Raw genomic sequence first — 57,671 nt, 5'->3', positions numbered from 1 at the left:
TCGGTGAAGATAAACACGCTCGTCGTATCGCGAAGGGCATCATTGCTTATCAAGAGAACGAAGAGAACGAACCGTTAACACGTACTGGCCAATTGGCTAAGCTTATCTCTGATGTCGCTCCAAAGAACTTTAAAGAGAAAAAGCACCCAGCGACACGTGCTTTCCAAGCATTTCGTATCTACATTAATAGTGAACTTGAAGAGATCGATACCGCACTGAAAGGCGCTGCAAGTATTCTTGCTCCCCAAGGTCGTATCTCTGTTATCAGTTTTCACTCTCTTGAAGACCGTATGGTGAAGCGCTTCATCCGTAAAGAGAGTCAAGGCCCTCAGGTACCTCATGGTTTACCATTAACAGAAGATCAAATTAAAGCTTTAGGCAGTGCCGATCTAAAACCAATTGGTAAAGCGATCAAGCCTTCTAAAGGTGAAGTGGATGAAAATACTCGTTCACGCAGCTCAGTACTACGAATCGCAGAAAAGCTGTAGTCAATGAAGACCTCCAAGCCTAACTTAGCCAAGATAATATTTTTTGATTTGATCTCCGTGGGTAAGGTCCCATTGGTGGTTCTTATCTGTATCTTTGCGAGTGCGATGGGGGTCGTTCTTACGACACATATGTCACGTCAGGCGATTACGCAAAAAGACATGGCATTAGTCGAACGAGAGCAGCTAGATGATGAGTGGCGAAATTTAATGCTTGAAGAGACAGCTTTGGCTGAACACAGTCGCGTTCAAGCATCGGCAAAACGAGAGTTAGACATGAAACGTCCAGACTCTGATAAAGAAGTTGTGATCACACTGAAATGACCGGTAAAAAGGAAAAATCACCCGCGAAAACCGTTAATAAATCAACGAAAAAGCGTGTGAAGAGCGAAAAGGATTCGGATCCAGTTCTGATAAAATGGCGTTTTAACGTCGTTATTGCTTTCGTGTTTCTTGCCTTTGCTGCACTTGTTGGTCGTGTGGCTTATATACAAATCATTGAACCAGATAACTTAATTCGTCAGGGCGACCTTCGTTCGGTGCGTGTTAAGGCTATTCCTTCTGCTCGTGGTATTATTTCTGATCGCAATGGTGAGCCACTTGCTGTCAGTGTTCCTGTTGAAGCGGTATGGGCTGACCCGAAAACCATTTTCGATAAAAATGGTATGGCTCAAATTGATCGTTGGTATGCGTTAGCTGATGTACTTGGCCTAGAACGACAACCGATGATCGATAAGATCTCTAGTAACAAATCCCGCCGATTTATTTATCTTCAGAGACAAGTTAGCCCTGCGATGGCTAAATATATCCGCGATCTTAAACTCGTGGGTGTGGGGCTTAAAGCTGAATCTCGTCGTTACTACCCTGCAGGTGAAATCAGTGCTCATCTTATTGGTGTAACCGGTATCGATGGTCATGGTCTTGAAGGTGTAGAACGCAGTTATGATCAGTGGCTCACTGGTGAAGCGGGTAAACGTACCATTCGTAAAGATCGCTATGGACGCGTTGTCGAAAATATTGCCTTAGAAGAGCGTGAAGAAGGCAAGCCATTAGAATTAACCATCGACCAACGATTACAGGCCATTGCTTATCGAGCGATCAAGCAAGCGGTGGCCGATCATAAGGCGACTTCAGGCTCTGCGGTACTGCTCGATGTAAAAACAGGTGCCGTGTTAGCCATGGTCAATGCGCCATCTTACAACCCGAATAACCGTGCTGACCTACAAAGCTTTAAGATGCGAAACCGCGTATTAACCGACGCCATGGAACCTGGCTCTACCGTGAAACCTTTTGTGGTTTTAGCGGCGCTAGAGAACGGCACCGCAGACCCAGATGTCGTTATTGATACTGGCAACGGTATTATGCAGATCGGTGGTAGTCGTGTGCGAGATTCGTCTAAAGTGGGTAAGGCTGACTTAGCGTTGATCCTCAAAAAGTCGAGTAACATAGGTGTTGCGAAATTAGCGCTTAATATGCCACTCGAAGCCTTGCTTGGTATGTACAGCTCGGTTGGTCTAGGTGAGATGTCTGGGCTGAATTTGGTTGGTGAAACGAGCGGTATTTTCCCGAATCGCCGTCGCTGGTCAAAGTTTGAGATTGCGACCTTAGCGTTTGGTTATGGTTTGTCTGTTACACCGATGCAGTTAGCACATGCTTATGCGACGCTAGCCAACAAAGGCTTATATGAGCCAATTCATATTATTAAGAGCAACGACCAAGATTTTTCTAAGCAGATTATCAAGCGAGAAAACGCTGAACTGGTTTTGAACATGCTCGAAGGGGTGACTCAAAAAGGTGGAACGGCGACAAGAGCCGCCGTTCCGGGTTACCGCGTTGCAGCCAAAACGGGTACATCTCGTAAGGCAGAGGCTGGCGGATACAGTGATGAATACATTGCGATCACTGCAGGCTTTGCCCCAGTAAGTGACCCAAGAGTTGCGTTGGTTGTTGTAGTCAATGAGCCTCAAGGTGACCTTTACTATGGTGGCTCAGTCGCAGCCCCTGTATTTTCTGAGATCATGAAGGGTGCACTACAAATCATGAATGTCCCGGCTGATGAAAATAAGTTTCAAGAATAGAGTTAATCAGGATTCAATATGAGTAATAGCCTCACGCTGTCATCTTTACTTTCTCCTTGGGGGGACTTTGATTCAACAGAACTAGAGTCGATTGCTGTTGAGCAATTGGAGTTGGATAGTCGTGCCATCAAGAAAGGTGATATTTTCGTCGCCATTGTTGGACATGCCGTTGATGGTCGCCGTTTTATCGACAAAGCGGTCGCTCAAGGAGCTAAAGCCGTCATTGCACAGGCTGGTGATGACAAAGCTCATGGCTTGGTTGAGTGGTTAAATGCAGTTCCTGTTGTTTATGTAGCGGAGCTAAATTCAATTCTCTCTGAACTGGCTGGTCGAGTTTATTCTTCTCAAGCGACCAAACTGATTGGTGTTACTGGCACCAATGGCAAAACCACCATCACTCAATTGATTGCTCAATGGCTTGATCTCGTTGGTCAACGCTCTGCGGTAATGGGCACCACAGGTAATGGTTTCCTAGATAATCTAAAAACAGCGGCTAACACCACAGGCAGCGCGATTGAAATACAGCGCACGCTGAGTGAGTTGGCTGAAGAAAAAGCCGTTTATACTGCGATGGAGATCTCTTCTCATGGTTTGGTGCAAGGTCGAGTAAAGGCTTTGGACTTTGAAGTTGGTGTCTTTACTAACTTGAGTCGTGATCATCTTGATTACCATGGCACCATGGAAGAGTACGCTCTGGCGAAGAAGAGCTTGTTTACTCAACACAAATGCAAGCATGCCGTCATTAATGTGGATGACGAAGTGGGTAAGGCTTGGATGATAGATTTATCCAAGGCCATTGCTGTTTCACTATCACCGCTAGCGGGTTATCAACAATCGGTATGGGCGTCTGATGTCGCTTATGCAGAAACTGGTATTCAGATGTCTTTCGATGGTAACTGGGGACAAGGCGATCTTTCGGTTCCTTTAATTGGTCAGTTTAACGCATCAAATGTATTGGTTGCTTTCGCGACTCTGCTTTCATTGGGCATCGATAAGAAAATATTAGTCGATACTGCACCTCAGCTTCAGCCTGTTATTGGTCGTATGGAACTGTTCCAAGTGCCGAGCAAAGCTAAAGTAGTTGTTGATTACGCTCATACACCAGACGCGTTAGAGAAAGCTCTGGCAGCATTGCGCGTGCACTGCTCGGGAAAATTGTGGGCTATCTTTGGTTGCGGTGGAGATCGTGACACAGGGAAACGCCCGATGATGGCAGCGACCGCAGAGCAGTTTGCCGATAAAATTATTATTTCAGATGACAACCCTCGCAGCGAAGATCCGGTTTTGATTGTCAAAGATATGCTTGCTGGTTTAAGTGAGCCGGAATCGGCGTTCGTCGAGCACGATCGCTACCAAGCGGTTAAGTTTGCACTTGAGCAGGCAGACAGCAATGACATTATTCTTTTGGCTGGTAAAGGCCATGAGGATTACCAAGTATTGAAAGACAATACGGTACATTACTCAGACCGAGAGTCTGCGCTTCAACTTTTAGGTATTTCATCATGATTGATGTATCACTCGAACAAATTTGTTCAGTAGTCAGCGGCGAGTTGATTGAGGCTGTCAACTCCAGTCATAACGTAATTAATGCCGTTTCTACGGATACTCGCACCGTTGAAGAGGGCGCATTGTTTGTTGCTCTCGTCGGAGAACGTTTTGATGCGCATGACTTTTGTCATCAAGCCGTTGAGGCGAATGCGAGTGCGTTGTTAGTCGAACGAAAACTTGACTTAAATATTACTCAAGTTGTTGTTGAAGACACTAAACTTGCTTTAGGTCAGTTAAGTGCTTGGATCCATAAACAATGTGACGTGCCAACCATGGCGATTACTGGCAGTTGTGGCAAGACGACCGTCAAAGAGATGGTGGCGAGCATTCTGCAACAACGTGGCAAGGTGCTGTTTACGGCAGGTAACTTCAATAATGATATTGGTGTGCCTTTGACTTTGCTACGTAGTGAACCAAGCGATGACTATGCGGTGATCGAATTAGGCGCTAACCATATCGGTGAAATCGCCTACACTACCCAGCTTGTGAAACCACAGGTTGCCTTGGTAAATAATGTGGCAGCGGCGCACCTAGAAGGATTTGGCTCAATTGATGGTGTGAAGCAAGCAAAAGGTGAAATTTTTCAGGGGCTTGCAGCTGGTGACACTGCTATTGTTAGTTTAGAGAGTAACGGTGGCGAATTTTGGAGTGAAGTTCTCGCAGATAAAGCGGTTCTGACCTTTTCAGAAAGTGATGATACAGCGGATTACTTTGCCAAAAATATTCGTATCAACGAGCAAGGTGAAGCGTGCTTTGATATGCAGACACCAAAAGGTTCTGTGCCCGTTGAACTTGGCATTATCGGCCAGCATAACGTAGCGAATGCCTTAGCAGCAGCAGCGTTGAGCATTCAGTTTGGCGCAACGCTCGATGAAATAAAAAATGGTTTAGCGAATCTTATCTCAGTCAAAGGACGAGTTGAGGTTCAACAATTAAGTCAGAATATCAAGCTGATAGATGACAGTTATAACGCCAGCGTGCCTGCAATGAAGGCGGCAGCTAAATTGCTATCGAGCTTCAAAGGTCAACGTTGGTTGATTTTAGGCAATATGGCTGAATTAGGCGACGAAAGCCTTGCACTTCACCGTCAAGTCGGTGAATATGCTGCCCCATTCGCTTTTGAGCATGTACTCACTTACGGTAATGATACTAAGGTGATTAGTGAGGTCTGTAATGGTACTCACTTTGCAACGCATCAAGCGATGATCGCGCACATAGAGCAGCACTTATGCTTGCCAGAAAACGCGTCACATACCTTGTTGGTAAAAGGCGCAAACAGTGCAGGAATGAGTAAAATAGCCGCTGCTTTAAAGGAGAACTTTTCATGATAATTTGGCTTGCAGAGCTACTACAGCCACACTTTTCTTTTTTCCGTTTGTTCGAATACCTATCGTTTCGTGCAATCGCGAGTATTTTGACGGCATTATGTCTGTCACTGTGGATGGGACCTCGTTTAATTGAGCGTCTGCAAATGCTACAAATTGGCCAAGTTGTTCGTAATGACGGCCCTGAGTCTCACTTCAGTAAGCGTGGTACACCAACCATGGGTGGCGTGATGATCCTAGCTGCGATCATTATTACGGTATTAGTGTGGGCTGACCTTTCTAACCCTTACGTTTGGGCGGTATTGGTTGTTCTTGGCGGTTACGGTGCGGTTGGCTTTGTTGACGACTACCGTAAAGTCGTTCGTAAAAATACAGACGGCTTGATTGCTCGTTGGAAGTACTTCTGGCAATCGGCGATTGCATTGGTTGTCGCATTCGCTCTATACGCTCATGGTCACGATACTGCGGCAACACAATTGGTTGTTCCTTTCTTCAAAGATGTGATGCCACAGTTAGGCTTGTTCTACATAGTGCTGACGTACTTTGTTATTGTGGGTACCAGTAATGCGGTAAACCTAACGGACGGCCTAGACGGTTTGGCCATTATGCCAACGGTGATGGTTGCGGCTGGCTTTGCTGTGATTGCTTGGGCGACAGGTAACGTTAACTTCGCCGCGTACCTACACATTCCATACATCCCATACACCTCTGAGCTGGTTGTTGTATGTACTGCTATCGTGGGTGCAGGTCTCGGCTTTCTATGGTTTAACACCTACCCAGCACAAGTATTCATGGGCGATGTTGGTTCTCTAGCGCTTGGTGGTGCATTGGGTGTGATTGCTGTGTTAGTTCGCCAAGAATTGGTACTGGTTATCATGGGCGGTGTGTTTGTAATGGAGACCTTGTCAGTGATTCTGCAGGTAGGCTCTTACAAATTGCGTGGTCAGCGTATTTTCCGCATGGCACCGATTCATCACCACTACGAACTTAAAGGTTGGCCGGAGCCGCGTGTAATCGTGCGTTTTTGGATCATCTCAATGGTATTAGTATTGGTTGGCCTAGCGACACTGAAAGTTCGTTAATCCTATGTGAGCCTCAGATTAGAGGCTCTTTAAAACTATTAAGAGCATCTTGTTTAAATGGAACGTTGGCAAAATATTCAAAATGTAGTGGTTGTGGGGCTCGGTATTACCGGGCTCTCTGTCGTTAAACATCTCGTAAAATATCAACCTCACACACATGTGAAGGTGATTGATACTCGCGAGCTACCACCGGGCAGAGAATCTTTGCCTGAATCTGTGGAACTGCATTCTGGAAGTTGGAATAGCCAATGGTTAGCGGGAGCGGATTTAGTCGTTGCTAACCCGGGCATCGCCTTAGCGACCCCGGAAATACAAGATGTTATTCAAGCGGGTGTTCCGGTTGTTGGTGATATTGAACTGTTTGGCTGGGCGGTAAATAAACCCGTTGTGGCAATAACAGGTTCAAACGGCAAGAGCACGGTGACTGATCTTACAGGTGTACTGGCGAAAGCCGCAGGTCTCAATGTTGGTGTTGGTGGTAACATCGGTATTCCTGCCTTAGATCTTTTAGAGCTTGATGCCGACTTATATGTCCTTGAGCTTTCAAGCTTTCAGCTAGAGACAACATCCAGTTTAAACCTTGCAGCGGCGGCCTTTTTGAACTTGTCAGAAGATCATATGGATCGCTATCAAGGCATGGCCGATTACCGTGACGCCAAATTAAGAATTTTTTACAACGCTCAGTACGCGATTGTAAACCGCGAAGACAAAGAGACTTATCCTGACCACAGTATGCCATTAGTGACATTCGGACTCGACGACCAAGAGTTTGGTGTGGCGACGATTGATGGTACTGAATGGTTGGTGGATAGCAGCAAGCCAGTACTTCCTACTCAAGATTTAACATTGGTTGGACGTCACAATGTGGCAAATGCGCTAGTCTCGCTAGCACTGCTTAAACAAGTCGGTATTGATTACAGCAAAAGCCTTGAAGCTCTGAAGACCTACAACGGTTTAACGCATCGTTGCCAAGTGGTAGCTGATAAGCGTTCTATCAAGTGGGTTAACGACTCGAAAGCGACCAACGTAGCCAGTACATTGGCGGCTTTGTCGGGGCTAGAGTGCCAAGGTACTTTGTATCTTTTGGTTGGTGGTGTAGGTAAAGGTGCTGACTTTAGTGAGCTCAAGCCTGTGTTGGCGCAACTGGAGCGTGTTCAGCTGTGTTGCTTCGGTGAAGATGCTGCGCAATTTATGTCGTTGCATCAATCGGCTAAGACGTTTGAAACCATTAGTGACATTATCGAAAGCATCTCAACGCAGTTGGTGCCCGGTGATATGGTGATGCTGTCTCCAGCGTGTGCAAGCTTTGATCAATTTAATAACTTCATGGCGAGAGGTGATGCTTTCACTGAACTCGCTCATGAATACGCCTAACGTGTTGAAGGACTAACATTCAGTGCAAAGAGTGAAAGAGATCAATCAATCTATTTGGCAATGGCTTAATCGTGCCACACCAGAGGCGCTTTACGACCGTCAATTAGTATGGATTGCTCTTGGACTGATGCTGACAGGCTTGGTGATGGTAACGTCGGCTTCGTTTCCTATCAGCGCTCGTTTAACCGATCAGCCATTTCACTTTATGTTTCGCCACGCCATTTTCCTTGTGTTGGCGCTAGGTGTATCCAGCGTAATATTGCAGATCCCAATGAAGCGATGGTTTCAATACAGTATGTATCTGTTGGGTTTGTCCTTCTTTTTGCTAGTGGTGGTGCTGGCCGTTGGTAAGTCGGTTAATGGTGCATCACGCTGGATTCCACTTGGACTGTTTAACTTACAACCCGCAGAAGTCGCTAAGTTATCGCTGTTTATCTTTATGGCGGGCTATCTGGTTCGTAAACAAGACGAGGTCAGAAAAACGTTTTTCGGCGGTTTCGGTAAGCCAATCATGGTGTTTGGTGCCCTTGCTGTTTTGCTTCTCGGCCAGCCCGATTTAGGTACGGTTGTTGTAATGTTGGTGACCTTGTTTGGCATGCTGTTTATTGCAGGTGCTAAGCTTTCACAGTTTATTGCCTTGATGGTGGCGGGCATTGCCGCGGTCGTTGGATTAATTGTTATAGAACCCTATCGTGTTCGACGTGTGACCTCATTCTGGGAACCTTGGAATGACCCGTTTGGCAGTGGCTACCAATTAACTCAATCACTAATGGCATTTGGTCGTGGTGATTGGATGGGACAAGGTCTTGGTAATTCGGTTCAGAAGTTAGAGTATTTGCCTGAAGCACATACCGATTTTGTGTTTGCTGTATTGGCAGAAGAGTTAGGCTTTGTTGGTGTAACTCTCGTGCTGATTCTGATCTTTAGTTTGGTACTGAAAGCGATTTTAATTGGTAAGAAAGCATTCGAGAACGACCAGTTATTCAGCGGTTATCTTGCCTTTGGTATTGGTATTTGGTTTGCATTTCAGACGCTTGTTAACGTAGGTGCCGCTTCAGGTATCGTTCCAACCAAAGGTCTAACATTGCCATTGATCAGCTACGGTGGTTCAAGTCTTATCGTCATGTCAGTCGCGGTTTCAATGCTATTGCGCATTGATCACGAATGTCGAATACAACAAGAAGAACAAGCCGACAATCAAAACGAATTAGTAGAATAAGAATCCAACGTTATGAAACAAAACAAAAAACTTTTAGTGATGGCTGGTGGTACTGGTGGTCACGTTTTCCCTGGCTTAGCCGTGGCTAAAAAGCTTCAGCAACAAGGTTGGGAAATTCGCTGGTTAGGAACCGCGGATAGAATGGAAGCGGACTTAGTGCCAAAACATGGTATTGAGATCGACTTTATCAAAGTGAAAGGCCTGCGTGGTCAAGGCATTAGCAAGTTAATTAAAGCGCCATTCCAGATTATTAATGCCATACTTCAAGCAAGACATCACATCAAAGCATGGCAGCCAGATGTAGTGCTTGGAATGGGGGGGTACGTGAGTGGCCCCGGTGGTATCGCGGCATGGTTATCCGGTATTCCAGTAGTTCTGCATGAACAAAATGCAGTGGCGGGTTTAACTAATCAATGGCTATCTAAAATTGCCAAAAAAGTATTCCAAGCTTTCCCAGGTGCTTTCCCTACTGCTGATGTAGTGGGTAATCCAGTACGTGAAGATGTGGTTGCCTTAGCTGAACCCGAGCAACGCATGGCAGAGCGCGACGGTGATATTCTTATCCTAGTGATGGGCGGCAGTCAGGGCGCTAAAATTCTGAACGATACCTTGCCAGTGACCATGGCCCAGCTTGGTGAAGGTTTTACTGTGGTGCATCAAGCCGGTAAGAACAATCAACAGCAAGTGATTGAACAATACAAATCACACTCTGTAGATAATGTTCAAGTAACTGAATTTATTGATGATGTGGCGCAAGCTTATGAATGGGCAGATCTATTAGTTTGTCGTTCAGGTGCATTAACCGTATCTGAAGTGTCAGCTGCTGGTGTTGGTTCTATCTTTGTTCCGTTCATGCACAAAGACAGGCAGCAAGCGTTGAATGCCGACCATTTAGTTGAATGTGGCGCAGCATTAATGATTGAACAGCCACAACTGACGGCTGATAAGCTAGCGAACGCTATCGCTCAGCTTGATAGAAATGAATTAAAAATGATGGCAACAAAAGCTCGTCAAGCAGCCAAGCTTGATGCTGATGTGACCGTCGCTGAAGCAATTAAAGCTTTAGCAAAATAACGAGACTGAATTGATGACGATTGAACATACCCAAGACTTAGCGCAAATCCGTGCAATGGTGCCAGAAATGCGCCGTGTTAAATCTATCCACTTCATTGGTATTGGTGGTGCTGGAATGAGCGGGATTGCTGAAGTCTTGCTAAATGAAGGCTATCAGATCACGGGTTCTGATATTGCTCAAAACCCAGTGACTGATCGTTTAGTTAGCAAGGGGGCGACAGTTTACATTGGCCACCAAGCAAGTAACGTTGCTGATGCAAGTGTAGTGGTGGTTTCAACCGCTATCAACGAAGAAAATCCAGAGATTGTTGCTGCTCGTGAAGCGCGTACACCGATTGTTCGTCGTGCGGAAATGCTGGCTGAGCTGATGCGTTTTCGTCACGGTATTGCCGTGGCTGGTACGCACGGTAAAACAACGACCACAGCGCTAGTTACACAGATTTACTCGGAAGCAGGCCTCGATCCCACTTTCGTAAACGGTGGTTTGGTGAAAAGTGCAGGCACTAATGCTCGCTTAGGTTCAAGTCGTATCCTTATCGCTGAAGCTGATGAAAGTGATGCGTCATTTCTGCATCTGCAACCAATGGTTAGTATTGTGACTAACATTGAAGCGGATCATATGGATACCTATGGCGGTGATTTTGAAACGTTAAAGCAGACGTTTATTGATTTCTTACACAACCTGCCATTCTATGGTCAGGCTGTGATGTGTGTTGACGATCCTGTTGTACGTGAGCTTATTCCTCAGGTGAGTCGCCAAGTGATTACTTACGGTTTCTCAGAAGATGCTGATATCCGTATTGAAAATTACGTACAAGAAGGGCAACAAGGCAAGTTCACTGTGGTACGTGAAGGCAAAGCTAACCTTGATATTACATTGAACATTCCGGGCCGTCATAATGCGCTAAATGCATCAGCTGCAATTGCGGTTGCGACTGAAGATGACATCAGTGATGAAGCAATTCTAAAAGCGATGGCAGGAACGGAAGGCACAGGCCGTCGTTTCGATCACTTAGGTGAGTACGAAACCGGTAAAGGCGTTGCAATGTTGGTTGATGATTATGGTCATCACCCAACTGAAGTGGATGTTACTATCCAAGCTGCACGCAGCGGCTGGACTGACAAACGTCTTGTGATGATCTTCCAACCTCACCGTTATAGCCGTACTCGCGATCTGTATGATGACTTTGCTAACGTTCTTGAGCAGGTTGATGTTCTAATTTTATTAGATGTGTACTCGGCAGGTGAGAAACCTATTGCAGGTGCGGACGGGCGTTCGTTAAGTCGAACTATTCGTGGTCGTGGTAAGATAGATCCAATCTTTGTTGCTGATATCAACGCGCTGCCGTCGGCTCTTGCTAACGTAATTCAAGGTGGTGATCTTGTTTTAACGCAGGGTGCAGGTGATGTTGGCCGTGTAGCGAAGCAGCTTGAATCGTTACAATTAGACATTAATAAAATGCAGAACGCGTAACAGAATACCGTCTACAGACTGTGGTTGATCGCTCACTTCTTGCGATTGACCTAAAATTGACCAAAAATCTTATTATCAACGTTTGATAGTTTGATTTTGCTCAGTATAATTCATAGGTTAAAGTAAGTGCTTTTACCTCTATTACGAAGATAGGGAATAGAATTGCGAACCAACGACAGGGAATGCGGGCTTTGGTAGAAAGTACTTTTAGCGAAAACCGCCACCTATTCAGTTTACCGTCGCTCAAGAAACACGCCTTAGGCGGGTCTTTTTTTGTTGTGGTGCTGCTATTCATTGGGTTTCTTTTCTATACCACACTGACTTGGATGTGGGACGATCAGCGATTGCCTCTTTCCAAAATAGTACTTCAGGGCGACTTAACTTATGTAACGGCTGGTGATGTTCAGCATGCCTTTGGCGAGCTTGAGCATATTGGAACATTCATGTCACAGGACATTGGTGTGTTGCAAAACAGTTTAGAAGCATTGCCTTGGGTGTCTGTTGTCTCAATTCGTAAACAGTGGCCAGACACAATAAAAGTATTTTTGACTGAGTATCATGCAGCAGCAATCTGGAACGGTAACATGCTGCTTAATGACGATGGTCAGGTGTTTAATGGTGATATCGGCCTATTAAAGGGCGATCGAGTCAAGCTTTACGGCCCAGACGGCACCAGCCAAGAAGTGATAGAAAAATGGCGACAGATAACTCCTTTGATTAATAGTCTAGGGTTAACCGTTACCTCGCTCGTTCTCAATGAGCGTCGCGCGTGGCAAATAATCCTAGATAACGGTATCCGTTTAGAACTAGGTAAAGATTCTTTAGATGAGCGTGTTGAACGCTTCATTTCGCTTTACAACGAATTAGGTAGTAAGGCGAATCAAGTGAGCTACATCGACCTCAGGTATGATACGGGAGCCGCTGTAGGCTGGTTTCCAGAGCAAGAGTTAGAAGAGAGCACAGATGACTAAGACCGCAGATGACAACATAATCGTTGGTCTTGATATAGGCACTGCGACCATATCAGCTCTGGTTGGTGAAATATTGCCTGATGGTCAAATCAATATCATTGGATCAGGGCAAAGCCCATCTAGAGGTATGGATAAAGGTGGTGTAAACGACCTAGAGTCGGTAGTTAAGTCGGTTCAGCGAGCTATTGATCAAGCAGAGTTGATGGCGGAATGCCAAATCAGCAATGTGTTTATCTCGCTATCGGGCAAACATATCGCAAGCCGAATTGAAAAAGGCATGGGCACTATTTCAGATGAAGAAGTGTCTCAAGATGATATGGATCGAGCGATCCATACCGCGAAATCAATTAAAATAGGTGATGAGCAGAGAATTCTGCACGTGATCCCACAAGAATTTACCATTGATTATCAAGAAGGGATTAAGAACCCACTTGGCTTATCTGGTGTTCGAATGGAAGTCAGTGTTCACCTAATTTCTTGCCATAGCGACATGGCGAGAAACATTATTAAAGCTGTTGAACGATGTGGTCTTACAGTAGAACAGATCGTGTTTTCAGGACTTGCCTCAAGTAACGCGGTAATTACTGAAGACGAGAGAGAGCTTGGAGTGTGTGTGGTAGATATCGGTGCGGGTACAATGGATATTTCCATATGGACTGGCGGCGCGCTTCGACACACAGAAGTATTTTCCTACGCAGGAAATGCAGTAACCAGTGATATTGCCTTCGCTTTCGGCACGCCAGTGAGCGATGCTGAAGAGATAAAAGTAAACCATGGTTGCGCTCTGAGTGAACTCGTAAGCAAGGATGACTCTGTTAACGTCCCAAGTGTTGGTGGTCGCCCATCGAGAAGTTTGCAACGACAAACTTTGTCGGAAGTGATTGAACCACGTTACACTGAACTTATGGGGCTCGTTAACCAAACTATTGATACGGTTCAATTACAGCTACGCGATGAAGGTATTAAACACCACCTTGCAGCTGGCGTCGTTCTCACTGGTGGAGCGGCACAAATTGACGGATTGGTAGAGTGTGCGGAACGCGTTTTCCGCAATCAAGTTCGAGTTGGTAAGCCATTAGAAGTTAGTGGCTTAACTGACTATGTTAAAGAGCCGTATCATTCTACGGCGGTTGGTTTACTTCATTACGCAAGAGATTGTCAGATAAGTGATGAAGGTGATTACAGCGAACCTAAGCGTTCAGCACCTTCTATGTCAGGCTTGTTTGGCAAATTGCGTAATTGGATACAAAAAGAGTTTTAACCTGAGTTGCAGGAAAAAACGGAGATAACACATGTTTGAACCGATGATGGAAATGTCTGACGATGCAGTAATTAAAGTCGTTGGAGTTGGTGGCGGTGGCGGTAACGCTGTTGAGCACATGGTACGTGAATCAATCGAAGGCGTAGAATTCATCAGTGTTAACACTGATGCCCAAGCACTTCGTAAAACAAGCGTGAGCAGCGTGATCCAAATTGGTGGTGATATCACTAAAGGTTTGGGCGCTGGTGCAAACCCACAAGTAGGCCGTGATGCAGCTCTCGAAGATCGAGAAAGAATTAAAGAAGTTCTAACTGGCGCCGATATGGTATTTATCGCAGCTGGTATGGGCGGTGGTACGGGTACAGGTGCTGCTCCAGTTATTGCTGAAGTTGCGAAAGAGCTAGGTGTGCTAACAGTTGCTGTTGTAACTAAGCCATTTAGCTTTGAAGGCAAAAAACGTTTAGCGTTTGCAGAGCAAGGTATTGAAGAGCTTTCTAAGCATGTGGATTCTTTAATTACGATTCCAAATGAAAAGCTACTTAAGGTACTTGGCCGTGGCGTAACACTGCTAGAAGCTTTCGCAAGTGCAAATGATGTGCTTAAAAATGCTGTACAAGGTATCGCAGAGCTAATTACTCGCCCTGGTATGATTAACGTCGATTTCGCGGATGTTCGCACTGTAATGTCTGAGATGGGTCATGCAATGATGGGTAGCGGTATCGCAAAAGGTGAAGACCGTGCTGAAGAAGCTGCTGAAACGGCAATTTCTAGCCCACTACTAGAAGACATCGACCTAGCTGGTGCGCGTGGCGTTCTTGTGAACATCACTGCAGGCCTGGACATGCGTCTAGATGAATTCGAAACTGTGGGTAATACAGTTAAGGCATTCGCTTCTGATAACGCAACTGTCGTGATTGGTACTTCTCTAGACCCTGACATGACGGATGAAATCCGTGTAACTGTTGTTGCAACAGGTATCGGAACAGAGAAAAAACCAGACATTACATTAGTTGCTGGTGGCAAGGCTAAAGTAGCGCCAACGCCTCAACCACAAGTTGCAGCTCAAACTGCACCAAAAGTGGAAGAGAAAATGGCACAGCCATTGCAAGAGAAAACTGAGGTTAAACCTCAAGTTAAGCCACAGCCAACAACGTCACCTGTTTCTTCAGGTACAGGCGCTAGCCAGAGTGCTGCACCTAAAGCTGAGAAAGAGAGTGGATACTTAGATATTCCAGCATTCTTACGACGTCAGGCTGATTAACAAATACCCAAAATTTGACTATCGTCGAATTAATGGTAAAATTCGCGGTCGGTAAATACTGACCGTGATTTGTAGCACTGATAACGAGGCAAGCAGATGATCAGACAACGTACTCTGAAAGAAATTGTGAAAACAACTGGTGTGGGTCTCCACTCTGGTCGTAAAGTCACACTTACTCTTCGCCCGGCAGCTGCAAATACAGGTATTGTTTATCGTCGTACTGATGTAAATCCACCTGTAGATTTCCCAGCTGATCCAGCATCAGTTCGTGACACTATGTTATGTACTGCTCTTGTTAACGACGAAGGCGTACGTATTTCTACAGTGGAACACCTTAACGCAGCTTTAGCGGGTATGGGTATCGACAACATTATTGTTGAGGTTGATGCACCAGAGATCCCAATTATGGATGGTAGCGCAAGCCCATTCGTATATTTGCTACAGCAAGCAGGTGTAGAAACACTGAATGCAGCGAAGCGTTTTATTCGAATCAAAAAGCCTATCCGTTTTGAAGATGGCGATAAGTGGGCAGAATTCGTCCCATTTAACGGCTTCCGCATGGACTTTGAGATCGACTTTAACCATCCCGCGATTGAATCTGATGAGCAACGTTTGTTGTTTGATTTCTCTTCACAAGGTTTTGTGAAAGAAATTTCTCGCGCTCGTACTTTCGGTTTCATGCGTGATATTGAGTATCTACAATCCCAAAATCTAGTACTTGGTGGTAGCTTTGATAATGCTATCGTACTTGACGAGTACCGAATTCTTAATGAAGAAGGTCTACGTTTTGACAATGAGTTCGTAACTCATAAAGTACTAGACGCGATTGGTGACCTTTACATGTGTGGACACGCTATTATTGGTGAGTTCCGTGCATACAAATCAGGTCATGGCCTAAATAACCAACTACTACGTGCAGTACTTGCTGACGCAGAAGCTTGGGAATGGGCAACATTCGAAGAAGAAGTAGGCTCTCCAGTTGCGTTTGCTGAACCAGGTATGGTTTTAGCGTAATTGTTGCTTACAACAATATAAGATTTCGAAAACCAGGTCATTGACCTGGTTTTTTTGTATCTATTTTCCAGATACAGTGTCGTCAACATCCGAAAGTTGTCTACCAATAGACTGCAGTCTGGCTAATCCGTCAGCAATTAGAAAGAAAAGTTCCAAGCACATCAAACAAATGGGGTTATAAATGGTCGTTAGTGTGAAAATTACTTACACTAGAGAGCATTAATTTTAACTCAAGCCTTGAAAACTCTACTCTCAAGTACAATATCAAAGATACTAGATTTATCTCAGTATCCTTGGTTAGTAACTGAAGACTAGTTCATAGCTAGTAGAGACTGACGGCATTTAAAATAGATCGCGGACGATCTGAGAACGAAGAGATTCCAAGCACATGATTACTAAGCTGCTGACAAAGGTAATTGGCAGTCGCAATGACAGAACACTGCGCCGCCTTAGAAAAATTGTAAAAGAAATTAATAACTACGAACCAACGTTAGAAGCACTTTCTGATGAAGAGTTAAAAGCTAAAACGGTTGAGTTTCGTGAGCGCTTAGATAAAGGCGAATCGCTAGATCAACTTTTACCTGAAGCATTTGCTACAGTACGTGAAGCGTCTAAACGTGTTTACGGCATGCGTCACTTTGACGTGCAGTTGATTGGTGGCATGGTTCTAAATGCTGGCCAAATCGCAGAGATGCGTACTGGTGAAGGTAAAACTCTTACCGCAACTCTACCAGCTTATCTTAACGCCCTACCAAGCAAAGGTGTTCACGTTGTAACGGTGAACGATTACCTAGCGAAGCGTGATGCGGAAACAAACCGACCACTATTTGAATTCCTTGGCATGACAGTTGGCGTGAACGTGCCAAATATGGCTCCGCCAGAGAAGAAAGAAGCGTACCAAGCCGATATCCTATACGGAACAAACAACGAGTTTGGTTTTGATTACCTGCGTGACAACATGGCTTTCCGTGCTGAAGATAGAGTTCAGCGTGAACGTTTCTTCGCTGTAGTCGATGAAGTTGACTCAATCTTAATCGATGAAGCTCGTACTCCGTTAATTATCTCTGGTCCTGCTGAAGATAGCTCAGATCTTTATACGCGCATTAATACGCTGATCCCTTCTCTAGAGCGTCAAGATAAAGAAGATTCAGAAGAGTACCGTGGTGAAGGTCACTACACCATGGACGAAAAATCTAAACAGGTTCACCTGACTGAAAACGGTCAAGAATTTGTTGAAGAGTTAATGGTTAAAAATGGATTGATGGAAGAGGGCGATACACTTTACTCTCCAACCAATATCAGCTTACTTCACCACGTAAATGCGGCTCTTCGTGCGCACGTATTGTTTGAGAAAAACGTAGACTACATCGTTACTGAAGAAGGCGAAGTGGTTATTGTTGATGAACATACTGGTCGTACTATGCCTGGTCGTCGTTGGTCTGAAGGTTTACACCAAGCTGTTGAAGCGAAAGAAGGTGTAAAGATTCAAAACGAAAACCAAACGTTAGCATCGATTACCTTCCAGAACTTCTTCCGTTTGTACGAGAAACTGTCTGGTATGACAGGTACAGCCGATACAGAAGCTTTCGAATTCCAGTCTATCTACGGCCTAGAAACGGTGGTTATCCCAACCAACAAGCCTATGGTTCGTAACGATATGCCAGATGTGGTTTATCGTACCGAAGAAGACAAATTCAATGCGATCATTGAAGACATTAAAGATCGTGTTGCGGCTGGTCAGCCATCACTGGTTGGTACGGTTTCTATCGAAAAATCAGAACTACTGTCTAACGCACTGAAAAAAGCAAAAATTAAGCATAACGTTCTCAATGCTAAGTTTCACGAAATGGAAGCCGAGATCGTTGCACAAGCGGGTACGCCAAGCGCGGTAACTATCGCAACTAACATGGCTGGTCGTGGTACCGATATCGTATTGGGTGGTAGCTGGCAGGCTCAGGTAGAGAAGCTAGAAAACCCAACTCAAGAGCAGATCGATAAGATCAAAGCTGACTGGAGAGTTATCCACGATAAAGTACTTGAGTCCGGTGGTCTGCACATCATTGGTACTGAGCGCCATGAATCTCGCCGTATCGATAACCAGCTACGTGGTCGTTCTGGTCGTCAAGGTGATGCGGGTTCTTCTCGTTTCTACCTATCAATGGAAGACTCTCTGCTACGTATCTTTACGTCTGATCGTATGGCTGGCCTTATTCAAAGTGGTATGGACGAAGGCGAAGCGATTGAATCTAAGATGCTGTCTCGCTCAATTGAAAAAGCACAACGTAAAGTGGAAGGTCGTAACTTCGATATCCGTAAGCAGCTTCTTGAGTACGATGATGTAGCTAATGACCAACGTAAAGTGGTTTATGAGCTTCGTGACGAACTGATGAGTTCTGACGACATCAGCGAAATGATCGAACACAACCGTGAAGACGTGTTTACTTCGGTTATCGATGAGTACATTGCACCTCAATCTCTTGAAGACATGTGGGATATCGCTGGTCTACAAGATCGCCTGAAAAACGACTTCGATCTAGACTTTGATATTCAAGGTTGGTTGGACGAAGACGACAAGCTTTATGAAGAAGCATTGCGTGAGCGTATTATTGGTATGGCGGTTGACTCGTACAAACAAAAAGAAGAAGTGGTTGGTGCTCAAGTACTGCGTAACTTCGAAAAGTCTGTGATGCTACAAACGCTAGACGGTCTTTGGAAAGAGCACTTGGCTGCGATGGATCACCTTCGTCAAGGTATACACTTACGTGGTTATGCTCAGAAGAACCCGAAACAAGAGTACAAGCGCGAGTCGTTTGAACTGTTTGAAGGCCTGTTAGATGTACTGAAAACAGACGTTGTTACCATTCTTTCTAAGGTTCGCGTTCAGCAACAAGAAGAAGTTGAAAAGATGGAAGCTCAACGTCAAGCTCAAGCTGAAGAAGCGGCGCGTCGTGCTCAAACACAACATGCAGTGGCTGAAAATCAGTTAGCTGACGATGAAGCTGAAGCGGTATCTCCACAAACGGTAGTACGTGATGAGCGTAAAGTGGGTCGTAACGAACCATGCCCATGTGGAAGTGGCAAAAAATACAAACAGTGTCACGGTAAAATTGACTAATGCTTTGCTGTAATGGCTGATAACTTCATCGGCGATGCTCATTTACACTTGTAAACTCTGCGTCGCCTCCTCGTTCTCAACCAATACAGCTTTGCCTAAATATAGTTCTGATTAAAGAGTCGCTTAGGCGGCTCTTTTTGTATGTAAATTTCGTGGCTTATCTTTTGATGAAAGGGTAAGTCGTCATTCCCTCTAGCGAGGAACGAGCCTAGTAGGGAATCTCGTTTAATAGTTAGACTCACGCTCTTGTATTAGATCCTCAACTCAGTTGTTTGTCCTTCTTGAGGATGACGTATTGAGGGGGATGAGTGAGCAAAGCGTTTTATTAAGGAACACCATCATATGAAAAGAATCCATATTGTTGCGGGCATTATCTTCAACCAAGATAAATCACAGGTCTTTATTACTAAACGCCCAGACGATAAACACAAAGGTGGCTTTTGGGAGTTCCCTGGCGGCAAGGTTGAAGTAGGGGAAACCATTGAACAAGCAATGGCTCGTGAGTTAGATGAAGAAATTGGCATCAAGGTAACTGAACAGTCTCTCTTTGAGCATCTTGAATTTGATTACAGTGATAAATCGCTTAAGTTTGATTTCATCCTTGTGACAGCCTTTGAGCAACAGCCTTATGGTAAAGAGGGTCAACAAGGTGAATGGGTAAACCTAGAATCTTTGAATCAATACCCCTTCCCAGAGGCAAATGTGCCAATTTTAGAGCGAGTAATAAAAGAGTTTTCGTAATTGCTAGCCTGAGTTTGAGATTGTTGTTAGTTTAAAGGGATTAATCGATTGAACGTTGCCGCACGAGATAAGTGGCAACGGTAACCAAAACAATGGAGATATTCGCAGTGGTAAGAATTGCAATTGCAGGAGCAGCGGGCCGTATGGGTCGTAACTTGGTGAAAGCCGCTCATCATAATTCAGAAGCAAGTGTTGGTGCTGGTTCAGAGCGTCCAGAGTCATCTTTAGTGGGCGTTGATGTCGGCGAGTTATGTGGTGAAGGTCGTTTTGATGTCGCTTTAGTGGATGACTTGTCTAAAGCTATCGAAGAGTTTGATGTGATCGTCGATTTTACCGCACCTGTTAGCACATTAGCGAATATTGAACTTTGTAAACGTCATGGTAAAAAGCTGATCATCGGCACAACGGGTTTCTCTGAAGAAGAAAAGCAGGCTATCGATGCGGCGTCAAAAGAGATGCCAATTGTCATGGCACCTAACTACAGCGTTGGTGTAAACCTGGTATTTAAGCTGCTAGAAAAGGCCGCTAAAGTGATGGGCGATTACTGTGATGTTGAAATCGTTGAAGCTCACCATCGCCACAAGGTAGATGCACCTTCAGGCACGGCTATTGGTATGGGTGAAGCGATTGCTGGTGCGATGGGTAATGAGCTTAACGATGTAGCCGTATGGTCACGTGAAGGTATTACTGGTGAGCGAACTAAGGATGAGATCGGTTTTGCGACGATTCGTGCCGGCGACATTATTGGTGAGCACACCGCTATGTTTGCTGATATCGGTGAGCGAGTGGAAATTACCCATAAAGCGACTGACCGAATGACTTTTGCCAATGGTGCAATCAAGGCGGCAGTTTGGCTAAATGATAAACCAGCAGGCTTTTATACCATGACTGACGTCCTTGGTTTGAATGACCTATAAATAGATATTTATGCGCTGGCAATTGCCAGCGCTTTCTTTATTTGATACGTTTTCCTTCGTAATATCCCTTTTACAAACCTCTCTCTAGTTTCTTCTTATTGTCGATTTTCTCTTATTTAACTGCGATTTTTAATGCTTATAGTGTGCTTTTTGTTTTAGATCTTTAAATTTCGACCTTTTCTCTTTGTATTTATCGATTGCGTTTTGTTGCTGATATTTTTATCACTCTATGGTTGGCTAAAATGAGGGATGAAAATTAGAAAATCGTAATATTCGGACAAAATGAGCATGAAAGTTAAACTTTTGAAGCTTTGATGGTGTAAATTGAATTAGTCCTTACAAATGTTTAATTTCTTTTGCGTTAAATGTTGACACGTATCACGCAGATCACTAAAATATCGCCAATTTGTCTAATTTCCATAAACACGCAGTTTCTGGTGTTACAGGAAGGTAGATTTGCAAATTAAATCAATTTTAATGCATTTTTATTTCTGGAGGTTGTCTTGAAGAAGTCAGCACTACTCGTCCTAGAAGATGGGACAGTATTTCACGGTGAAGCCATTGGCGCTGTAGGTTCCGCAGTTGGTGAAGTCGTTTTTAATACCTCGATGACGGGGTACCAAGAAATCCTCACTGATCCTTCCTATTCTCAACAAATCGTTACCCTTACTTACCCTCACATTGGCAATACCGGAACCAATTCCGAAGACGAAGAATCTTCTTCAATCCACGCTCAAGGCCTTGTGATTCGCGATCTCCCTCTAATCGCTTCTAACTTCCGTAATGAACAATCCCTTTCTGATTACCTTAAGTCGCAAAACGTTATTGGTATCGCTGATATCGATACTCGTAAGCTGACGCGTATTCTTCGTGAAAAAGGTGCTCAAAACGGTTGTATCGTAGCTGGCTCTTCAGTAAACGATGGAAACCTTGATGAGGCTCTAGCTCTGGCTAAAGCAAAAGAATTCCCTGGCCTGAAAGGTATGGACCTTGCGAAAGAAGTTACAACAAAAGAAGCGTATCAATGGAAACAAGGTTCGTGGACGCTTACGGGTGGACTTCCTGAAGCGAAAGCAGACTCTGAATTGCCATACCACGTTGTTGCTTATGACTTCGGCGCAAAACGAAACATCTTACGAATGCTTGTTGACCGCGGCTGCCGCCTAACGGTTGTTCCTGCTGAAACTTCAGCAGAAGAAGTACTCGCTCTGAACCCAGACGGTGTTTTCCTTTCAAATGGCCCTGGTGACCCAGAACCATGTACTTACGCAATTGAAGCGACAAAAGTGTTCCTAGAAAAAGGCTTACCAATCTTCGGTATCTGTCTAGGTCACCAGATTCTTGCTCTTGCGTCAGGCGCTAAGACAGTGAAGATGAAGTTTGGTCACCACGGTGCAAACCACCCGGTTAAAGATTTAGATCGTGATGTTGTGATGATTACTTCGCAAAACCACGGCTTTGCTGCTGACGAAGAAACCCTTCCAGAGACACTGCGTGCAACGCACAAATCATTATTTGATGGTTCTCTACAAGGTATTCACCGTACAGACAAACCAGCATTCAGCTTCCAAGGTCACCCGGAAGCAAGCCCAGGTCCAGAAGACGCAGCGCCGTTATTCGACCACTTTATTGAACTAATCAAACAGCACACAGCGTAATTCGGAGTAGTAGACAATGCCAAAACGTACTGACATTAAAAGTATTCTTATTCTAGGTGCTGGCCCGATCGTTATCGGCCAAGCATGTGAGTTCGATTACTCTGGTGCTCAAGCTTGTAAAGCGCTTCGCGAAGAAGGTTACCGAGTTATTCTTGTAAACTCGAACCCAGCGACAATCATGACTGATCCAGATATGGCCGATGCAACTTACATCGAACCTATTCAATGGGAAGTTGTGCGTAACATCATCGCTAAAGAGAAGCCCGATGCAGTTCTACCTACTATGGGTGGCCAAACTGCATTGAACTGTGCTCTAGACCTAGAAAAGCACGGCGTTCTTGAAGAGTTCGGTGTTGAAATGATTGGTGCAACGGCTGACGCTATCGATAAAGCAGAAGACCGTTCACGCTTCGATAAAGCAATGAAAGCAATTGGTCTTGAATGTCCAACTGCTGATACAGCGAAAACCATGGAAGAAGCTTACAAAGTTTTAGACATGGTTGGCTTCCCTTGTATCATTCGTCCATCGTTCACGATGGGTGGTACTGGTGGCGGTATCGCTTACAACAAAGAAGAATTTGAAGAAATCTGTCGTCGTGGTTTGGACTTATCTCCAACTAACGAACTTCTTATCGATGAATCACTTATCGGTTGGAAAGAGTACGAGATGGAAGTGGTTCGTGACAAAAACGACAACTGTATCATCGTATGTGCGATTGAAAACTTTGACCCAATGGGTATTCACACCGGTGACTCAATCACAGTGGCGCCAGCTCAAACGCTGACAGACAAAGAATACCAACTAATGCGTAACGCTTCTCTAGCGGTACTGCGTGAGATTGGTGTTGAAACAGGTGGTTCAAACGTACAGTTTGGTATCAACCCGAAAGATGGCCGTATGGTTATCATCGAGATGAACCCACGTGTATCTCGCTCTTCTGCACTAGCTTCTAAAGCGACAGGTTTCCCAATCGCTAAGATTGCAGCGAAACTGGCTGTTGGCTTTACGCTAGATGAGCTAATGAATGACATCACTGGTGGCGCAACGCCAGCGTCATTCGAACCAACAATCGACTACGTAGTTACTAAGATTCCTCGTTTTAACTTCGAGAAATTTGCAGGTGCTAACGACCGTCTAACAACGCAAATGAAGTCGGTTGGTGAAGTTATGGCTATCGGCCGTAACCAACAAGAATCTCTACAGAAAGCACTTCGCGGCCTAGAAGTTGGCGCGACTGGTTTTGACGAAATGGTAGACCTAGACGCACCTGATGCGCTAACGACTATCCGTCATGAACTAAAAGAAGCTGGCGCAGAACGTATTTGGTACATCGCTGACGCATTCCGTGCTGGTATGTCGGTAGATGGTGTATTCAACCTAACGCAAATCGACCGTTGGTTCCTAGTTCAAATCGAAGACATCGTTAAGCTAGAGCAAGAACTTAAAGCGAAAGGCTTTGCTGGTCTAAACAAAGACGAGTTAAACAAGCTTAAGCGTAAAGGTTTTGCTGATGCACGCTTATCTAAGATTCTAGGTGTAGCGGAAAGCGAAATCCGTCGCATGCGTGACCAATACGATATACACCCTGTTTACAAGCGTGTAGATACGTGTGCTGCTGAGTTCTCTTCAGATACGGCGTACATGTACTCATCTTACGATGAAGAGTGTGAAGCGAATCCAACAGACAAAGACAAGATCATGATCTTGGGTGGCGGTCCAAACCGTATCGGTCAAGGTATCGAGTTTGATTACTGTTGTGTACACGCCTCACTAGCACTACGCGAAGATGGCTACGAAACTATCATGGTTAACTGTAACCCTGAGACAGTTTCTACAGACTACGATACGTCTGACCGCCTGTACTTCGAACCAGTAACTCTGGAAGATGTACTGGCGATCGCTCGTGTTGAGAAGCCAAAAGGCGTTATCGTTCAGTACGGTGGTCAAACGCCACTTAAACTGGCTCGTGCTCTTGAAGCTGCTGGCGTACCAATTATTGGTACTAGTCCAGACGCAATCGACCGTGCAGAAGACCGTGAGCGTTTCCAAGTTGCTGTAGACCGCCTAGGCCTGCTTCAACCACAAAATGCAACCGTAACAACAATGGAGCAAGCGGTTGAGAAATCTCGCGAAATCGGCTTCCCACTTGTTGTACGTCCTTCTTACGTACTTGGTGGTCGTGCGATGGAAATCGTATACGACGAGCAAGACCTGCGTCGCTACTTCAACGAAGCAGTCAGCGTATCAAACGAATCTCCAGTATTACTTGATAGCTTCTTAGATGACGCTATTGAGGTAGACGTAGATGCGATTTGTGATGGTGAGCGTGTTGTTATCGGCGGTATCATGGAGCATATCGAACAAGCGGGTGTTCACTCTGGTGACTCAGCATGTTCTCTTCCTGCATACACGCTAAGCCAAGAAATCCAAGACGTAATGCGCGAGCAAGTTGAAAAGCTAGCGTTTGAGTTGGGTGTTCGTGGTCTGATGAATACGCAGTTTGCTGTTAAAGATAACGAAGTATACCTAATCGAGGTTAACCCTCGTGCAGCACGTACTGTTCCATTCGTGTCTAAAGCTACAGGCGCACCGATTGCTAAGATTGCAGCGCGTGTAATGGCTGGTCAATCACTAGAGTCTCAAGGCTTTACGAAAGAAATCATCCCACCTTACTACTCAGTGAAAGAAGTTGTACTTCCATTCAACAAATTTCCTGGTGTTGACCCACTGTTAGGCCCAGAAATGCGCTCTACTGGTGAAGTTATGGGTGTTGGTGCGACATTCGCAGAAGCATACTCTAAAGCTGAGTTGGGTTGTGGCAATATCTACCCAGAAGGCGGCCGTGCACTTCTTTCTGTTCGTGAAGGCGACAAAGAGCGTGTTGTTGACCTAGCTTCTAAGCTATCTAAGCTTGGTTACCAGTTAGACGCAACTCACGGTACTGCAGTTATTCTTGGAGAAGCGGGTATTAACCCACGTCTAGTAAACAAGGTACACGAAGGTCGTCCTCACATTCTTGACCGTATCAAGAATAACGAGTACACGTACATCGTGAACACTGCTGCTGGCCGTCAAGCGATTGAAGATTCTAAAGTTCTTCGTCGCGGCGCATTGGCTGAGAAGGTTAACTACACGACTACGCTAAACGCTGCATTTGCGACTTGTATGGCGCACACTGCAGACGCGAAGACGTCAGTAACTTCAGTTCAAGAGCTACACGCTCAGGTTAAAGCTTCTCTAGCGTAATAGCCTAAAGCGTAACGCTGTTAAACAGATATAAATACTCAAAGCCTACTCTTCGGAGTGGGCTTTTTTATGTCTGTTATTCTGTAGTGGTTAAATGATGAATATTTGGAATAGGTTAAAATCTTGTGTTTCGTTATTGCTCACCTACAGTGAGTGGTAACTTGTCGTTACACAGGACTTTAAGGCGTTGGGTATATGGAAATCACTCTTGAAATATTGGCTATCTTGTTTGTTGTTGCAACGGCGGCAGGCTTCATCGATGCAATGGCTGGTGGTGGTGGCTTACTGACTCTACCTGCATTGCTAGCGGCCGGAGTGCCACCAACTCAAGCATTGGCAACCAATAAACTCCAAAGCTCATTTGGTAGCTTTTCCGCCAGTTGGTATTTCGTGCGCAACGGTATTGTCAGTATCAAAGAGATGCGCCTTGCTATCTTTTGTACCTTTATCGGCTCTGCTATTGGCGCCGAGTTAGTTCAGCACATTGATGCGAGCCTACTGACCAGTGTGATACCGCTGCTGCTTATCGCTATCTCTCTCTATTTCCTGTTGGCACCGCAAACTAGAGCGTCTGAAGGAAAACAGAAGATCTCTGAGGCGATGTTTGCTCTGTGTGTAGGTGGTGGAGTTGGTTTCTATGATGGTTTCTTTGGCCCAGGAACAGGTTCTATCTTCACAGTCTGCTTTGTTGCGATTGGTCACTTCTCGTTAGTCGATGCTACGGCGCGCACCAAGGTACTTAATTTCACCTCTAATATTGCCGCATTGATCTTCTTTATTTTGGCTGGCTTGCCTATTTGGGAGTTAGGATTAGTGATGGCGGTTGGCGGTTTTATGGGCGCTCAGCTTGGCGCTAAAGTGGTGGTGACAAAAGGGCAGAAATGGATTCGACCCCTTGTGATCGTTATGTCGATGCTAATGGCGTCTAAACTGCTTTGGGAACAGCATCAACAATGGATTCTATCAGTGTTCTAACTCGTGGAGACTGATAGCTATTTGGTCTTACACAGATATGAATCGGTCGAATTAAGCCTGCTAATTCGGTGAAGCTATACAGGTATTGAGGCTCAATATTGAGTGTTTTTACGATAGAGAGCGGGATTAACGCTGGCCCAGTCCCGCCCAATGCAAGTTGAGCCGCTGCGGTGTAGGCATCCATCTCCATCAAGGGCTTGATACCAAACTTCTCTAAGACAGAAAGTTGATAAGAGTTCGCGGGGTTGGTCATATCGTTGGTAATCACCAATGGAGGAAGCTCCGTTAGCGGTGACTTACTCACTATGTAAAACGGCTCATCAAACAGATGGAAGGTCATCAACCCATGATGCGGTGGTAATAAGCCTGCGCATAAGCCCAAGGTCGCTTTGCCCGATTGCACTCTTTCTATGATTCGAGGTGTGTGGTTAGTGGTAATGGTGATGTATTTATCTTGCTGGATAAATTGGCCCATCATCTCACCTAGATAGCCCGCTATCAGAGATTTAGAGCTGTCTAAGGTGATAAGAGTCGTATCTTCCAACTCTTGCTGTTCATAAATAAGACCACGTAACTCATTGAATGTTGGGCCTATACTCTCGATCAATGCAATCGCATCTGGCGTCAGTTTTATCTGTCGGCCACTCGGTTCTATGAGTTTCTTGCTTAACTTCTTCTCTAAATTAGCAATCCGTTTGCTGACCGCTGATTGGCTGATATAAAGCAAACTGCCTGTGCGGCTCATGGTCTTTGCTTTACTCAATACCAGTAGAGTTTCGATTCCTTCGAGTAGCATTGGGTTATATTCATGAAAGTTGGGAATGATTAAACCAAATTACCTCAAACACTCTTCATTCTCTAGATTTGAAGCGAAAGGTTTGAACTCAGTTAGGTATTTTAAATTGGGAACGTAAAGTGTCACGAAAGATCATAATAATGGATTGGAGAGTGAGCAGGATTAAAAAAGGCTCCGTTGCGGAGCCTTTCAATTTGTAACGATGGCCTATTTGATAGCAAAGGTTGGCAATGATAAATGCCAACGAATGGCACCAAGCCTAATCAATAGTGTTGAGAACACGCCAGCTAAAAATGCAGTTTCTGAGTCGTGTCCCATGCTGATCGCCATTGTATGGAAAGCGCCGCCAATGATGCAAGCGGTCGCGTAGACTTCACTTCTTAGAATCATTGGTACTTCACGGGCAAGTACGTCACGGATAATACCGCCACCGCAGCCGGTGATGACACCCATGATGATGGCCACTAGCGCTGAATCTTGATAGGTAAGCGCTTTTTCTACACCAATACCAACAAACACCGCGAGGCCGATCGCATCACACACCGGCAATATCCACCAAGCCAGACGTTTTGGGCGCCTTACAATAATCATAGTCAGCAAACAGGTGGTGATGATGACCCAAAGGTAGGTGGTATCGGTGATCCAAAATACGGGAGTCGCGCCCAGAGCCATGTCTCGAATTGTACCGCCACCAATTGCAGTAACACTGCCTAGAACGGCTACGCCAAAGGGATCCATCTTAAGACGGCCAGCGACAAATACACCTGAGACGGCAAAGATGGCAGTGCCAAATAAATCGATAATATAAAGCAGCATGGAGTCCATGATACTGGTGCTCTTATAGTTAAAATTGTAGGGATAGGTCGGTGGCGAATTGTACGAAAAAACGCAGCAAATAGTTAGTGATTTTGCCTAGCTCTATCGAAGAAATCGCACACTTGTTGGATCGCTTTCAAAGTTCTCGTTGTCGGGCGATTAATCCAGTCAGAATTGAGGGACCAAATCTGATTTTGAGCGACAGCTGGGATCTCATCTTCCCATGTTTGCCATATGGTTCCATTCTCAATCGCGTGCTGAGAAGTGAAGATCACTTGCGGTTTTCTTAAGACAACTTGTTCAATTCCAACTTGCGGATAAGGGGATGCGCTGTCTTCAAAAATATTGCGGCCACCACAAAACTCAAACACCTCACTTGGCCAGTGCCCTTGAGCAACTGTGATGATCGGTTTCTCACTGAGTTGGTAGAAGTAGTTTACTGGCTCGGCATCTTTGTATTTTATTCTCAACGCCTTGAGCTGCTCTTTGTATTGCTGAGCGTTATTTTCGCCAATGCTTGGATCGCTAGCGTATTGGCTGAGTTGTTCAATATTGGTGGCGATACTGTTTAGGCTTTTGGTCTTGGAGTAGTAAAGATTAAAACCAAATTGCTCTAGTTTCGCCAGTTCTCTGGGCGGGTTTCCGGCTGGCCACGCAAGAATCAAATCAGGCTGAAGTGCAATGATCTTCTCAACCTTGATGCCTTGGTAATTCGCCACTTTCTCTCGCTTGTCAGCTTGTGGTGGGTAATCACTTCGCTCACTAACCGCGACAAGCTTATCACCTAAACCAGCGCTGTAGGCGAGCTCAGTGGCGTGAGGAGCAAGGCTTACTACGCGTTGAGCTGGCTGTACTTTTTCTGGAGTCAGCGATGTTTCTTCTGCAAATGATAAAGGCAGCCATAAGCTGGAAGATAAAAGAGTAAGTCTTGTAACAAGTGCTAAAGGTTTCACTCTAAATCCCTTGGTGAACAAATAGTAAGATTAGGCTTTGTAAAAATATCCAGATAGCGATACGGCCAAATAGTAGCTTCTGAACCTGCGACAAATGCAGGGCTGATGGGGCGATTCTGCCACCTAATTTGGCTCGAATGGCTTTGGTGTTGTCGTAAATCGCTGGGCCACCCAATGACAGCTCAAGCTTGTTGCCAACGGCCGTGATTAACCATGCAGGGCCGGGCAGTGGCCAAGAGCGACTTTGGACTAGCATCATTTTAAATGTGTGCGTGGCTTTATCACCACATACGATCATCAAAGCAAATAAACGCATCGGTATAAATTCGAGAATAGCGACGATCTTGATTGCCGTTGATCCAAATGGAGAAAATTGCTTGCGACTTGGCGACCAAGCTCGAGCTAACTCGACTACTAGACGATACATTAACGCGGCGATGCCACCACCAATGGCGTACCAGAACAACACACAAACCACGTTACGAGCGTAACCCATGATGATGGTTTCTACGGCGGCTTTACCTAGGCCAAGTGATGACAGTGATTCAGTTTGACGATTAACAATCGGCGCCAATAACTGGCGAGCCGTGGCTTTATCTTCTCGACCAAGTGCTTTGATCAGTTGGTTTGTTAGCTTTTCATTGTTGCGCCAATCAATCGCCAGTAATAACAGTGCTAATTCAAACAGTTGAGATTGCCAAACCAATGGTTGCAGTGCTAATAGAATTACTAGACTCGGCAGTACCATCAACCCCCAAGCTAATGTGCCCGAGATTAAGCTTTGGGAATAGTTTTGGTTGTTATTAACCTTGCTTGCTAAAAGCTCAGCAAACTTATGCCATAAGGTTGTGGGATGTGCGGCATGGGGGATAGGTAAAATCAAATGAAAAAGCAGTGCTCCCCACATTACAAGGAGCACGCCATTTGCAAATACCTGATCAAACAGTGTTTGCATGTCTAGTCGCTTAGTTTAGTAGGGCAACCATCTTGATAACCATTTCTGAAGAGCTTTGTGCTGCTAGTGGCAGAAACTCTTCGAAGCTCATTGGTGATTCTTTGTCTGCAACGTCAGAGATTGCACGAACAACCACGAATGGTACTTGGAATTGGTGACAAGCTTGAGCGATAGCCGATGCTTCCATCTCTACAGCAACGACAGATGGGAAGTGCTTGCGAATGAACGCTTGACGTTCTGCTGTGCAAACAAATGCGTCGCCAGTACAGATAAGACCGCGAACGGCGTGCTTATCTTCCATTTGTGCTAGTGCTTGTTCAGCGACAGCCATCAGCTTGTCGTCAGCTTTAAATGCTGCAGGTTGACCTGCCATTTGGCCGATTTCGTAACCGAAAGCTGTAACGTCTGCATCGTGGTGACGAACTTCAGTTGAGATCACGACATCACCAAGGTTCAGTGTTGAATCAAAACCGCCAGCAGAGCCCGTGTTTAGAACAACATCTGGTTGGTATTCGCTTAATAGGATTGAAGTCCCAACAGCCGCTGCTACTTTACCAATGCCTGATTGAAGTAAAACAACGTCAACACCATTTAGCTGACCAGAGAAAAAGGTACAACCGCCTTTATTAACTTCAGTAATGTCTGAAATTGCTGCTTTTAGGATCGCAACTTCTTGCTCCATTGCGCCAATGATGCCGATTTTCATGTGTAGTCTCTTAATAAATAATATTTAAACAGTAGAGCGAAATTGTAGCATGGATAAGAAGTGTCGAGCGACTGCCCAGAGGCACTTCTCATCCGAATAGCAGTGATTTATCTGCGGATTCTTTTATCTATTTGATTAGGCCTTCGCTTTTTAAGCTAGCACGAAGTTGTTCTGCACGTTTTCTGTTTACGCCAAAATCAGAATGGCCAGTGCGAGATTCTGAACGCACGATCAGTTTGTCATCAGTGATCTTAAGTTCTAAGTCATCGACAAAGCGCATGATGCGAGAAGTACATTCAATACGCAGATAATCTTCTGTTTTACTCGCGGTTTTCGATCCAGGTAAAGTTAGTGCAACCTGCTCAATCGCATCTAAGTTTGCTGAGTCAGATAACTCAAACGTGTCCAATGCATGCTGCTCACGGCCATCTTGAGTTGATACGCAGTTTGGTTTGTCTCCACAAGGTGATGAAGTTCTGTCTTTCATGTTCGTGATTCCTTGGCTGCATGCGGTTAAAGTTAAAAGAGATAGAGAAAGGAGAGCGGCTTTTTTCATGGTGTTTCCTATGGCTTGTTTTTAATTCTAATTGTAGTTATCGGCATTGGTTTATTTGTAATTGTTTTACGTATTTTCGTGATGCTTGTGATAAACGTATCTAATTTAAAAAAGGATCCATAATTGGATCCCTTTTTTATAGTAACGAACTGAGTAATAAAGGAAACCTAGTCACACTTCTAGGTAATCCAATATTCCTTCCGCGGCTTTACGGCCTTCATCGATAGCAGTCACCACTAAATCAGATCCTCGAACTGCATCACCACCTGCAAAGATCTTACTGTTGGTGGTTTGGTATTGAAACTCTTGCTGTCCGGGAGCCTTGATGCGACCCCATTGGTCGAGCTCTACACCAAATGGTTCTAGCCATTCCATTGCATGAGGTTGGAAACCAAATGCCATGATCACAGCATCGGCTTCTAGAACATGTTCACTGCCTTCAACGGGTTCCGGACGACGTCGGCCTGCTTCATCTGGTTCACCTAGCGCCGTTTTCACCACTTTGACGCCAGTAACATGACCTGATGAATCGGTTTCCAATGCTAATGGCTGAAGGTTGAACATGAACTTCACGCCTTCTTCTTTTGCATTCTTCACCTCACGGCGAGAGCCTGGCATATTGGCCTCATCACGACGATAAGCACAGACGACGTTAGCAGCATGCTGACGAATAGACGTTCGAACACAGTCCATCGCAGTATCACCACCACCAAGCACGACCACTTTTTTGCCTTTCATGTCGATGAATGGCGTTGGATTATCCAGCTCCATGACCTTGTAGGTATTGGAAACAAGAAAGGGGAGAGCATCATAAACGCCCGGTGCTTCTTCGTTGTCTAACCCAGCTCGCATGTTTTTATAGGTACCGACCCCTAAGAAAACGGCATCATAATCATCGACAAGTTGTTGTAGTTGAACGTCTTTACCGACTTCGGTATTCATCTTAAATTCGACACCCATACCACTAAAGATACGGCGACGGTTTTCCATGATGCCTTTCTCGAGTTTGAACGATGGGATACCAAACGTTAGTAGGCCACCGATCTCCGGGTAGCGGTCAAATACCACGGCCTTCACACCGTTTCGAACTAAGATATCAGCTGCAGCAAGACCTGCGGGGCCAGCGCCAATGATCGCGACCTTTTTGTCGGTCCATTCAACGTGAGACATGTCTGGTTTCCAGCCCATCTCAAACGCTTTGTCATTGATGTATTTTTCAATGTTGCCGATGGTTACTGCGCCGAAATCGTCGTTGAGGGTACAAGAGCCTTCACATAGACGATCTTGAGGACAAACTCGGCCGCAAACCTCAGGCAAGCTGTTGGTTTGGTGAGACAGTTCAGCCGCTTCGATAATACGCCCTTCATTGGCAAGCTTGAGCCATTGAGGGATATAGTTATGGACTGGACACTTCCATTCACAGTAGGGGTTACCGCAGTCTAGACAGCGGTCAGCTTGCGCTTTGGCTTGTTGCTTAGTGAAAGGTTCGTAGATCTCTACAAACTCAATCTTACGTATCTTGATTGGCTTCTTCGCTGGGTCTACGCGATTCACATCAATAAATTGGTATACATTCTGGCTCATTATTGGCTCCTTCCAATTATTGCGCTTGAACACGAAGTTCAGCAGAGCTACGACTTTGGTGGCCGAGCAAGGTGTTAAGATCCGCCGTCTTTGGCTTCACTAAGTAGAACTTCGGAATCCATTCATCAAAGTTCGCCAGAATAGCTTCAGCGTGTACTGAGCCCGTTTCTTCTAAGTGTTCTGCAATTAAGCCGCGCAGATGTTCTTGGTGGATAAATAGGTCAGACAGAGAAAGTGCCTCGACCGACTCGTTGTTCACTCGGCCTTGGAAGTCTTCATTCTTATCCATCACATAAGCAAAACCACCTGTCATACCCGCGCCGAAGTTCACGCCCGTTGCACCAAGAATGGCAACAATACCACCAGTCATGTATTCACAGGCGTTGTCACCCGCACCTTCAATCACAGCAACCGTGCCTGAGTTACGTACACCAAATCGTTCGCCAGCAGTACCAGCAGCAAACAGCTTGCCTCCGGTTGCGCCATACAGACAAGTGTTGCCGATAATGGTCGCTTCGTTACAGGTAAATGCGGTGCCTTGGTGAGGCTTGATAACCACTTTTCCGCCAGCCATGCCTTTGCCAACATAGTCATTGGCATCGCCTGTTAGGTAAAGCTCAACACCACCTGCGTTCCAAACTGCAAAAGATTGGCCTGCGGTGCCGTCGAGGTACAACTTGATTGGTGAACCTGCCATGCCTTGGTTGCCGTATCGCTTAGCAATTTCGCCAGAGATACGAGCGCCAATCGAACGATCGGTGTTGATCACGTTGTAGTAAAGGCTGGTGGATTGACGTTTCTCAATTGCATCGATTACGTCATCAAGGATCTGTTGGTTGAGCTGAGCCTTATCAAACGGTGCGTTTGGTTCTGTCCAAAACAGTGGATGACCTTCAGTAGATACCGGAGCTTCCAATATCGATGAAAGATCCAACTTACTCTGCTTCGCCGTGAGACCTTGAACGGCTTCAAGCAAATCAGTACGGCCAATCAGGTCAGTAAGTTTTTCTACGCCAAGCTCTGCAAGGTATTGGCGAACCTCATCGGCTAGGCCGGTAAAGTAGTTCACCACCATGTCTGGTAGGCCTTTGAAGTATTCACGACGTAGGGTTTCATCTTGAGTCGCCACACCTGTCGCACAGTTATTTAGGTGACAAATTCTTAAGAACTTACAACCCATTGCTACCATTGGTGCAGTACCAAAACCAAAGCTCTCTGCACCTAAAATCGCACCCTTGATAACATCGAGGCCGGTTTTTAAACCACCATCGACTTGCAGGCGAATTTTATGACGAAGCCCGTTGGCGACGAGTGCTTGTTGAGTTTCAGCTAAGCCAAGCTCCCAAGGACAACCTGCGTATTTCACTGAGGTCAGTGGGCTTGCTGCGGTACCGCCGTCGTAACCTGAAATGGTGATCAGGTCGGCATAAGCTTTCGCCACACCTGTAGCAATGGTGCCGACACCCGGCTCAGATACTAACTTCACTGAAACCAAGGCTTTAGGATTAACTTGCTTAAGGTCGAAAATCAGCTGAGCCAGATCTTCGATAGAGTAGATATCGTGATGCGGAGGAGGGGAGATCAGAGTCACGCCTTGAACTGAGTATCTCAGCTTGGCTATTTCTGCGGTGACTTTATGACCCGGCAGCTGACCGCCTTCTCCTGGCTTCGCACCTTGCGCGACCTTGATTTGTAGAACATCCGCATTGGTTAAGTAATGTGGCGTCACACCAAAACGACCTGAAGCTATCTGTTTGATGCGCGAGTTACGATCAGTCCCAAAGCGTCGTGGATCTTCACCGCCTTCACCAGAGTTAGAATAACCACCTAATCGGTTCATCGCCATGGCCAGCGCTTCATGAGCTTCGGGGCTCAAGGCACCAATCGACATCGCGGCAGAATCGAAGCGTTTAAAGAGATCGCTACTTGGCTCGACTTGCTCTAGCGGCAGAGGTTGTTCGGCTTTTTTGAGGCTCATTAAGTCGCGCAGCATAGCAGCAGGACGAGCATTAACTTGCTTCGCAAAAGATTGATAATCCGATGTTTCACCTGTCTTTACAGCGGTTTGCAAGGTACTGACTACGTCTGGGTTGTAGGCGTGGTATTCGCCGCCATGTACGTATTTGAGTAAGCCACCATGTTCCAGTGGTTTACGTTTTGTCCATGCTTTACGAGATAGGTTATAGATGTCTTGTTGGAAGTCGCTAAAGCTAGCGCCTTGGATGCGAGTCGTTACGCCACGGAAACACAGATCAACAACATCGGTATGTAAACCTACTGCCTCAAATAACTGCGAGCAGCGATACGAAGCAATCGTTGAGATACCCATCTTCGACATGATCTTATACAGACCTTTGTTGATGCCGTTTTGGTAATTTTGCAATGCAGTGCGATAGTCTTTATCTAATGAACCATCGTCCAACATTTTGCCCAGAGCTTCATAAGCGAGATATGGGTAAACTGCGGTAGCACCGAAGCCAAGCAGTACGGCAAATTGGTGCGGGTCACGTGCGGTTGCTGTTTCAACCACGATGTTAGCATCACAACGTAGGTTGTTGTCTGCAAGTCTGGTTTGTACGGCACCGACAGCCATGGCGGCAGGAACTGGCAGCCTACCTTTTTCTAAACCTTTGTCTGAAAGTACAATCAAAACTGCACCATCACGCACTTCTTCCACTGCACGATCACACAAGTCGTTGATGGCTTGTTCGAGATCTTTATCTGCCGGATCATAGTGCATGCTAAGAATAGCGTGACCATAATGCTTTTGACTTAACTGCAGAAGCTGCTGCATATCAGAGTAAAGCAGCACCGGTGAATCAAACGTCACACGATAAGCGTGGCCATCGGTTTCACAGAATACATTCATCTCTTGGCCGATACTGGTCGCCAAAGACATCACGTGTTTTTCACGCAGAGGGTCAATCGGTGGGTTGGTTACTTGGGCAAACTTCTGACGGAAATAATCCGTAATAAGACGTTCTTTAGAAGACAGAACGGCCATTGGCGTATCATCGCCCATCGAGCCGACCGCTTCCTGTCCCATATCACCGAGTACGCGAAGTACTTGGTCTGATTCTTCGTTACTCATCGCAAATTGTTTTTGATAAGTTTTTAGTGTGTCATCGTCAAAGCTACGCTTACCGACTTGATCATCTGACAATTCGGAAAACGGTGTTAATTTGTGAACGTTCTTTTCCATCCACTCTTTATAAGGGTGTCGACCTTTCAGATCATTGTCGATCTCATTAGATTGCCATAGCTTGCCGCGACGAGTGTCAATAACAAGCAGTTCACCAGGCCCAACGCGACCTTTCTCTGCTACTTCATCTGGCGCGTAGTTCCAAATACCCACTTCTGATGCCAAAGTGATCAGGTTGTCTTTGGTAATGACATAGCGTGCTGGACGTAAGCCGTTTCTATCAAGGTTACATGCTGCATAACGACCATCTGAAAGTACGATACCAGCTGGGCCATCCCACGGTTCCATATGTTTGGAGTTGAAGTCGTAAAAGGCACGTAACTCAGGATCCATATCTGGGTGGTTTTGCCAAGCGGGCGGCACAAGCATACGCATCGCTCTGAACACATCCATACCACCAGCAAGGAACAGGTCGAGCATGTTATCTAAGCTTGATGAGTCTGAGCCTGTCTCATTTACAAAAGGTGCGGCTGTTTGTAAATCAGGCAACAGTGGTGAGGAGAATTTGTAAGCACGAGCCTTAGCCCATTGACGGTTGCCTTCGATGGTATTGATCTCACCATTGTGCGCCAAATAGCGGAATGGCTGAGCCAATGGCCAACGTGGCTGAGTATTGGTTGAGAAGCGCTGGTGGAACAGACATATCGCCGATTCCATACGTAAGTCAGCGAGATCGAGGTAAAATCGCGGTAGATCGGCAGGCATGCACAAGCCTTTGTAAACCATAACTTGGGTCGACAGGCTACAAATATAGAAATCTTTGTCTTCGGTGATCTGCTTTTCAATTCTACGGCGAGCGATATAAAGGCGTCGTTCAATATCGCGTTCACGCCAGCCAGCAGGGGCTGAGATAAAGACTTGCTGAATATTAGGAACGGAATCTTTGGCGATTGGACCTAATACATCGGTGTTGGTCGGCACAACACGCCAACCCGCGATGGTTAAGGTCTCGTGAGCGAGCTCTTTATTGACGATGTCTTGCGCGGATTGTGCTTTGATTGGGTCTTGGCTGAAGAAAACCATGCCGACAGCGTATTGCTTGCCGAGCTTGAAGTTATTCTCTTCTGCAATAATTCTGAGGTAGGAGTCTGGTTTCTGTAGTAATAAGCCACAACCATCTCCGGTTTTGCCATCCGCGGCGATACCACCACGGTGTGTCATGCGATCGAGGGCTGAAATAGCAGTTCGTACCAACTTATGACTAGGTTGGCCTTCCATTTGCGCTATTAAACCAAATCCACAGTTGTCTTTTTCAAGACTAGGATCATATAGAGCCATTGCAATTCTCCCTTTTGCTTCTCTGTCATCCAGACAGTAAATGACTAACTATTCATATACTTGTTGTTTTTTATAAACTTGTTCTTATATAAACTGATAGTTTGTTTTTAGCTAGTTAAAACGTTATTAGCTGTGTTAACAAAACCTATTGGTTTTATTTTCATCAGCTTTACAACGTATAGCTAATTGTGTTTAAGGTCAAGTTCATGGTTAATTATCATGCGTAAACGCGATTAGCCACGTAATAACCTGAAATAATAGAACTATATCAAAGAGATATGAAAGCCAGTTGTTAACGGGATTTAACAGCTATCGTAGATGTATTGAAAGTGACAGGCAGAAAAAAGGCTAGCATCGAGTGCTAGCCAAATACAAAAGTTAGGAAGGGTGTTGCTTTTTCCCTAAGCTAACGTCAGCGACGTTAGCGACGTTAGCCCGAGAAATATTATGCGGAAAGCATGAGTGAATCAGCTTTCGCTTCTAAGTTTGAGTTACCCATTAAGAAGTCATCAATTGCAATTGCACATTCACGGCCTTCGTTAATACAACGTACGACTAGCGACTGGCCAGTACGCATATCACCAGCAGCGAAAACGCCTTTCTGGTTCGTCGCGTAACCTTCAGAGGCCACGTTACCGCGCTCATCCAGTTTAATGTCTAGCTGAGCCAGTACACCTGTTGGTTCTGGGTGTAAGAAGCCCATTGCTAGGAACGCCATATCACAAGGAATAACACGTTCAGAGTTAGCCACTTCATCAAAGCCTGGACGCTCGCCTGGTTTCGCGTCTTGCCAAACAATGTCTGCAATACGTAGACCCGTCACTTGACCTTTATCGTTGCCGATGAATTCTTTGGTCAGGATGTTCCAATGACGCTCACAACCTTCTTCGTGAGAAGTGGTGGTTTTCATGATCATTGGGTATTGAGGCCAAGGCATGTTCGCAGGACGTTTCTCCGGTGGGATCGGCATGATCTCAACTTGAGTAATGCTTGCTGCCTTATGGCGGTTTGAAGTACCCACACAGTCAGAACCTGTATCACCACCACCGATAACCACAATGTGCTTATCTTTAGCATGGATTTCTTCGGTCTTGAGATCTAAATCGTTGGCACGGCGGTTATTTTGACCAAGGAATTCCATAGCAAAATGCACACCTTCCAACTCACGACCTGGGATTGGCAAGTCGCGTGGAACCGTAGAACCACCCGTTAGTAATACCACATCGAACTCTTGACGTAGTTGTTGAGCATTAACATCAACACCAATGTGCTGGTTAACTTTAAACTCAACGCCCGCTTCAGCCATTAGGTTGATCTTACGATCGATGACGTCCATACCCAGTTTGAAATCTGGAATACCGAAGCGAAGTAGACCACCTACTTTTTCGTCACGTTCAAATACCGTTACTGAGTGACCAGCACTGTTTAGCTGTTCAGCAGCGGCTAGGCCAGCAGGACCTGAACCGATCACGGCTACCGTTTTACCTGTGCGAGAACGTGGCGTTTTCGGTTTTGCGTATCCTTCACGGTACGCAGTTTCAACAATTGTTTTCTCGATATTACAGATAGTGATTGGATCTTGGTTGATACCAAGAACACAGGCACTTTCACAAGGAGCAGGACAAACACGACCTGTAAACTCAGGGAAATTGTTGGTAGAGCTTAGAATGTTCCAAGCCTCTTCCCAGCTGTCACGGTAAACCGCGTCATTGAATTCTGGGATGATGTTACCAATCGGACAGCCGTTGTGACAGAAAGGTACGCCACAGTCCATACAACGAGATGCTTGAGTATTGATCTTTTCACCAAACTCTTCGTTAAGTACGAACTCTTTGTTGTCTTCGATACGAACCGATGGGTCGAGCTTCTTTGGAAGCTCACGACCGTGTTCTAAAAATCCAGTAGGCTTACCCATTATACTGCCTCCACTTCTTCCGTTTGTGCCTGTTGTGCTTCAGCTTTACGCTTCTCAAGAACTGCTTTGTAGTCACGAGGCATTACTTTAACTAGTGATGCAACGCTTGTTTCAAAGTTGTCTAGGAAAGACTGAGCAACTTCACTTCCTGTGAATTCAACATGCTTCGTTAGCATATCGAGTAGAAGATCTTTATCTTCTTGTTCAATTGGGTCTAGGTCTACAAGTTCTGCGTTGAGCTTGGTTTCGAAGTCACCTGCTTTATCCCAAACATAAGCGACACCGCCACTCATACCTGCAGCAAAGTTACGACCCGTTGAGCCAAGGATAATTGCCGCGCCACCTGTCATGTACTCACAACCGTGATCACCAACACCTTCAACTACAACCTTCGCACCTGAGTTACGAACACAGAAACGTTCGCCAGCCATACCGCGAATGAAAGATTCACCAGAAGTGGCACCGTAGAAACATACGTTACCCACTACGATGTTGTCTTCTGCAACGATAGAAGATTTCGCATCTGGGTACAGTACCAATGTACCGCCAGACAGACCTTTACCCCAGTAATCGTTCGCGTCGCCTTCGACTTCGAACTTAACGCCTTTCGCAAGGAATGCACCGAAAGATTGGCCCGCACTACCGTGGAACTTAACGTTCATTGGTTGTGGTAAACCTTGGTCTTTGTAAACCTTCGAGATTTCGTTCGACAGCATGGTACCTGCAGAGCGATCCGTGTTGATGATAGGGAAGGTCGCATTCACGGCTTCGCCTTTCTCAAGTGCTGGAATTGCAGCTTGAATCAACTTACGGTCTAGAACGTCTTCTAGGTTGTGATTTTGTTTTGTCTGGTTGTAGATACCGTCTTCAGCACGAGCCTGCTCAATGTGCAGTACTGGTGTTAGATCTAGGTTCTTGTACTTCCAGTGGCCGATGTCATCGCGAACTTTAAGTTTGTGTGATTGACCAACCATTTCGTCGATAGAACGGAAGCCAAGCTCAGCCATTACTTCACGTAAACCTTCAGCCATGTATTGGAAGAAAGTCACTACGTCTTCTACGCGGCCGTCGAAACGCTCACGCAGAGTTTTGTTCTGTGTTGCAATACCAACAGGACATGTATTTTTGTGACACTTACGCATCATGATACAGCCTTCAACAACCAATGCTGCTGTTGCTACGCCCCATTCTTCAGCGCCTAGTAACGTTGCGACTGCAAGGTCTCGTGGTGTTTTCATCTGACCATCAGACTGAACAACGATACGGTTACGCAGGCCGTTTTTCAGTAGTGTTTGGTGCGTTTCTGCTAGACCAAGTTCCCAAGGCAGACCTGTGTGACGGATAGAAGACATCGGAGATGCACCTGTACCGCCATCAAAACCTGCGATAAGTACCACGTCAGCTTTTGCTTTCGCTACGCCTGATGCAATCGTACCTACGCCTGCTTCCGATACTAGCTTCACGTTTACACGGCCATTACGGTTAGCATTTTTCAGATCGTAGATTAGTTGAGCCAAATCCTCGATTGAGTAGATATCGTGGTGTGGCGGTGGCGAGATAAGACCTACGCCCGGAGTCGAGTGACGTGTTGCGCCGATCCAGTCATCAACCTTATCACCAGGTAGTTGACCACCTTCGCCAGGTTTCGCACCTTGAGCCATCTTGATTTGCAGCTCATCAGCGTTAGATAGGTAGTAAGACGTTACACCAAAGCGACCAGAAGCCACCTGTTTGATTGCTGAACGTTCCCAGTCGCCATTTTCTTTACGCTCGAAACGTGCTGGGTCTTCACCACCTTCACCTGAGTTTGATTTCGCGCCAATGCGGTTCATCGCAACAGCGAGTGTTGAGTGAGCCTCATGCGAGATTGAACCAAAGCTCATTGCGCCTGTTGCGAAACGCTTAAGGATATTCTCGATTGGTTCTACTTCCGCTAGAGGGATAGAGCCTGCAGGGTTCTTGATGAAATCAAGTTGGCTACGTAGCGTTGCTGCGTTGTCGCCTTGGTCATCGACTGCTTTTGCGTACTTCTTGAATTGACCGTAATCTTTGTTACGCGTCGACTCTTGAAGTAGAGAAATCGTTTCAGGGTTGAACAAGTGTTTCTCACCACGTTGTTTCCACTGGTAAACACCACCAACGTCAAGAATTTGAGCTGGGATTTCACGAGCAGGGTAACCAACACGGTGACGAACCAGTACTTCTCGTGCGATATCGTCGATCGTTAGACCTTGGATACGAGAAACAGTACCAGTAAAGTATTTTTCAACCACCGATTTGCTAACACCAAGGGCTTCAAAAATTTGAGCACCATGGTAAGACTGTAACGTAGAGATCCCCATCTTAGAGAAGATCTTCAGTAGACCGCCGTTGACACCTTTACGGTAGTTATCGAAGAACTCACGTGGGTGTACGTTTGGATCTAGCTTCTTAGTACGTTGCAATTCAACAATCGTTTCAATAACTAGGTATGGGTTAACTGCGTTCGCACCGTAACCGATAAGTGTTGCAAAATGGTGAGTTTCACGAGCATCACCCGTTTCAACAACGATGTCACACTTAGCGCGTAGACCTTTACGGATTAGGTGATGGTGAACCGCGCCAACTGCCAGCATTGCTGGAATCGCGGCGTGGTTAGAGTTAACGGCACGGTCAGTCAGTAGAATGATAGAGTAACCATCAATCACTGCGTCTTCTGCGTACTGACAGATACGCTTAAGTGCGCGCTCTAACTTGCCTTGATCTCCGTTTGCTTGGAATACGATATCTAGCGTCTTCGATTGAAGGTGCTCGTTATCGATTGCACGAAGTTTCTCTAACTCTGAGTTAGAAAGAACAGGAGACTCAAGTTCCACTTTTTGACAGTGTTCAGGTGTTTCAGCAAGTAGGTTCTGATCTTTACCTAGGTAAGTGTTCAGAGACATAACCATACGCTCACGAATCGGGTCGATCGGCGGGTTAGTTACTTGTGCAAACAACTGCTTAAAGTAGTTTGAAAGGTGCTGCGATTGATGAGACAGAATCGCTAGCGGCCAGTCAGCACCCATTGCAGAAAGTGGCTCGTAGCCTGTTTTTGCAAGAGGGAGAATGATTTCGTTTACTTCTTCAGAGCTCACACCAAACGATTGCTGTTTGTGAAGCAGTTTCTCTGGAGAAGGTTGGTTAAATTCGTTGCTCGCATCCGGTAGCTTTTTCAAGCTCAGAAGATTCTCTTCAACCCATTTTTCGTAGGGTTGCGATTTAGCGATACCGTCTTTCACTTCTTCATCAGAAATGATGCGGCCTTGCTCAAGGTCAGCAACGAAGATACGACCAGGCTGTAGACGACCACGGTATTCAACGTTTTCTGGTGCGATTTCTACTACGCCAGATTCAGACGCCATTACTAGGAAGTCGTCTTTGGTCACCGTGTAGCGAGAAGGACGCAGACCATTCCGGTCAAGTGTTGCACCAACTTGAACACCATCGGTGAAACATACTGATGCAGGGCCATCCCATGGTTCCATTACGTTCGCGTGGTACTGGTAGAACGCACGACGAGTTGGATCCATGTTTTTGTTTTCTTGCCAGGCTTCAGGGATCATCATCATCAATGCGTGTGGCAGAGTACGACCTGAAAGAACAAGAAGCTCAAGCGCCATATCGAAGTTTGATGAATCCGAGCTACCTTCCTGACAGATAGGAAGCAGCATGTCGATTTCAGCTTGTGTGAACAGATCCGATTCAAGGATCGCTTCACGCGCTTTCATCCAGTTTAGGTTACCGCGAACCGTGTTAATTTCGCCATTGTGTGCGATATAACGGAAAGGCTGAGCTAGACGCCAACGTGGGAATGTATTGGTAGAGAAGCGAGAGTGTACCAGTGCTAGAGCTGTCACCATGGTTGGGTTTTGCAGATCTAGGAAGTACTGAGGAACTTGTTCTGTTGTTAGCTGACCTTTGTACACCAATGTCTTGTAAGACATAGAGTTGATGTAGAAGTCATCACCGATATTTGACACGCTTTCTAGGCAAACACGAACGGTGTAGTTACGTAGAACATACAGTTTGCGCTCCAGTTCTTCTGGAGTGATACCAGGGCCGCCAGAGATAAATACGTGTTCAAATTGAGGTTCAGTGCTTAGTGGGTCAGCACCAATCATTGAATTGTCAGTTGGAAGTTCACGGTAACCGATAACTTCTAACTCTAGGCGCTGTGCATTGCGTTCTAGAATGTCACGACACTGTGCACGTTTGTGTTCATCTTTAGGGAAAAGTACAACACCAACACCATATTTTTCAAAAGATGGCAGTTTAATTCCAAGCTTTACGGCTTCTTCTAGTAAGAATTCGTGCGGCTTCTGTAGCAGGATACCTGCACCATCACCAGAACACGGATCGCAGCCTTGGCCGCCACGGTGTTCCATACGTGCAAGCATATCGAGTGCTTGAGTTACTACATCATGAGATTTGCGATTCTTTAGATGCGCAACAAAACCGATACCACAAGCGTCATGCTCCAATTCAGGAGTATACAGACCCTGTGAGTTCTGCTCTTGATCTACCATAGATACATCCTTCCAGTTAAATCTAGGCGCAACTTATTTGTATAAAGTTAGCCTTGTCCTTTTATATTTATGGGTCTAAACCTGCCTATGCTGGCGGTTTGAATCCTTTCCGTATCTCGCAGGAAAAGTATTGCGAGAAAAACAATCCTTAGTGATATCCGTTTATTTTTAACCACAAACTAGTGGTTTATATAGGTGGGATATGGGTATCACCGACTTATCAGCAAGTTTTGGTTGTAAGTAAATACTCAAAAATAGCCAATATGTGTAAGTATCCTACAATTTTGTCTAGGCGAATTGCAATGAAAGTTGCCCCATGTAGACCATTTTTTTCGTTTTATTTTGAATTTAATGCACAACAAATGTGCAACATTAGGCAAATAGAGCTGATTTTTTGCATGTTTATTGATATTTGATAGGTTGCTCGCAAAAAGCTTTACGTAAACTATTTGGTCGAATTTTGCAGGGATGTAATTTTTTTTCAAAAAAGACTGATATTCATTCTTATTTACTGAGAACTTTGAAAATATGCAATTACATGAGTTGGTTAATACTATCGGCCAAGATCTTCAGCGTCGTTATGGTGAGAAGGTTCATAAGCTGACACTTCATGGTGGTTTTAGCTGCCCAAATAGAGATGGGACCATCGGTCGCGGTGGATGTACTTTTTGTAACGTTGCTTCGTTTGCGGATGAACAAACTCAAATTCAAAGTATTGCTGATCAGCTAAAAGATCGCGCCGGTGAGATCGCTCGTGCGAAGAAGTATCTTGCTTATTTTCAGGCATACACCAGCACTTATGCTGAAGTCCAAGTGCTCAAAAATATGTATGAAGAAGCGCTTAAAGCACCAGGTGCCGATATCGTAGGTCTTTGTGTTGGCACTAGGCCAGACTGCGTGCCTGATTCGGTATTGGAACTGCTAGCGGGTTACGTGGAACAAGGCTATGAGATTTGGCTAGAGCTAGGATTACAAACAGCCAATGATAAAACCCTTAAACGAATTAACCGTGGTCATGATTTTGCGGTGTATGAAACGATCACTCAGCGCGCACGGGCTTTAGGTATCAAAGTTTGTACGCACCTTATCGTCGGCCTGCCAAAAGAAACCAAAGTCGATAATCTGGAAACGTTAGACAAGGTATTAGCTGTTGGTACTGATGGTATCAAGCTTCACGGCCTTCATATTGTTGAGGGCAGTACCATGGCCAAAGCGTGGAAAGCTGGCAAACTCGAAGCGCCGACCCTGGAAGAGTATATTGATATCGCCAGTGAAATTATCCAGCGTACGCCTGCAAATGTGGTTTATCATCGTGTATCTTCAGCCGCTCGTCGTCCTACACTTCTTTCGCCATTGTGGTGTGAAAACCGCTGGTTAGCGATGACTGAAATTGGTCGTGAACTCGATAAAACAGGTGCGCAGGGCATCAAAACAGGTACGGCTTTCAAGTATACGCTCCCTGTATTAAATAGCGCCAATCTATAGAAATGCGTGGGAGTAGGTAACAGCAGATTAAACCAGCAAATAGTGGTAACATTTCCCTCACAGAATTTATGGTATAGATTGAGAGTAAATGGAACTGGTAATGACTTGGTTGTGGGACAAGGCGTATGGCTACGGTATATATATCGTGATCGTATTGCTAATTGCTCTCATCTGCTGGCATCTTTATTCGCGTTATCAGTCGCACATTGAAAAGCTTCTACTCTCTACTCCCTCACCACTTTACTTTGTCGATGTACGAAGTGGTGAAATCTTGTATGCCAATCTTCAAGCTATGCAATTATTGGGTATCCGCCAAATCGGTGTTAATTTTCGTTTTCCTACCGTGGAAAGTGAAAACAGTTTCCGTCACTACTTAACCAATCACATTAACTCTCGATCATTTGAGCAAATTTCGTTTTGGGCACTTTCCGAATTTGAGTCTTTTAAGGTCAATTTAGTCGGCCGTAAAATCCACTTTAGAAGCAAGAAAGCCTGGATGATCCATGCCTCGCCTTATAAAAATACCAATGAAGAACTGTCCCAAGAAGTTCGTGAGCTCAATGTCGCGCGCACGGCTTTAGATTCTTTGTCTGAGCTGATCTACGTGAAAGATCAGAAAGGTGAGTTAGTGACGAGTAATCGCTCGTTTAAAAAGTTTTGGCATGGTCGTGCTGAAGAGGGCACCCTGAGTGTTTCTGGTGGAGCATTAAAAGGTCGTGTAAGTGAACGCTCTTGGACCACAGACCAAGATGGAAAAAGCTGCTTGCTTGAAACCTACCAAAGTGTCTTGCTTTCACAAGATGGCTCAACCATAGGTACGCTCTCGATTAGCCATGATGTAACCGATTGGCACGACATGCAGCAAAAGTTGCGCGGAGAGATGGAAAAACGAAAAGACACCGAAGTCGCGCTTGCACAGCGTGATACCATTCTACAAAACATCCTGGAGGCCAGCCCGGACTCCATTGGTATCTTTAATGAAAACATGGTTTATCAAGCGTGTAATAAACCATTTGTGGCTGCGCTGGGAATCTCTGAAGTGAGTGACTTGATCGGTAAGCGTTTACAAGATGTGGTGCCACATAGCATCTATACGCGAATTTCAGAAACCGATCATCAAGTGCTTCATCAAAGTAAATCGCTGCGTTATATCGACAAAGTGGTCTCAAGTGATGGAGCATTTACTTGGTATGATGTAGTCAAATCACCATTTAGAGATCCAGCATCGAGCACTAATGGTGTGTTGATCATGGCGCGTGATATTACCGAGCGCTATCTAGCAGAACAAAAGCTTGAAGAGGCGAACCTTGAACTTGAACGCCTCAGTTTTATGGATAGCTTGACTAAAGTTTCCAACCGACGCCGCTTTGATGAACAGCTTTCGACACTATGGCATTACCATGTGCGTGAGAGGCTACCATTGACGATCATGCTGTGTGATATCGACTTTTTTAAAGGCTATAACGATTTTTATGGTCACCAGCAAGGTGATGATGCTCTGATTCAAGTTTCGCAGGCATTCAAGCAAGTACTCAGTCGCTCGTCTGATTGCGTGGCTCGTTATGGCGGGGAAGAGTTCGGCTTTATTTTGCCAAATACGACTACGGATGGTGCGCTTCTTGTTGCAAGTCGTATTCATGATGAAGTACTTAAGTTAGGTCTGATACACGAAAAATCAGCGGTCTCTGAATTTATCACGGTGAGTATTGGCATTATTTCTTATATTCCATCACCTGATGACGAAATGGAGTCCGCAGTTGCGATGGCTGACAGTGCACTCTACCAAGCTAAATCTGACGGTCGAAATCGTTCAATGGTACATCCTTCTTCAATTAGCTAGTTCTATAAATTTATGGTTGGGTTAACCTGTCTTTTTGGGGTTGCTTAGCACTATCTTGATTGGTTACCACTATATTGATTGTTTGACCATGATATTGCTGTGGATCTCTTGCTGCGTGTGATGCAGCTAGCTTACCTCCTATCTTCAAACAGGGTAGAATGTTGCTAGTCTTATCGCATGGAGCGCTAAATGAAACCCATGAAAAATCTCGCTCAGTATTACGTAGATCTACTCGTAAAACTGGGGATTGTCCGCTTTTCTATCTTACTCGCCTTAGCGCTTGTTGCCCTCGCTGTTGTTGTGCAAGTCGGTATTACCCTCGCACTCAAAGGCAATGTTGATGACATCGACATTGTACGTTCGGTTTTCTTCGGTTTAGTCATCACGCCTTGGGCGGTCTATTTCTTGTCAGTAGTTGTTGACCAACTGGAAGAGTCCCGACAAAGATTGGCGAAGCTAGTATCTAAACTTGGCGATATGCGTGAGCGAGACCAAGAGCTCAACAATAAACTGCAGCTCAATATCGAGAAGCTTAACCAAGAAATTGAAGAACGTGAGAAAGCGGAAGAAGCGCGTGCTGAAGCTATGCATGATCTCGAAAATGAAGTCTTTCAACGTGAACGAACTCAGCTTGAACTCGCAGAGCGTACCGCACTACTGCGTTCGTTTATCGACGCTTCTCCTGACCTTATTTACTATCGAAACGAAGATGGTGTGTTCTCTGGTTGTAACCGCGCAGTAGAAGAACTTACCGGCAAAACAGAAAAAGATCTGGTTGGCTTAACGCCTTGGGATGTTTACAGCAAAGAAATCGCTCAGCAGGTTGTTGAAACTGATAAGAAAGTCTTTTCTGATAACCAAGCCCTGACCTACGACCAATGGTTGGAATACCCTGATGGTCGTAAGAGCTACTTCGAACTGCGTAAGGTACCTTTCTACAGTAAAGATGGCCGCCACTTAGGCTTAGTCGGCTTTGGTCGTGATATTACCGAGCGTAAAGAGCATCAAGAATCGTTAGAGAAAGCCAGTCGTGATAAGACTACCTTTATCTCAACCATCAGCCATGAATTAAGAACCCCACTTAACGGGATCATCGGCTTGAGCCGCATGCTACTGGACAGTCAACTGACACCCGAGCAGCGTAAACACATGCAAACCATTAAGGTTAGCGCCGTAACGCTGGGTAATATCTTTAACGATATTATCGATATGGATAAGTTTGATCGCCGCAAGCTAGAGTTATTCCCAACCCCGATTAACTTTGAAGATTTCGTTGTCGAGATTGAGAGTATTTCTGCATTGATGGCAGAGCAAAAAGGGTTGAGGTTTGATCTAGAAAGGTTGTCCGATCTTCCTGCATCTGTCGAAGTCGATGGTACGCGCTTGAGACAGGTGCTGTGGAACCTTGTCAGTAACGCGATGAAGTTCACCAAAGATGGTGGTGTAGTAATGACGGTCAGCGCCGATATCGATGGTGATTTTGCTGACATCACGATGGAAGTTGAGGATACCGGTATTGGTATTCCAGAGAGTGAAATCGAGAAGATCTTTGCAATGTACTATCAAGTGAAGTCAGGAGCCGACAACCTGCACGCTGTTGGTACTGGTATTGGTCTTGCTGTATCTAAGCAATTGATCAACATGATGGATGGCGACATTGATGTCACCAGTGAAGAAGGCTTTGGTAGCACATTTACCGTTTCGATTCGCGTGCCGGTGAATCACGATACTCAGGCACTGATTAAAACACCAAGAAAGCAGTCGAACCTTAAAATCTTTATGGTGGAAGATATTGAACTCAATATCACGGTTGCTCGCTCTCTACTTGAAAGCCTTGGCCATGAAGTGACGGTGGTGATGACTGGTAAAGAAGCGCAAATTGTCTTCAACCCTAAAGACTATGATTTGGTGCTTCTGGATATTCAGTTACCAGATATGACAGGTTTCGACATCGCTCAGTACTACCGAGAGAAATATAGCCAGTTACCTCCTTTAGTTGCTTTGACGGCGAACGTTTTAAGCAACAAGCAAGAATATTTTCAGAAAGGTATGGACGAGGCGATCAGCAAGCCGCTGTCGGTTCGCGCTATTCAAGATGTCATCAGCGAGCTTATTGAGGATGCCCCAGAGGTTAATGAGAAAGCCAAGGGTATTGATACAGTAAAGGATGTTGAGAAAGCTACTGGTGTTGAGAAAGCAACCGGTGTTGAAAAAGTAGTAGCGAGGAAGCCGGTTCTTTCTTCGGTTGATACGGCCCTGCTTGATATTGATATGCTAGAGTCTTATGTTGACATTGTTGGACCGAAACCGGTTTTGGATAGTATCGTGATGTTTGAAAATATGATGCCGGAGTATATGGAAATCTTGAACTCTAACATGGTCGCAAAAGATCAAGACAGCATCGTTTCTGAAGCTCATAAGATTAAAGGTGCGGCCGGTTCGATTGGTTTGAAGCGCATACAACAAGTCGCTCAGAAAGCTCAATCTCCAGATATGCCAGCGTGGTGGGAAAATATCTCAGATTGGGTCGATGAAATTAATAACGAATACCAGAATGATATTGAAGTATTAAAGAGTTGGTTAAATCAAAGGTAGAAGAATAATGAAAAAATTAGCATTCGCCGCATGCGTAGTGGCATTAGCGGGCTGCTCTGCCCCACAAGTAGAATGGCAGCAAGGTAACCAAGTTGAAGTCTCTGCGTCGACAGTCACAATGAAAAGTAACCTGTGGCACAACAAAATGCCAACGATTGGAGAGGCTCAAGATAAGACACTACACGGTTCCATCTACCTAGAGTCAGACTCACAATTGCCAGCAACGCTTGCAGTTGAGAGCGTCACGGTTAAGCAGGGTGCAGATACCTTGTTGGTAACGGCTGACGATCTTGATTTAAGAACTCACAGTGAAACTCAATGGGAAGTCGCTTTTGTATGGCAGCTAGAGATCGACAGTGACAAGCCGGTAGATGTAGCGGTTGAGCTGAAAGATGGCGAAACAGTTAAGTGGCTGGTGGAGAAAGACGTTAAAGTTGATACGGTTTACTAAAAACTCATTCAATTAAGAACAATAAAAAAGGGAGAATGCGTTGGCATTCTCCCTTTTTAATAATTATTGATTACGCTTCGACTGTTAGGAGTACTAGCTAGTTAGAAGTGCTCACCAACTACAGGAACTTAGCGTTCAGAAGCTTTATCGAATTAGTCTTCTAGGTCACCACAAAAGCGGTAGCCTTCACCGTGAATCGTTGCGATGATTTCTGGCGTACCAGAAACAGACTCAAAGTGTTTACGAATACGACGGATTGTTACGTCTACAGTACGATCGTGTGGCTTAAGTTCACGGCCAGTCATCTTCTTAAGAAGGTCTGCACGTGTTTGGATTTTACCTGGGTTCTCACAGAAGTGAAGTAGAGCACGGAACTCTGAACGAGGTAGTTTGTAGCCTTCGCCATCTGGGCTAACCAGAGAACGACTGTTGATATCGAGTACCCAACCGTTGAACTCGTACTTTTCAACGCTACGCTTTTCTTCTTGAACTGAGCTAGTGCTCATTGAACGGTTCAGAAGGTTACGTGCACGGATAGTCAATTCACGTGGGTTGAAAGGCTTAGTGATGTAGTCATCAGCGCCAATCTCAAGGCCAAGGATCTTATCAACTTCGTTATCACGACCCGTTAAGAACATAAGCGCTACATTTGCTTGCTCACGCAGTTCACGCGCAAGTAGTAGGCCATTCTTACCCGGAAGGTTGATGTCCATAATTACAAGGTTAACTTGGTTGTCAGATAGCACTTGGTGCATCTCTTCACCGTCGCTAGCCTCAAAAACAGCATATCCCTCTGCTTCAAAAATACTCTTTAGAGTGTTACGAGTTACTTGCTCATCTTCAACGATCAGAATCTGCGGGGTTTGCATTTGGCGGTACCTAAATTTGTGACGAAACTGTGCTAATAGAATAAATTCTAGGCAAAAACATAACATACAGGTAATGTAATTTTGATGATAACTTAAAGTTTTCAAAAAAACACTTACTTCCAGCTATCTGCCTTCCTTGAAGTATTGCCCAATAACGTAGATCCAGTACGCCTTTTAATCATTCTTTTAGTGATTGCAGAGGATTCTATAATGTTAACAGCATGCTAACAATGCGAGAATGTTAATTCCATTCACTTTGTTGATTTACATCAATTGCCGTATCGCAACAAACTTTAATAGTATGGCTACAACTTAACCAATGCTATGGTGATTATTTAGCAGCAAAACAAGAATGATTATTCGAGATGGCTCTCACATCTCACCTGCTAAAGGCAAGAATATGAACCAAGGAAGCTGAAAGCTGTCCTTAGAGTCTAGTAGATAAATATGCTCAATCAACTTTTTATTATTATTAGATTGAACATAGAACAATGAAAACAAAGGATTAATTTTAATAACATATAAAAGCATAGAGGTTCGCCTGACTTAACAGGTAACGCCTTACTCACGGAGGATATATGCACGATATAACACCCGACTTGTGTGATGAGTTTGAAAGCAAAGTCACATTACTTAACCTACCATTACAGAACTTCGGTCAACGTGGTGCGTTCTTTGGAAAAATTGTAACAGTTCGTTGTTATCACGATAATTCCAAGGTTCGCGAGGTTTTAGAGACTGATGGCATTGGTAAAGTGCTTGTTGTCGATGGAAATGGCTCGTGCCAGAAAGCGCTTCTTGGCGATCAGCTCGCCATTCTAGCAATAGAAAATGGATGGGAAGGCGTGATTGTGAACGGTGCCGTGCGCGATGTCGGCATGATGTCGCAAATGGACCTTGGGGTGCAGGCGCTTGGTGCATCTCCATTCAAAACAGAGAAACGCGGTGTTGGTCAGGTTAATGTCACTCTTTCTGTCCACAATCAGTTGATTCAACCTGGTGATTACATTTATGCGGATTGGAATGGTGTATTAATTTCATCTGAATTGTTAATTGAATCTTAACAGGTTTAAGTACAATAGGCTGGAATTATTGGATTGAGGAACGGTTTGTTGCGTGCACAGGTTGACGCTAAGATCTTGAGCTACTGAAAAATCAAAACGCATGCGAACTCATGAAGGACAACCGAATTCGATTAAAATCGAAATCCTAACCCCACTTCAACACCTTGCTGCCACTCTTCGTAATCAAGGGTGGCATGCAAATCCAAATTATCGGTAAGTTGTACTCGGCTTGAAACTTCTGCAGCTAATGACTTTTCGTTGTCTTCTTCTTCGTCTTTATAGGTGTGCAGAGAACTGTTAAAAGAGATCCTTTCTGAGAACTGATAACTGACACCACTTAAAAATCCGCTTTCATACTTAAGTGAATCGCTGTTGATTCGTGTACCTACATAAAGGTCAACATCAGCAAACAGACTGTATGAGTAACCACTGTCGATTTTCCAAGTGTCGAAGCTTTCACTTGAGGCATTTTGCGTTGAGATGAAGAATTTATGAGACGAACGATCGATTTGACTGGGAAGTAATGGTAAACCACTCAGTAGAGGCAAACTATTCGCTGAACAAATGACAGGCATAGCAAAGGCTAAAAGAATAAATAATCTCTTCACTTCCCACTCCTGATGTCATTATTATTGTTTTACGAACGTTATCGTTCAATTAAAGCACAGAAGTTGTGCGTTCGCTGTACAATCGATATAGCATTTTGTTATGACTATATATGCAACTTATGACTTCGCTTCATCTAGCAATCTAATTCCGCTTTTAAGTTGGGAGCTGTTTTAGGACGTTTTGTCGCTGAAATGGCTGTTTGCTCTGAAAAATGACGTGAATGTAAAAAAAACGCAACTTTTCATTGACGTCTAGTGGTAAAAATTGATACACGTAGAGTAAAGCACAAGCAGAGAATTTGATATGCAGCACCTAAGCCACCTAGTAATGACCACCACCATTATTATTACCGACATTCACATTGTTGGGGCAGGCTGCTAAGTAACGGATTTTAAAAGAAAGGCCTGTATCCCACAAGATACAGGCCTTTTTTTGTACCATTTTTATGACTTATGGAGAAAGGGATGCGCGTTTTAAAATTTGGAGGTTCATCATTAGCTGATGCAGATCGTTTTTTACGAGCGGCTGATATCATCGCTAATAATGCCCAGCAAGAAGAGCTAGCCGTTGTACTATCGGCTCCAGGAAAAACAACCAATAAGCTAGTTGCTGTTATTGAAGCGGCACTAAAAAATGGTGAAGCAGAAGCACAAATTGCAGAAATCGAATCATCATTTGCGAATCTGTTTACAGAGATTCAGGCTGTATTACCGGGTGTTGATGGTTCTGCATTTCAAGAGCAAGTGTATACGTCTCTTGCTCAACTAAAACAGTTTGTAAATGGCATTAACCTCTTAGGTATGTGCCCGAATCATGTTAATGCTCGTATCATCAGTAAAGGTGAGCGAATCTCCATCCAGTTAATGAAAGCGGTACTTGAAGCGAAAGGCCAACCAGCAAGCCTGATTGACCCAGTTCAGTACTTATACGCTAAAGGTGATCACCTTGAAGCGATGGTTGATGTGGATGTTTCTACTCAGAACTTCCGTCAATCACCCCTTCCACAAGGTCACGTAAACATCATGCCGGGCTTCACGGCCGGTAATGAAAAAGGTGAGTTAGTAACGCTTGGTCGTAACGGCTCTGATTACTCAGCAGCGGTTCTAGCGGCGTGTCTACGCGCGGATTGTTGTGAGATCTGGACAGATGTAGACGGTGTTTACAACTGTGACCCACGTTTGGTGCATGACGCTCGTCTTCTTAAATCGCTTAGCTACCAAGAAGCGATGGAGCTTTCTTATTTTGGTGCTTCGGTTCTACATCCGAAAACTATTGCTCCTATCGCGCAATTTCATATCCCTTGCCTAATCAAAAACAGCTTTAACCCACAGGGTGCAGGTACTTTGATTGGTCAAGACACTGGCGAAGATAACCTAGCGATCAAAGGCATCACAACTCTTAGTGACCTAACGATGGTTAACGTATCTGGCCCTGGTATGAAAGGCATGGTAGGCATGGCGAGCCGTGTGTTTGGCGCGATGTCTTCTGCGGGTGTATCTATTGTCCTTATTACTCAATCTTCTTCTGAGTACAGTATCAGCTTCTGTATTGAATCGGCTGATAAAGTAAGAGCAAAGCAAGTGCTATCAGAGGCGTTTGAACTTGAATTAAAAGATGGCTTGTTAGAGCCAGTCGAGTTCATGGACGACGTAGCGATTGTTACACTGGTGGGTGACGGTATGCGCACATCACGTGGTGTTGCTTCTCAGTTCTTCTCTTCTTTAGCTGAAGTAAATGTCAACATTGTTGCTATCGCTCAAGGCTCATCAGAACGCGCGATCTCTGCGGTTATCCCTGAAGATAAAATCTCAGAAGCGATAAAAGCGTGTCACGAGAATCTATTTAACTCGAAGCACTTCCTTGACGTATTCGTTGTCGGTGTTGGTGGTGTTGGAGGTGAACTTGTTGACCAGATCCAACGTCAACAAGGCAAACTGGCTGAGAAAGGTATTGTGATTCGCGTGTGTGGTTTAGCAAACAGCAAAGGTTTGTTGTTAGACAGCGATGGTCTGCCGTTAGAGCAATGGCGTGATCGTATGTCGAGCGCGACAGAAGAGTTCAGCCTAGCGCGTTTAGCGGCTCTAGTTCAACGTAACCACATCATCAACCCTGTGTTGGTTGATTGTACGTCTAGCGAAGGTATTGCTGCTCAATACGCGGACTTCCTAGCGGCTGGTTTCCATGTTGTAACACCAAACAAAAAAGCCAACACAGCAAGCATGGCTTACTACCATCAGCTTCGTGAAGTTGCACGTAACTCTCGTCGTAAGTTGATGTACGAGACAACAGTAGGCGCAGGTCTACCGGTAATCGAAAACCTACAGAACCTAATCTCTGCAGGTGATGAGCTTGAAAAATTCAACGGTATTCTTTCTGGTTCTCTGTCTTACATCTTCGGTAAGCTTGATGAAGGTATGACGCTTAGCCAAGCAACAAACATTGCTAAAGATAACGGCTTTACTGAACCTGATCCTCGTGATGACCTATCTGGTATGGATGTCGCACGTAAGCTGCTTATTCTTGCTCGTGAAGCTGGTATGGCGCTTGAGCTTGAAGACGTTGAAGTTGACCAAGCATTGCCACCGGGTTTTGATGATTCAGGTACGGTGGAAGAGTTTATGGCTCGTTTGCCAGAAGCGGATGCTTATTTCAAAGAGCAGTCAGCTATCGCCGCAGAAGAAGGCAAAGTACTTCGCTATGTCGGTGAAATCACCGATGGTAAGTGTAAAGTTCGTATCGCAGCTGTTGATGGCGACGACCCAATGTTCAAGATTAAAGATGGCGAGAATGCGCTGGCATTCTACAGTCGTTACTACCAACCAATCCCTCTTGTACTTCGTGGTTACGGTGCGGGTACTGAAGTAACAGCAGCAGGCGTATTCTCTGATGTGATGCGTACTCTTGGTTGGAAATTAGGAGTTTAGGAATGAGTTCAAGTGATATGGATGTTGTCGTTTATGCTCCTGCATCAATCGGTAATGTCAGTGTAGGGTTTGATGTGCTGGGGGCCGCTGTGTCTCCAGTGGATGGCACATTACTTGGTGATCGAGTAATGGTTAAAGCTGGTGATCAAGCGTTTTCACTAAAAACAGCGGGTAGCTTTGTTTCTAAACTGCCAACTGAAACCAAAGAAAATATCGTTTATGACTGTTGGGTGGTGTTCTCTAGAGAGTTAGATAAGAAAGGCGTTTCGGTTAAGCCTTTGGAGATGACACTAGAGAAGAACATGCCTATCGGTTCTGGTTTAGGTTCAAGTGCATGTTCAATTGTAGCGGCGCTTGATGCTCTGAACCGTTTTCACGGACAACCACTGGATGAAACCGAACTCCTTGCCCTAATGGGTGAAATGGAAGGTAAGATTTCAGGCGGTATACATTACGATAATGTTGCGCCATGCTACCTTGGTGGTGTCCAGCTTATGCTTGAAGAGTTAGGCATCATTAGCCAAGAAGTACCGTGTTTTGATGATTGGTTCTGGGTAATGGCTTATCCGGGCATTAAGGTTTCAACCGCTGAGGCGAGAGAAATCCTACCATCTCAATACCGTCGTCAAGATGTGATTGCACATGGTCGCCATTTAGCTGGTTTCATCCACGCTTGCCACTCAGGCCAACCTGAACTGGCAGCTAAGATGATCAAAGACGTGATTGCTGAACCATATCGTGAGAAACTGCTTCCAGGGTTTGCTGATGCGCGTAAGTACGCAACTTCAGCCGGTGCACTGGCTACTGGTATTTCCGGTAGTGGCCCAACTCTGTTTAGCATTTGCAAAGAACAAGATGTCGCCGAGCGTGTTGCACGTTGGTTAGAACAAAATTACGTACAAAATGAAGAAGGATTCGTCCACGTTTGTCGTTTAGACAAACAAGGTTCGATCGTTACAGGAAGTGAGTTATGAAGCTGTACAACATCAAAGAAAACGATGAGCAAGTCTCTTTTGGCCAAGCCGTTCGTCAAGGTTTAGGTCGTAATCAAGGTCTATTTTTCCCATCAGAGCTGCCGAAGTTTGATGATATCGATGCGCTGCTAGCAGAGGACTTTGTCCCTCGTAGCTCAAAGATCCTATCGGCTTTAATCGGTGATGAATTACCAAAGGAACAAATTGATCAATTAGTGGATGCGGCATTCCAATTCCCAGCACCGATCAATCAAGTAAAAGACGGCGTCTACGCGCTTGAATTGTTCCACGGTCCAACACTGGCATTTAAAGATTTCGGTGGCCGTTTCATGGCTCAATCTTTAGCAGCGGTATCTGACGGTGGTCAAATCACAATCTTAACCGCGACATCTGGTGATACTGGCGCTGCGGTTGCGCATGCTTTCTACGGTATGAAAGACATCAATGTTGTGATCCTTTATCCGAAAGGCAAGATCAGCCCACTACAAGAAAAGCTGTTCTGTACGCTAGGTAAAAACATCCACACTGTGGCAATCGATGGTGATTTTGATGCGTGTCAGGCGTTGGTTAAAGACGCATTTGATGACGCTGAATTGCGTAAAGAGATTGGCTTAAACTCAGCAAACTCAATCAACATCAGTCGTTTAATGGCTCAAATCTGTTACTACTTTGAGGCTGCATCTCAGCTCACCAAAGAACAGCGTGAGAACCTCGTTATTTCAGTCCCAAGTGG

Annotated in this window: 41 protein-coding genes and 1 other annotated feature (2 of these 42 only partly in view); of the genes, 28 read left to right on the top strand and 13 right to left on the bottom strand. The window is 45.1% G+C overall.

What is annotated here, in order from left to right:
• The 20 genes from rsmH to SJY39_RS27845 form a co-directional block, all read left to right on the top strand.
• On the top strand, positions 1–488 hold the 3' portion of the coding sequence (gene rsmH, locus SJY39_RS27940; RefSeq protein ID WP_010434714.1) for a 16S rRNA (cytosine(1402)-N(4))-methyltransferase RsmH. 463 nt of this gene lie to the left of the window's left edge; the window shows 488 of its 951 coding nt (coding positions 464–951); its start codon lies off the left edge, out of view; its stop codon occupies positions 486–488.
• Between the two features lie 3 nt (positions 489–491).
• Positions 492–809 (top strand): cell division protein FtsL, encoded by a 318-nt coding sequence (gene ftsL, locus SJY39_RS27935; protein WP_016793006.1) that lies wholly within the window; start codon positions 492–494, stop codon positions 807–809.
• Complete coding sequence (locus tag SJY39_RS27930; RefSeq protein ID WP_010434717.1) at positions 806–2,563, top strand: peptidoglycan glycosyltransferase FtsI; 1,758 nt, start codon at positions 806–808, stop codon at positions 2,561–2,563. Before ftsL ends, SJY39_RS27930 begins: the two co-directional genes overlap by 4 nt.
• Positions 2,564–2,581: 18 nt before the next feature.
• Positions 2,582–4,069 (top strand): UDP-N-acetylmuramoyl-L-alanyl-D-glutamate--2,6-diaminopimelate ligase, encoded by a 1,488-nt coding sequence (murE, locus tag SJY39_RS27925; RefSeq protein ID WP_016789749.1) that lies wholly within the window; start codon positions 2,582–2,584, stop codon positions 4,067–4,069.
• Positions 4,066–5,439: a UDP-N-acetylmuramoyl-tripeptide--D-alanyl-D-alanine ligase gene (gene murF, locus SJY39_RS27920; RefSeq protein ID WP_016793007.1), complete on the top strand. Its 1,374-nt coding sequence runs from the start codon at positions 4,066–4,068 to the stop codon at positions 5,437–5,439. Before murE ends, murF begins: the two co-directional genes overlap by 4 nt.
• Positions 5,436–6,518, top strand: coding sequence for a phospho-N-acetylmuramoyl-pentapeptide-transferase (gene mraY, locus SJY39_RS27915; protein WP_010434722.1), 1,083 nt, complete (start codon positions 5,436–5,438; stop codon positions 6,516–6,518). The genes murF and mraY overlap by 4 nt, the downstream gene beginning before the upstream one ends.
• A 57-nt stretch (positions 6,519–6,575) precedes the next feature.
• Positions 6,576–7,892, top strand: coding sequence for a UDP-N-acetylmuramoyl-L-alanine--D-glutamate ligase (murD, locus tag SJY39_RS27910; protein WP_016791799.1), 1,317 nt, complete (start codon positions 6,576–6,578; stop codon positions 7,890–7,892).
• Between the two features lie 22 nt (positions 7,893–7,914).
• Entirely contained in the window at positions 7,915–9,111 is a 1,197-nt protein-coding gene (ftsW, locus tag SJY39_RS27905; protein ID WP_016793008.1) for a cell division protein FtsW, read from the top strand.
• A 12-nt stretch (positions 9,112–9,123) separates the two neighbouring features.
• Complete coding sequence (murG, locus tag SJY39_RS27900) at positions 9,124–10,185, top strand: undecaprenyldiphospho-muramoylpentapeptide beta-N-acetylglucosaminyltransferase (protein ID WP_372275590.1); 1,062 nt, start codon at positions 9,124–9,126, stop codon at positions 10,183–10,185.
• A 13-nt stretch (positions 10,186–10,198) separates the two neighbouring features.
• Positions 10,199–11,659: a UDP-N-acetylmuramate--L-alanine ligase gene (gene murC, locus SJY39_RS27895; RefSeq protein ID WP_010434743.1), complete on the top strand. Its 1,461-nt coding sequence runs from the start codon at positions 10,199–10,201 to the stop codon at positions 11,657–11,659.
• A gap of 191 nt (positions 11,660–11,850) precedes the next feature.
• Positions 11,851–12,630: a cell division protein FtsQ/DivIB gene (locus SJY39_RS27890; protein WP_010434745.1), complete on the top strand. Its 780-nt coding sequence runs from the start codon at positions 11,851–11,853 to the stop codon at positions 12,628–12,630.
• Positions 12,623–13,891, top strand: coding sequence for a cell division protein FtsA (gene ftsA, locus SJY39_RS27885; protein ID WP_010434747.1), 1,269 nt, complete (start codon positions 12,623–12,625; stop codon positions 13,889–13,891). The genes SJY39_RS27890 and ftsA overlap by 8 nt, the downstream gene beginning before the upstream one ends.
• Before the next feature lie 31 nt (positions 13,892–13,922).
• Complete coding sequence (gene ftsZ, locus SJY39_RS27880; RefSeq protein WP_010434749.1) at positions 13,923–15,152, top strand: cell division protein FtsZ; 1,230 nt, start codon at positions 13,923–13,925, stop codon at positions 15,150–15,152.
• 96 nt (positions 15,153–15,248) lie between these two features.
• Complete coding sequence (gene lpxC, locus SJY39_RS27875; protein ID WP_010434751.1) at positions 15,249–16,166, top strand: UDP-3-O-acyl-N-acetylglucosamine deacetylase; 918 nt, start codon at positions 15,249–15,251, stop codon at positions 16,164–16,166.
• A gap of 388 nt (positions 16,167–16,554) precedes the next feature.
• Positions 16,555–19,281 carry a preprotein translocase subunit SecA gene (secA, locus tag SJY39_RS27870; protein ID WP_016767751.1) on the top strand — a complete coding sequence of 909 codons (2,727 nt, stop codon included), beginning with the start codon at positions 16,555–16,557 and terminating at the stop codon, positions 19,279–19,281.
• 342 nt (positions 19,282–19,623) lie between these two features.
• Complete coding sequence (gene mutT / locus SJY39_RS27865) at positions 19,624–20,022, top strand: 8-oxo-dGTP diphosphatase MutT (protein WP_016783967.1); 399 nt, start codon at positions 19,624–19,626, stop codon at positions 20,020–20,022.
• A 92-nt stretch (positions 20,023–20,114) separates the two neighbouring features.
• The gene (dapB, locus tag SJY39_RS27860) at positions 20,115–20,939 is read left to right on the top strand and encodes a 4-hydroxy-tetrahydrodipicolinate reductase (protein WP_016783966.1); all 825 of its coding nucleotides are present in this window, start codon (positions 20,115–20,117) and stop codon (positions 20,937–20,939) included.
• A 503-nt stretch (positions 20,940–21,442) separates the two neighbouring features.
• The gene (carA, locus tag SJY39_RS27855) at positions 21,443–22,597 is read left to right on the top strand and encodes a glutamine-hydrolyzing carbamoyl-phosphate synthase small subunit (RefSeq protein WP_016787587.1); all 1,155 of its coding nucleotides are present in this window, start codon (positions 21,443–21,445) and stop codon (positions 22,595–22,597) included.
• Positions 22,598–22,613: 16 nt separating this feature from the next.
• Positions 22,614–25,844 (top strand): carbamoyl-phosphate synthase large subunit, encoded by a 3,231-nt coding sequence (gene carB / locus SJY39_RS27850; protein ID WP_010434761.1) that lies wholly within the window; start codon positions 22,614–22,616, stop codon positions 25,842–25,844.
• Between the two features lie 195 nt (positions 25,845–26,039).
• Positions 26,040–26,819, top strand: coding sequence for a TSUP family transporter (locus SJY39_RS27845; protein WP_010434762.1), 780 nt, complete (start codon positions 26,040–26,042; stop codon positions 26,817–26,819).
• Here the strand turns inward: SJY39_RS27845 and SJY39_RS27840 are convergent.
• From SJY39_RS27840 to gltB (SJY39_RS27795), 10 genes are all read right to left on the bottom strand, one after another.
• On the bottom strand, positions 26,770–27,615 hold the full coding sequence (locus SJY39_RS27840) for a LysR family transcriptional regulator (RefSeq protein ID WP_010434764.1): 846 nt from the start codon (positions 27,613–27,615) through the stop codon (positions 26,770–26,772). The genes SJY39_RS27845 and SJY39_RS27840 overlap by 50 nt on opposite strands.
• A 207-nt stretch (positions 27,616–27,822) precedes the next feature.
• Positions 27,823–28,440, bottom strand: a complete 618-nt coding sequence (locus tag SJY39_RS27835; protein WP_016767748.1) for a TRIC cation channel family protein — start codon at positions 28,438–28,440, stop codon at positions 27,823–27,825.
• A gap of 74 nt (positions 28,441–28,514) precedes the next feature.
• A complete protein-coding gene (btuF, locus tag SJY39_RS27830; protein WP_372275592.1) occupies positions 28,515–29,384 on the bottom strand; it encodes a vitamin B12 ABC transporter substrate-binding protein BtuF in 870 nt (289 codons plus the stop codon).
• Position 29,385: 1 nt separating this feature from the next.
• Positions 29,386–30,339 (bottom strand): cobalamin biosynthesis family protein, encoded by a 954-nt coding sequence (locus SJY39_RS27825; RefSeq protein WP_010434769.1) that lies wholly within the window; start codon positions 30,337–30,339, stop codon positions 29,386–29,388.
• A gap of 10 nt (positions 30,340–30,349) precedes the next feature.
• Positions 30,350–31,045, bottom strand: coding sequence for a 5'-methylthioadenosine/S-adenosylhomocysteine nucleosidase (gene mtnN / locus SJY39_RS27820; protein ID WP_010434770.1), 696 nt, complete (start codon positions 31,043–31,045; stop codon positions 30,350–30,352).
• 127 nt (positions 31,046–31,172) lie between these two features.
• Positions 31,173–31,601, bottom strand: coding sequence for a DUF1499 domain-containing protein (locus SJY39_RS27815; protein ID WP_016790334.1), 429 nt, complete (start codon positions 31,599–31,601; stop codon positions 31,173–31,175).
• Between the two features lie 171 nt (positions 31,602–31,772).
• Positions 31,773–33,185: an FAD-dependent oxidoreductase gene (locus tag SJY39_RS27810; RefSeq protein WP_016787584.1), complete on the bottom strand. Its 1,413-nt coding sequence runs from the start codon at positions 33,183–33,185 to the stop codon at positions 31,773–31,775.
• A gap of 16 nt (positions 33,186–33,201) precedes the next feature.
• Entirely contained in the window at positions 33,202–37,665 is a 4,464-nt protein-coding gene (gene gltB / locus SJY39_RS27805) for a glutamate synthase large subunit (protein WP_010434773.1), read from the bottom strand.
• A 445-nt stretch (positions 37,666–38,110) separates the two neighbouring features.
• A complete protein-coding gene (locus SJY39_RS27800; RefSeq protein WP_010434774.1) occupies positions 38,111–39,580 on the bottom strand; it encodes a glutamate synthase subunit beta in 1,470 nt (489 codons plus the stop codon).
• Positions 39,580–44,127, bottom strand: a complete 4,548-nt coding sequence (gltB, locus tag SJY39_RS27795; RefSeq protein WP_016767744.1) for a glutamate synthase large subunit — start codon at positions 44,125–44,127, stop codon at positions 39,580–39,582. The genes SJY39_RS27800 and gltB (SJY39_RS27795) overlap by 1 nt, the downstream gene beginning before the upstream one ends.
• A gap of 528 nt (positions 44,128–44,655) precedes the next feature.
• On the opposite strand from gltB (SJY39_RS27795), the gene SJY39_RS27790 reads away from it, so the two are divergent.
• From SJY39_RS27790 to SJY39_RS27775, 4 genes are all read left to right on the top strand, one after another.
• On the top strand, positions 44,656–45,612 hold the full coding sequence (locus tag SJY39_RS27790) for a TIGR01212 family radical SAM protein (protein ID WP_010434776.1): 957 nt from the start codon (positions 44,656–44,658) through the stop codon (positions 45,610–45,612).
• 88 nt (positions 45,613–45,700) lie between these two features.
• The gene (locus SJY39_RS27785) at positions 45,701–47,452 is read left to right on the top strand and encodes a diguanylate cyclase (protein WP_016786557.1); all 1,752 of its coding nucleotides are present in this window, start codon (positions 45,701–45,703) and stop codon (positions 47,450–47,452) included.
• Positions 47,453–47,641: 189 nt separating this feature from the next.
• The gene (arcB, locus tag SJY39_RS27780) at positions 47,642–50,047 is read left to right on the top strand and encodes an aerobic respiration two-component sensor histidine kinase ArcB (protein WP_016789754.1); all 2,406 of its coding nucleotides are present in this window, start codon (positions 47,642–47,644) and stop codon (positions 50,045–50,047) included.
• A gap of 7 nt (positions 50,048–50,054) precedes the next feature.
• On the top strand, positions 50,055–50,498 hold the full coding sequence (locus SJY39_RS27775; RefSeq protein WP_016767742.1) for a hypothetical protein: 444 nt from the start codon (positions 50,055–50,057) through the stop codon (positions 50,496–50,498).
• 152 nt (positions 50,499–50,650) lie between these two features.
• On the opposite strand, the gene arcA is transcribed toward SJY39_RS27775, so the two are convergent.
• Together arcA and SJY39_RS27765 are read right to left on the bottom strand one after the other, a co-directional pair.
• A complete protein-coding gene (gene arcA, locus SJY39_RS27770) occupies positions 50,651–51,367 on the bottom strand; it encodes a two-component system response regulator ArcA (protein ID WP_004741534.1) in 717 nt (238 codons plus the stop codon).
• Positions 51,368–51,739: 372 nt separating this feature from the next.
• Positions 51,740–51,898 (bottom strand): hypothetical protein, encoded by a 159-nt coding sequence (locus SJY39_RS27765; RefSeq protein ID WP_016767741.1) that lies wholly within the window; start codon positions 51,896–51,898, stop codon positions 51,740–51,742.
• Positions 51,899–51,945: 47 nt separating this feature from the next.
• Between SJY39_RS27765 and SJY39_RS27760 the strand changes: the two genes are divergently transcribed.
• Positions 51,946–52,431 carry a putative 4-hydroxy-4-methyl-2-oxoglutarate aldolase gene (locus SJY39_RS27760; RefSeq protein WP_010434787.1) on the top strand — a complete coding sequence of 162 codons (486 nt, stop codon included), beginning with the start codon at positions 51,946–51,948 and terminating at the stop codon, positions 52,429–52,431.
• 131 nt (positions 52,432–52,562) lie between these two features.
• On the opposite strand, the gene SJY39_RS27755 is transcribed toward SJY39_RS27760, so the two are convergent.
• Positions 52,563–53,039 carry a hypothetical protein gene (locus SJY39_RS27755; protein WP_010434788.1) on the bottom strand — a complete coding sequence of 159 codons (477 nt, stop codon included), beginning with the start codon at positions 53,037–53,039 and terminating at the stop codon, positions 52,563–52,565.
• Between the two features lie 317 nt (positions 53,040–53,356).
• Positions 53,357–53,475, top strand: a sequence feature (Thr leader region).
• A gap of 29 nt (positions 53,476–53,504) precedes the next feature.
• Here SJY39_RS27755 and thrA point away from each other — a divergent pair.
• The 3 genes in view from thrA to thrC are tightly spaced (at most 17 nt apart) and all read left to right on the top strand, a layout consistent with a single transcriptional unit that may run on beyond the window.
• The gene (thrA, locus tag SJY39_RS27750) at positions 53,505–55,964 is read left to right on the top strand and encodes a bifunctional aspartate kinase/homoserine dehydrogenase I (protein WP_016789756.1); all 2,460 of its coding nucleotides are present in this window, start codon (positions 53,505–53,507) and stop codon (positions 55,962–55,964) included.
• A 17-nt stretch (positions 55,965–55,981) separates the two neighbouring features.
• Complete coding sequence (gene thrB / locus SJY39_RS27745) at positions 55,982–56,938, top strand: homoserine kinase (RefSeq protein WP_032544909.1); 957 nt, start codon at positions 55,982–55,984, stop codon at positions 56,936–56,938.
• Positions 56,935–57,671 carry the 5' portion of a threonine synthase gene (gene thrC / locus SJY39_RS27740; protein WP_010434795.1) on the top strand. It continues 547 nt past the right edge of the window, so 737 of the gene's 1,284 nt are visible here — the first part of the coding sequence; its start codon is at positions 56,935–56,937; its stop codon lies beyond the right edge, outside the window. Before thrB ends, thrC begins: the two co-directional genes overlap by 4 nt.

The sequence above is a fragment of the Vibrio sp. R78045 genome (assembly GCF_042466085.1).
GTDB lineage: Bacteria > Pseudomonadota > Gammaproteobacteria > Enterobacterales > Vibrionaceae > Vibrio > Vibrio cyclitrophicus.
The sequence above is the reverse complement of the archived record's forward strand: the minus strand, read 5'-3'. Positions and strand labels throughout refer to the sequence as shown.

What these genes read in the sequence shown, in the direction of transcription:
- ftsL (WP_016793006.1), top strand. Translation starts at nt 492, where the DNA reads ATGAAGACCTCCAAGCCTAACTTAGCCAAGATAATATTTTTTGATTTG.
- SJY39_RS27930 (WP_010434717.1), top strand. Translation starts at nt 806, where the DNA reads ATGACCGGTAAAAAGGAAAAATCACCCGCGAAAACCGTTAATAAATCA.
- murE (WP_016789749.1), top strand. Translation starts at nt 2,582, where the DNA reads ATGAGTAATAGCCTCACGCTGTCATCTTTACTTTCTCCTTGGGGGGAC.
- murF (WP_016793007.1), top strand. Translation starts at nt 4,066, where the DNA reads ATGATTGATGTATCACTCGAACAAATTTGTTCAGTAGTCAGCGGCGAG.
- mraY (WP_010434722.1), top strand. Translation starts at nt 5,436, where the DNA reads ATGATAATTTGGCTTGCAGAGCTACTACAGCCACACTTTTCTTTTTTC.
- murD (WP_016791799.1), top strand. Translation starts at nt 6,576, where the DNA reads ATGGAACGTTGGCAAAATATTCAAAATGTAGTGGTTGTGGGGCTCGGT.
- murG (WP_372275590.1), top strand. Translation starts at nt 9,124, where the DNA reads ATGAAACAAAACAAAAAACTTTTAGTGATGGCTGGTGGTACTGGTGGT.
- murC (WP_010434743.1), top strand. Translation starts at nt 10,199, where the DNA reads ATGACGATTGAACATACCCAAGACTTAGCGCAAATCCGTGCAATGGTG.
- ftsA (WP_010434747.1), top strand. Translation starts at nt 12,623, where the DNA reads ATGACTAAGACCGCAGATGACAACATAATCGTTGGTCTTGATATAGGC.
- ftsZ (WP_010434749.1), top strand. Translation starts at nt 13,923, where the DNA reads ATGTTTGAACCGATGATGGAAATGTCTGACGATGCAGTAATTAAAGTC.
- lpxC (WP_010434751.1), top strand. Translation starts at nt 15,249, where the DNA reads ATGATCAGACAACGTACTCTGAAAGAAATTGTGAAAACAACTGGTGTG.
- secA (WP_016767751.1), top strand. Translation starts at nt 16,555, where the DNA reads ATGATTACTAAGCTGCTGACAAAGGTAATTGGCAGTCGCAATGACAGA.
- mutT (WP_016783967.1), top strand. Translation starts at nt 19,624, where the DNA reads ATGAAAAGAATCCATATTGTTGCGGGCATTATCTTCAACCAAGATAAA.
- dapB (WP_016783966.1), top strand. Translation starts at nt 20,115, where the DNA reads ATGGAGATATTCGCAGTGGTAAGAATTGCAATTGCAGGAGCAGCGGGC.
- carB (WP_010434761.1), top strand. Translation starts at nt 22,614, where the DNA reads ATGCCAAAACGTACTGACATTAAAAGTATTCTTATTCTAGGTGCTGGC.
- SJY39_RS27845 (WP_010434762.1), top strand. Translation starts at nt 26,040, where the DNA reads ATGGAAATCACTCTTGAAATATTGGCTATCTTGTTTGTTGTTGCAACG.
- SJY39_RS27840 (WP_010434764.1), bottom strand. Translation starts at nt 27,615, where the DNA reads ATGCTACTCGAAGGAATCGAAACTCTACTGGTATTGAGTAAAGCAAAG.
- SJY39_RS27835 (WP_016767748.1), bottom strand. Translation starts at nt 28,440, where the DNA reads ATGGACTCCATGCTGCTTTATATTATCGATTTATTTGGCACTGCCATC.
- SJY39_RS27825 (WP_010434769.1), bottom strand. Translation starts at nt 30,339, where the DNA reads ATGCAAACACTGTTTGATCAGGTATTTGCAAATGGCGTGCTCCTTGTA.
- mtnN (WP_010434770.1), bottom strand. Translation starts at nt 31,045, where the DNA reads ATGAAAATCGGCATCATTGGCGCAATGGAGCAAGAAGTTGCGATCCTA.
- SJY39_RS27815 (WP_016790334.1), bottom strand. Translation starts at nt 31,601, where the DNA reads ATGAAAAAAGCCGCTCTCCTTTCTCTATCTCTTTTAACTTTAACCGCA.
- SJY39_RS27810 (WP_016787584.1), bottom strand. Translation starts at nt 33,185, where the DNA reads ATGAGCCAGAATGTATACCAATTTATTGATGTGAATCGCGTAGACCCA.
- gltB (WP_010434773.1), bottom strand. Translation starts at nt 37,665, where the DNA reads ATGGCTCTATATGATCCTAGTCTTGAAAAAGACAACTGTGGATTTGGT.
- SJY39_RS27800 (WP_010434774.1), bottom strand. Translation starts at nt 39,580, where the DNA reads ATGGGTAAGCCTACTGGATTTTTAGAACACGGTCGTGAGCTTCCAAAG.
- gltB (WP_016767744.1), bottom strand. Translation starts at nt 44,127, where the DNA reads ATGGTAGATCAAGAGCAGAACTCACAGGGTCTGTATACTCCTGAATTG.
- SJY39_RS27790 (WP_010434776.1), top strand. Translation starts at nt 44,656, where the DNA reads ATGCAATTACATGAGTTGGTTAATACTATCGGCCAAGATCTTCAGCGT.
- SJY39_RS27785 (WP_016786557.1), top strand. Translation starts at nt 45,701, where the DNA reads ATGGAACTGGTAATGACTTGGTTGTGGGACAAGGCGTATGGCTACGGT.
- arcB (WP_016789754.1), top strand. Translation starts at nt 47,642, where the DNA reads ATGAAACCCATGAAAAATCTCGCTCAGTATTACGTAGATCTACTCGTA.
- SJY39_RS27775 (WP_016767742.1), top strand. Translation starts at nt 50,055, where the DNA reads ATGAAAAAATTAGCATTCGCCGCATGCGTAGTGGCATTAGCGGGCTGC.
- arcA (WP_004741534.1), bottom strand. Translation starts at nt 51,367, where the DNA reads ATGCAAACCCCGCAGATTCTGATCGTTGAAGATGAGCAAGTAACTCGT.
- SJY39_RS27765 (WP_016767741.1), bottom strand. Translation starts at nt 51,898, where the DNA reads ATGCTTTTATATGTTATTAAAATTAATCCTTTGTTTTCATTGTTCTAT.
- SJY39_RS27760 (WP_010434787.1), top strand. Translation starts at nt 51,946, where the DNA reads ATGCACGATATAACACCCGACTTGTGTGATGAGTTTGAAAGCAAAGTC.
- thrA (WP_016789756.1), top strand. Translation starts at nt 53,505, where the DNA reads ATGCGCGTTTTAAAATTTGGAGGTTCATCATTAGCTGATGCAGATCGT.
- thrB (WP_032544909.1), top strand. Translation starts at nt 55,982, where the DNA reads ATGGATGTTGTCGTTTATGCTCCTGCATCAATCGGTAATGTCAGTGTA.